Annotated in this window: 60 protein-coding genes and 1 pseudogene (1 of these 61 running past the window's edge); 39 read left to right on the top strand and 22 right to left on the bottom strand. The window is 48.8% G+C overall.

What is annotated here, in order from left to right; translation table 11 throughout:
• Together ACLR2L_RS01930 and ACLR2L_RS01935 are read left to right on the top strand one after the other, a co-directional pair.
• Positions 1-311, top strand: a pseudogene (locus ACLR2L_RS01930) (hypothetical protein); the annotation flags it as partial.
• A gap of 1 nt (position 312) precedes the next feature.
• Positions 313-945: a CAP domain-containing protein gene (locus tag ACLR2L_RS01935; protein WP_413365222.1), complete on the top strand. Its 633-nt coding sequence runs from the start codon at positions 313-315 to the stop codon at positions 943-945.
• A gap of 67 nt (positions 946-1,012) precedes the next feature.
• Here the strand turns inward: ACLR2L_RS01935 and ACLR2L_RS01940 are convergent, their stop codons facing one another.
• The 3 genes from ACLR2L_RS01940 to ACLR2L_RS01950 all read right to left on the bottom strand — a co-directional run bounded on the left by ACLR2L_RS01940 (position 1,013) and on the right by ACLR2L_RS01950 (position 4,221).
• Positions 1,013-1,342 (bottom strand): DUF3718 domain-containing protein, encoded by a 330-nt coding sequence (locus ACLR2L_RS01940; protein ID WP_181405105.1) that lies wholly within the window; start codon positions 1,340-1,342, stop codon positions 1,013-1,015.
• Positions 1,343-1,789: 447 nt separating this feature from the next.
• Positions 1,790-3,916: an exonuclease domain-containing protein gene (locus ACLR2L_RS01945; RefSeq protein ID WP_413365224.1), complete on the bottom strand. Its 2,127-nt coding sequence runs from the start codon at positions 3,914-3,916 to the stop codon at positions 1,790-1,792.
• A 44-nt stretch (positions 3,917-3,960) separates the two neighbouring features.
• The gene (locus ACLR2L_RS01950; RefSeq protein ID WP_181405106.1) at positions 3,961-4,221 is read right to left on the bottom strand and encodes a hypothetical protein; all 261 of its coding nucleotides are present in this window, start codon (positions 4,219-4,221) and stop codon (positions 3,961-3,963) included.
• Positions 4,222-4,329: 108 nt separating this feature from the next.
• Here ACLR2L_RS01950 and ACLR2L_RS01955 point away from each other — a divergent pair, with 108 nt between their 5' ends.
• The 3 genes from ACLR2L_RS01955 to ACLR2L_RS01965 all read left to right on the top strand — a co-directional run bounded on the left by ACLR2L_RS01955 (position 4,330) and on the right by ACLR2L_RS01965 (position 5,676).
• Entirely contained in the window at positions 4,330-4,521 is a 192-nt protein-coding gene (locus tag ACLR2L_RS01955; protein WP_140957796.1) for a CPXCG motif-containing cysteine-rich protein, read from the top strand.
• Positions 4,522-4,547: 26 nt separating this feature from the next.
• Positions 4,548-5,204 (top strand): flavin reductase family protein, encoded by a 657-nt coding sequence (locus tag ACLR2L_RS01960; protein WP_413365227.1) that lies wholly within the window; start codon positions 4,548-4,550, stop codon positions 5,202-5,204.
• 178 nt (positions 5,205-5,382) lie between these two features.
• Positions 5,383-5,676 (top strand): high-potential iron-sulfur protein, encoded by a 294-nt coding sequence (locus tag ACLR2L_RS01965; RefSeq protein ID WP_140957797.1) that lies wholly within the window; start codon positions 5,383-5,385, stop codon positions 5,674-5,676.
• A 63-nt stretch (positions 5,677-5,739) separates the two neighbouring features.
• Here ACLR2L_RS01965 and ACLR2L_RS01970 read toward each other — a convergent pair whose 3' ends face one another.
• Entirely contained in the window at positions 5,740-7,362 is a 1,623-nt protein-coding gene (locus ACLR2L_RS01970; protein WP_413365230.1) for an amidase, read from the bottom strand.
• Positions 7,363-7,478: 116 nt separating this feature from the next.
• Here ACLR2L_RS01970 and prmA point away from each other — a divergent pair, with 116 nt between their 5' ends.
• The 7 genes from prmA (at position 7,479) to ACLR2L_RS02005 (ending at position 14,897) form a co-directional block, all read left to right on the top strand.
• Entirely contained in the window at positions 7,479-8,360 is an 882-nt protein-coding gene (gene prmA / locus ACLR2L_RS01975) for a 50S ribosomal protein L11 methyltransferase (protein ID WP_413365232.1), read from the top strand.
• Positions 8,361-8,564: 204 nt separating this feature from the next.
• A complete protein-coding gene (gene dusB, locus ACLR2L_RS01980; protein WP_140957799.1) occupies positions 8,565-9,563 on the top strand; it encodes a tRNA dihydrouridine synthase DusB in 999 nt (332 codons plus the stop codon).
• Positions 9,564-9,593: 30 nt separating this feature from the next.
• A complete protein-coding gene (gene fis, locus ACLR2L_RS01985) occupies positions 9,594-9,887 on the top strand; it encodes a DNA-binding transcriptional regulator Fis (protein ID WP_073317897.1) in 294 nt (97 codons plus the stop codon).
• A 170-nt stretch (positions 9,888-10,057) separates the two neighbouring features.
• Positions 10,058-11,656: a bifunctional phosphoribosylaminoimidazolecarboxamide formyltransferase/IMP cyclohydrolase gene (gene purH / locus ACLR2L_RS01990; protein ID WP_413365235.1), complete on the top strand. Its 1,599-nt coding sequence runs from the start codon at positions 10,058-10,060 to the stop codon at positions 11,654-11,656.
• 84 nt (positions 11,657-11,740) lie between these two features.
• Complete coding sequence (locus ACLR2L_RS01995) at positions 11,741-12,553, top strand: class I SAM-dependent methyltransferase (RefSeq protein ID WP_413365237.1); 813 nt, start codon at positions 11,741-11,743, stop codon at positions 12,551-12,553.
• 17 nt (positions 12,554-12,570) lie between these two features.
• Positions 12,571-13,857, top strand: a complete 1,287-nt coding sequence (gene purD, locus ACLR2L_RS02000; RefSeq protein WP_140957802.1) for a phosphoribosylamine--glycine ligase — start codon at positions 12,571-12,573, stop codon at positions 13,855-13,857.
• 230 nt (positions 13,858-14,087) lie between these two features.
• Positions 14,088-14,897, top strand: coding sequence for a hypothetical protein (locus tag ACLR2L_RS02005; protein WP_413365239.1), 810 nt, complete (start codon positions 14,088-14,090; stop codon positions 14,895-14,897).
• A 70-nt stretch (positions 14,898-14,967) separates the two neighbouring features.
• Here ACLR2L_RS02005 and ACLR2L_RS02010 read toward each other — a convergent pair whose 3' ends face one another.
• Entirely contained in the window at positions 14,968-15,219 is a 252-nt protein-coding gene (locus ACLR2L_RS02010) for a superinfection immunity protein (protein ID WP_413365242.1), read from the bottom strand.
• A 160-nt stretch (positions 15,220-15,379) separates the two neighbouring features.
• On the opposite strand from ACLR2L_RS02010, the gene ACLR2L_RS02015 reads away from it, so the two are divergent.
• From ACLR2L_RS02015 to envZ, 5 genes are all read left to right on the top strand, one after another.
• A complete protein-coding gene (locus ACLR2L_RS02015; RefSeq protein ID WP_413365244.1) occupies positions 15,380-16,393 on the top strand; it encodes a potassium channel family protein in 1,014 nt (337 codons plus the stop codon).
• A gap of 107 nt (positions 16,394-16,500) precedes the next feature.
• A complete protein-coding gene (locus ACLR2L_RS02020) occupies positions 16,501-17,397 on the top strand; it encodes a phosphoribulokinase (protein ID WP_413365247.1) in 897 nt (298 codons plus the stop codon).
• Positions 17,398-17,579: 182 nt separating this feature from the next.
• Positions 17,580-18,833 carry a sodium:proton antiporter NhaD gene (gene nhaD, locus ACLR2L_RS02025; protein ID WP_413365249.1) on the top strand — a complete coding sequence of 418 codons (1,254 nt, stop codon included), beginning with the start codon at positions 17,580-17,582 and terminating at the stop codon, positions 18,831-18,833.
• A gap of 86 nt (positions 18,834-18,919) precedes the next feature.
• Entirely contained in the window at positions 18,920-19,660 is a 741-nt protein-coding gene (gene ompR, locus ACLR2L_RS02030; protein WP_413365252.1) for a two-component system response regulator OmpR, read from the top strand.
• Positions 19,661-19,670: 10 nt separating this feature from the next.
• Positions 19,671-21,011, top strand: coding sequence for a two-component system sensor histidine kinase EnvZ (envZ, locus tag ACLR2L_RS02035; RefSeq protein WP_413365256.1), 1,341 nt, complete (start codon positions 19,671-19,673; stop codon positions 21,009-21,011).
• 488 nt (positions 21,012-21,499) lie between these two features.
• Here envZ and ACLR2L_RS02040 read toward each other — a convergent pair whose 3' ends face one another.
• The 3 genes from ACLR2L_RS02040 to hslR all read right to left on the bottom strand — a co-directional run bounded on the left by ACLR2L_RS02040 (position 21,500) and on the right by hslR (position 24,751).
• Positions 21,500-23,059 (bottom strand): phosphoenolpyruvate carboxykinase, encoded by a 1,560-nt coding sequence (locus ACLR2L_RS02040; RefSeq protein WP_181405108.1) that lies wholly within the window; start codon positions 23,057-23,059, stop codon positions 21,500-21,502.
• A gap of 365 nt (positions 23,060-23,424) precedes the next feature.
• Positions 23,425-24,324: an Hsp33 family molecular chaperone HslO gene (gene hslO / locus ACLR2L_RS02045; protein ID WP_413365259.1), complete on the bottom strand. Its 900-nt coding sequence runs from the start codon at positions 24,322-24,324 to the stop codon at positions 23,425-23,427.
• Positions 24,325-24,352: 28 nt separating this feature from the next.
• Positions 24,353-24,751, bottom strand: a complete 399-nt coding sequence (hslR, locus tag ACLR2L_RS02050; RefSeq protein ID WP_413365261.1) for a ribosome-associated heat shock protein Hsp15 — start codon at positions 24,749-24,751, stop codon at positions 24,353-24,355.
• A 129-nt stretch (positions 24,752-24,880) separates the two neighbouring features.
• Between hslR and gspC the strand changes: the two genes are divergently transcribed.
• The 12 genes from gspC to ACLR2L_RS02110 all read left to right on the top strand — a co-directional run bounded on the left by gspC (position 24,881) and on the right by ACLR2L_RS02110 (position 36,171).
• Positions 24,881-25,813: a type II secretion system protein GspC gene (gene gspC, locus ACLR2L_RS02055; RefSeq protein WP_413365263.1), complete on the top strand. Its 933-nt coding sequence runs from the start codon at positions 24,881-24,883 to the stop codon at positions 25,811-25,813.
• A gap of 89 nt (positions 25,814-25,902) precedes the next feature.
• Complete coding sequence (gspD, locus tag ACLR2L_RS02060) at positions 25,903-27,900, top strand: type II secretion system secretin GspD (protein ID WP_413365358.1); 1,998 nt, start codon at positions 25,903-25,905, stop codon at positions 27,898-27,900.
• Positions 27,900-29,435 (top strand): type II secretion system ATPase GspE, encoded by a 1,536-nt coding sequence (gene gspE / locus ACLR2L_RS02065; protein WP_413365265.1) that lies wholly within the window; start codon positions 27,900-27,902, stop codon positions 29,433-29,435. Before gspD ends, gspE begins: the two co-directional genes overlap by 1 nt.
• Positions 29,435-30,658, top strand: a complete 1,224-nt coding sequence (gene gspF, locus ACLR2L_RS02070) for a type II secretion system inner membrane protein GspF (RefSeq protein ID WP_413365267.1) — start codon at positions 29,435-29,437, stop codon at positions 30,656-30,658. Before gspE ends, gspF begins: the two co-directional genes overlap by 1 nt.
• Positions 30,658-31,095 (top strand): type II secretion system major pseudopilin GspG, encoded by a 438-nt coding sequence (gene gspG / locus ACLR2L_RS02075; RefSeq protein WP_140957819.1) that lies wholly within the window; start codon positions 30,658-30,660, stop codon positions 31,093-31,095. The genes gspF and gspG overlap by 1 nt, the downstream gene beginning before the upstream one ends.
• A gap of 13 nt (positions 31,096-31,108) precedes the next feature.
• Positions 31,109-31,753 (top strand): type II secretion system minor pseudopilin GspH, encoded by a 645-nt coding sequence (gene gspH / locus ACLR2L_RS02080; protein ID WP_413365269.1) that lies wholly within the window; start codon positions 31,109-31,111, stop codon positions 31,751-31,753.
• Positions 31,750-32,139: a type II secretion system minor pseudopilin GspI gene (gene gspI / locus ACLR2L_RS02085; RefSeq protein ID WP_255439086.1), complete on the top strand. Its 390-nt coding sequence runs from the start codon at positions 31,750-31,752 to the stop codon at positions 32,137-32,139. The genes gspH and gspI overlap by 4 nt, the downstream gene beginning before the upstream one ends.
• Positions 32,136-32,753 (top strand): type II secretion system minor pseudopilin GspJ, encoded by a 618-nt coding sequence (gene gspJ, locus ACLR2L_RS02090; protein WP_413365272.1) that lies wholly within the window; start codon positions 32,136-32,138, stop codon positions 32,751-32,753. The genes gspI and gspJ overlap by 4 nt, the downstream gene beginning before the upstream one ends.
• Positions 32,746-33,732 (top strand): type II secretion system minor pseudopilin GspK, encoded by a 987-nt coding sequence (gene gspK, locus ACLR2L_RS02095; RefSeq protein ID WP_413365274.1) that lies wholly within the window; start codon positions 32,746-32,748, stop codon positions 33,730-33,732. Before gspJ ends, gspK begins: the two co-directional genes overlap by 8 nt.
• Positions 33,732-34,934: a type II secretion system protein GspL gene (gene gspL, locus ACLR2L_RS02100; protein WP_140957823.1), complete on the top strand. Its 1,203-nt coding sequence runs from the start codon at positions 33,732-33,734 to the stop codon at positions 34,932-34,934. Before gspK ends, gspL begins: the two co-directional genes overlap by 1 nt.
• On the top strand, positions 34,934-35,410 hold the full coding sequence (gene gspM / locus ACLR2L_RS02105) for a type II secretion system protein GspM (protein WP_413365276.1): 477 nt from the start codon (positions 34,934-34,936) through the stop codon (positions 35,408-35,410). Before gspL ends, gspM begins: the two co-directional genes overlap by 1 nt.
• Before the next feature lie 65 nt (positions 35,411-35,475).
• The gene (locus ACLR2L_RS02110) at positions 35,476-36,171 is read left to right on the top strand and encodes a type II secretion system protein N (RefSeq protein WP_413365278.1); all 696 of its coding nucleotides are present in this window, start codon (positions 35,476-35,478) and stop codon (positions 36,169-36,171) included.
• Between the two features lie 57 nt (positions 36,172-36,228).
• On the opposite strand, the gene ACLR2L_RS02115 is transcribed toward ACLR2L_RS02110, so the two are convergent.
• The 4 genes from ACLR2L_RS02115 to yrfG all read right to left on the bottom strand — a co-directional run bounded on the left by ACLR2L_RS02115 (position 36,229) and on the right by yrfG (position 38,612).
• Entirely contained in the window at positions 36,229-36,624 is a 396-nt protein-coding gene (locus ACLR2L_RS02115; RefSeq protein ID WP_413365280.1) for a hypothetical protein, read from the bottom strand.
• A gap of 10 nt (positions 36,625-36,634) precedes the next feature.
• Complete coding sequence (locus ACLR2L_RS02120; protein WP_413365282.1) at positions 36,635-37,195, bottom strand: hypothetical protein; 561 nt, start codon at positions 37,193-37,195, stop codon at positions 36,635-36,637.
• A gap of 189 nt (positions 37,196-37,384) precedes the next feature.
• Complete coding sequence (gene yjjX / locus ACLR2L_RS02125; protein ID WP_181405111.1) at positions 37,385-37,915, bottom strand: inosine/xanthosine triphosphatase; 531 nt, start codon at positions 37,913-37,915, stop codon at positions 37,385-37,387.
• 13 nt (positions 37,916-37,928) lie between these two features.
• Complete coding sequence (yrfG, locus tag ACLR2L_RS02130) at positions 37,929-38,612, bottom strand: GMP/IMP nucleotidase (protein WP_413365285.1); 684 nt, start codon at positions 38,610-38,612, stop codon at positions 37,929-37,931.
• A 68-nt stretch (positions 38,613-38,680) separates the two neighbouring features.
• Between yrfG and nudE the strand changes: the two genes are divergently transcribed.
• The 3 genes from nudE to ACLR2L_RS02145 are packed head-to-tail and all read left to right on the top strand — an operon-like array spanning position 38,681 to position 40,645.
• A complete protein-coding gene (gene nudE, locus ACLR2L_RS02135) occupies positions 38,681-39,253 on the top strand; it encodes an ADP compounds hydrolase NudE (protein WP_140957830.1) in 573 nt (190 codons plus the stop codon).
• A complete protein-coding gene (gene cysQ / locus ACLR2L_RS02140) occupies positions 39,246-40,064 on the top strand; it encodes a 3'(2'),5'-bisphosphate nucleotidase CysQ (RefSeq protein WP_413365287.1) in 819 nt (272 codons plus the stop codon). Before nudE ends, cysQ begins: the two co-directional genes overlap by 8 nt.
• Positions 40,065-40,075: 11 nt before the next feature.
• On the top strand, positions 40,076-40,645 hold the full coding sequence (locus tag ACLR2L_RS02145; protein ID WP_413365289.1) for a YceI family protein: 570 nt from the start codon (positions 40,076-40,078) through the stop codon (positions 40,643-40,645).
• A 101-nt stretch (positions 40,646-40,746) separates the two neighbouring features.
• Here ACLR2L_RS02145 and mdoH read toward each other — a convergent pair whose 3' ends face one another.
• The gene (gene mdoH / locus ACLR2L_RS02150) at positions 40,747-42,708 is read right to left on the bottom strand and encodes a glucans biosynthesis glucosyltransferase MdoH (protein WP_413365291.1); all 1,962 of its coding nucleotides are present in this window, start codon (positions 42,706-42,708) and stop codon (positions 40,747-40,749) included.
• On the bottom strand, positions 42,689-44,317 hold the full coding sequence (locus tag ACLR2L_RS02155) for a glucan biosynthesis protein (RefSeq protein ID WP_413365293.1): 1,629 nt from the start codon (positions 44,315-44,317) through the stop codon (positions 42,689-42,691). The genes mdoH and ACLR2L_RS02155 overlap by 20 nt, the downstream gene beginning before the upstream one ends.
• Positions 44,318-44,708: 391 nt before the next feature.
• Between ACLR2L_RS02155 and ACLR2L_RS02160 the strand changes: the two genes are divergently transcribed.
• Positions 44,709-45,260: an outer membrane beta-barrel protein gene (locus ACLR2L_RS02160; protein WP_255439089.1), complete on the top strand. Its 552-nt coding sequence runs from the start codon at positions 44,709-44,711 to the stop codon at positions 45,258-45,260.
• Between the two features lie 48 nt (positions 45,261-45,308).
• Here ACLR2L_RS02160 and ACLR2L_RS02165 read toward each other — a convergent pair whose 3' ends face one another.
• The 4 genes from ACLR2L_RS02165 to ACLR2L_RS02180 are packed head-to-tail and all read right to left on the bottom strand — an operon-like array spanning position 45,309 to position 48,910.
• A complete protein-coding gene (locus ACLR2L_RS02165; RefSeq protein ID WP_413365296.1) occupies positions 45,309-45,533 on the bottom strand; it encodes a YheU family protein in 225 nt (74 codons plus the stop codon).
• Complete coding sequence (locus tag ACLR2L_RS02170) at positions 45,530-46,549, bottom strand: hydrolase (protein WP_413365298.1); 1,020 nt, start codon at positions 46,547-46,549, stop codon at positions 45,530-45,532. Before ACLR2L_RS02170 ends, ACLR2L_RS02165 begins: the two co-directional genes overlap by 4 nt.
• Positions 46,546-47,028 (bottom strand): TIGR02444 family protein, encoded by a 483-nt coding sequence (locus ACLR2L_RS02175; protein ID WP_413365300.1) that lies wholly within the window; start codon positions 47,026-47,028, stop codon positions 46,546-46,548. Before ACLR2L_RS02175 ends, ACLR2L_RS02170 begins: the two co-directional genes overlap by 4 nt.
• Positions 47,012-48,910: an ATP-binding cassette domain-containing protein gene (locus ACLR2L_RS02180; RefSeq protein WP_413365302.1), complete on the bottom strand. Its 1,899-nt coding sequence runs from the start codon at positions 48,908-48,910 to the stop codon at positions 47,012-47,014. The genes ACLR2L_RS02175 and ACLR2L_RS02180 overlap by 17 nt, the downstream gene beginning before the upstream one ends.
• Before the next feature lie 116 nt (positions 48,911-49,026).
• Between ACLR2L_RS02180 and ACLR2L_RS02185 the strand changes: the two genes are divergently transcribed.
• The 5 genes from ACLR2L_RS02185 to ACLR2L_RS02205 all read left to right on the top strand — a co-directional run bounded on the left by ACLR2L_RS02185 (position 49,027) and on the right by ACLR2L_RS02205 (position 52,912).
• Positions 49,027-49,233 (top strand): YheV family putative zinc ribbon protein, encoded by a 207-nt coding sequence (locus tag ACLR2L_RS02185; RefSeq protein ID WP_413365305.1) that lies wholly within the window; start codon positions 49,027-49,029, stop codon positions 49,231-49,233.
• Positions 49,234-49,301: 68 nt separating this feature from the next.
• Positions 49,302-49,787, top strand: coding sequence for a YgjV family protein (locus ACLR2L_RS02190; RefSeq protein WP_413365360.1), 486 nt, complete (start codon positions 49,302-49,304; stop codon positions 49,785-49,787).
• A gap of 71 nt (positions 49,788-49,858) precedes the next feature.
• Positions 49,859-50,485: an OB-fold-containig protein gene (locus ACLR2L_RS02195; RefSeq protein WP_413365307.1), complete on the top strand. Its 627-nt coding sequence runs from the start codon at positions 49,859-49,861 to the stop codon at positions 50,483-50,485.
• 21 nt (positions 50,486-50,506) lie between these two features.
• The gene (locus ACLR2L_RS02200; protein ID WP_413365309.1) at positions 50,507-52,267 is read left to right on the top strand and encodes a flotillin family protein; all 1,761 of its coding nucleotides are present in this window, start codon (positions 50,507-50,509) and stop codon (positions 52,265-52,267) included.
• An 18-nt stretch (positions 52,268-52,285) separates the two neighbouring features.
• Positions 52,286-52,912, top strand: a complete 627-nt coding sequence (locus ACLR2L_RS02205; protein ID WP_413365311.1) for a DUF1294 domain-containing protein — start codon at positions 52,286-52,288, stop codon at positions 52,910-52,912.
• A gap of 19 nt (positions 52,913-52,931) precedes the next feature.
• On the opposite strand, the gene ACLR2L_RS02210 is transcribed toward ACLR2L_RS02205, so the two are convergent.
• From ACLR2L_RS02210 to ACLR2L_RS02220, 3 genes are all read right to left on the bottom strand, one after another.
• Entirely contained in the window at positions 52,932-53,237 is a 306-nt protein-coding gene (locus ACLR2L_RS02210; RefSeq protein ID WP_413365313.1) for a helix-turn-helix domain-containing protein, read from the bottom strand.
• Positions 53,238-53,803: 566 nt separating this feature from the next.
• Positions 53,804-54,166, bottom strand: coding sequence for a hypothetical protein (locus ACLR2L_RS02215; protein ID WP_413365315.1), 363 nt, complete (start codon positions 54,164-54,166; stop codon positions 53,804-53,806).
• Positions 54,167-54,217: 51 nt separating this feature from the next.
• Positions 54,218-54,697: a hypothetical protein gene (locus ACLR2L_RS02220; protein ID WP_413365317.1), complete on the bottom strand. Its 480-nt coding sequence runs from the start codon at positions 54,695-54,697 to the stop codon at positions 54,218-54,220.
• A 218-nt stretch (positions 54,698-54,915) separates the two neighbouring features.
• On the opposite strand from ACLR2L_RS02220, the gene ACLR2L_RS02225 reads away from it, so the two are divergent.
• A complete protein-coding gene (locus ACLR2L_RS02225; RefSeq protein WP_413365319.1) occupies positions 54,916-55,803 on the top strand; it encodes a hypothetical protein in 888 nt (295 codons plus the stop codon).
• An 83-nt stretch (positions 55,804-55,886) separates the two neighbouring features.
• On the opposite strand, the gene ACLR2L_RS02230 is transcribed toward ACLR2L_RS02225, so the two are convergent.
• Positions 55,887-56,159: the final stretch of a hypothetical protein gene (locus tag ACLR2L_RS02230; RefSeq protein ID WP_140957846.1), read on the bottom strand. 300 nt of this gene lie beyond the right edge of the window; only the last 273 of its 573 coding nucleotides appear in the window; its start codon lies beyond the right edge, outside the window; it ends in the stop codon at positions 55,887-55,889.

Genomic DNA, 56,159 nt, shown 5'->3' on the forward strand with positions numbered 1-56,159 from the left:
AAAGTGGAGAGCAGACTTGGTCTATAGAGTACGTAAGGCGCGTTGATGAAGCCCAAAACAAACTGGTTATTGGCACCGAAACAGCGTTCTCTGTTCAGGGTTATAGCCTTGATCTTCATGCATACTATGCGTACGTTAGTGAGGGGTTTGGCTTCAGGGCTGAGCTTACTGAAGATTACCTTGGCACTGGGCACGGTGGTTCTGTAGTGATTAGTGGCAATCTCAATATTGGAGGATTAGACTGGTTCTCCCGTGTTGATGTGGTAGGTAACACTAAGCGATTGTTATTAGGGATAAAAAGGAAGTTCTGACATGACGCTGTGTGAAGCAGGAAATTTACTAACGTTAACTTTAGTGATTGGTTTGAGTAGTCCGTTACAGGCAGCTGACAACAATGACAACGCCTGTGGATTTAATGAAACTGCGCGCAGGCTGGCTGCATTAATTATGCAGGATACGCAACAACAACGTTCACACATTACTTGTCACCCGTTATTAGCACAAGCGGCTGAAGACAAAGCCCGTACCATGGCTGATTACGGTATGGTAAGACATAATTTAGGCGGCAGCCCTAACGGCAGACTCAGGGAAATAGGTTTTCCTATCCCTCATTACTATAGCGGTGTAATGGGTAATCAAGTTGAGGCGATTGCGGGAGGCTATTCAACGGCAGAGTCTGTGTGGGATGCGTTTAAACACTCCACAAGCCATCGACAACATTTGTTGGGAGAGCTGGATTTTTATCGCGAGCAGCAGTATATCGGCGTGGGTTTTTACAAAGACAAGAGTACGCCACACGTTGAATACTGGACGGTTTATTTAACGGAGGCGGCAAGTGATTCCGCTGTCCCGGCGTTTGAATACATACCCAATAAAGGGGTGTTTTTTGTCGAAGAGCCCGAAATTGCCGTACAGGTGTTTGATACGTCAACGACAGAAAATTAAGTAGAGATCTGTAACAACGGTCCCGTATACAGCTTTTATACGGGACGCTGTTTTCAGACACGCAGACTTACTTCGCAGTAATTTGCGAAATCAGCTGGCCAGTATACTCACCTGCAGTAATGTAACGGTTAATGCTGGCAACGTTCTCACCATATTGTTCAACAAACTCAACAATTGGCATGTCGTTGCACTGTACATTACTTGCCACATAGTTACGTGTCAGACCGGCATCTTTAATGGCTTTATGCAGCTTCATTTTGTTACCTTCAGCAGCCACAACACAGATATCACTGGTTACCGCACTGTCAGCAGCAACCAATTGTGTTTCCGCTTGTGCTAAGCCCATACCAGCAACACTAACACCAACAATCATCAATACTTTTGCAATAGCTTTCATCGTTTTTTCCTTTAGTTCCATTTAACGGGGAGAGTCCACTAAGCTAGAGCAACCACAGTGCCAACTTTTATTTTATTTAATTAACAACAAGTTACATCAAATAAAGGAATTATTGGCATTGAGCAAAAACAAACCAAAACTAAATACTGGTTAATTTGACCAATATTTAGCATAAATAATCTTAAGCTAACTCTAAGAACTGAAATGTGACAGGGTTTCAAAAAATGGGCATGTTCGAAGGCAAAAAAAAGGCCCACATTAGGTGGGCCAAACAGCAAGAACGCGTACACACTTTCAACAGTGCATACTTAGTATGGTCGCAAGGTGCAAATAGATCAAAAAATAATTTTATTTTTTTTAATTATTAAAAAAATATTATTTATATTAATAAAATTAATAATTTAGAAATTTGGGCGGTAATTATTCGATATGAAGGGGTTACGAAACTCACTCGACTTCGCCCTGAATAATTTTCAGCAGCTCAGCAGCGGCCAGCGCGTCGTCCAATGCCCTATGGTGATTGTCGAGCCGAATCCCGAAATGTTCCGTTAATGCTTTTAACGAATAAGAAGGCAATCCGGATCTATGCTGACGCATTCTCGCGCAAGTACACAATTTGGGGCGTCTGAATGAACGCTCCAGCCTGGCGAATTCCTGCTTGATAAAACCATAGTCAAAATTCACATTATGCGCCACAAACACACAACCATGAGTAAAGGCATCAATATCATCTGCTACAGCGTCAAAGGTGGGCGCATCCGCTACCATATCGTCGCTGATCCCGGTTAGCTGAGTGATCCGGTAGGGAATGTGCCGACCCGGATTAATCAAACTTTGCCAACGCGCCACTTCCAAACCATTAACAATCTTAACCATGCCCACTTCGGTAATTCTATGCTGTGGCGCTTGCCCACCGGTGGTTTCGATATCCACAACCACATAGGGTTGCATAGGATCCTGATACCAGTTCACCTGGGTGATATTGACGTTAAACCCGGCTTGCTTTAAGCGTTGAATGGTAACCAGCTGATTACGCCGTAACTGATCACCCGGCGCTTTAATTTCTTCAAATCGCAGTACGCCGTCTTCGATCACCATGATATCGGGAAACCCATCCCGCAAGTTGGCATAATCCTGTGTCATCAGGCGCAAGAACATGGCGAGTTTAGACACCTCGGTAAACTGCAAAAAGCGTTGAATAGTATCCAGTAAACCCTGCCGCCACATGAACACACTATTTACTTTGCCGTAATGAGTGGTGGCTTGTTTAAGCAGATACTGATTCAGTTTTTTCACATCCTTACAATACGTCTCCAGGTGTAAGTCAATTTGATCGCCAAAGCGGGCATAAAAGTCATTGTGCCTTAACACCTGTGGCCGACGATCAAATTCGCTTATCACCCCAAACTCACCATGTAACCAATCCCAAAAAACCAGACCAAACAGCGTTCGCCACAACGTATTTTCAGTGCGAAAAGCCTGTGCCTGTTTCTTTTGGTATGAGTCAATTACACCATTTTCCACGTCCTGAATGTACGACTCATCCAAGGAGATAGACTGGGTAGCATCCCGCAGCATATCAGTCAGTACCGACGTGCGTTTACTGCCAAACTTGCGTTGATAAAAATCTTCAGCAAAGGCCAGTAACGTATCAGAAGACGGATCATCGATAATGCGCTCAAGGGCAGCTTGCGCGGCTGCTTTGTCGCCCGTTTTGTAGGTTTCCCGGATCCATTTTTCCCGGGCATTATCGCTGCCCGCCTGATACAGATACGCCAGCGCTTTAGATGCATCTTTACTGAGCCAGAACTGCCCTAATGCATACAGCAACCTGTCGCGATAATCATGGCCAATCGCACAGAATACGGGCTTGTCTGTATGCGGGCTGAAAGCTTGTTTTTGCGCTTCATCAAATAACGAAAATTGCCTTAACGCATTAGCGTAATAAAATGCATTCAACGCCGCTTCCCGATGTTCAAAACGCGCCGAGTCGGCTATCGCGTCCTGGCGGGTTCGCATTACCCCCAGGTCACGCATCGAGAACTGATTAAGGCGCCCTCTGGAGTGACCGAAATACAAAAACAATAAATACCGCAAAACCTGATCAAACTCACAATACAAATACTGAGTTGCCAGGTCTCCGGTTTCAACAATATGGCCATTTAAATACGCATCTGAAAATGTGTCCACCAACACATTTTTGGGTGCTGAGGCCGGCACCTTATACCCATTTAACAACAGCAAATGCAGTAGATCGCTCTTTGTCATGACCTGTGTGATGTCGTGCACGCTGGCTGTTAACACATCGCCAAACCAGCCGGTGCTTTTCAGGCTGAACAGGGCGTCAAAAGGGGCGTGTATTTCGTCGTAACCAAAGGTTTTTACCACTACTACAGCGTATTTTCGGTTGGCTGCCCGGGCAACAATACACTGTGCGTTGTCATCAAGTGCGCGAAAGCGCTCTATAAACGCCTGCGCATCATCGCTTAACAACACCTTATTGGCGCCATCAAAGAAGCTCAGGAATTCATAAAAATGATCCAGGTAATATCGCTCTGGCAGTGTTTTACGCATGATTGAGTCCGCTAACCACATGACATGTATAAATATACAGCAGTTTATTCATTGCGACAAACCTTCACTTTTTGACGGCCTACCCAGGCAAAATATTCTGATAACGCTGGATCACTGAGTAATAACGACAATGTATGGCGCTGCTTTGCCAATTCGCTCTCGCTGTAAAACCGGTGAATACCATTGTGGCATTGCCTGCAAATCATTACACCACTTGCCAGTGCTTCTTTACTGTAATGTTTTTTAAAGTGAGCGCGGCGGTGCATCTTTCGCGGGATAAGATGATGAAAGGTTAGATAGGTCATTCTGCCGCAGCAGGCACAAAGACCTGTTTTCTGATTCTTCAATTTCAAGCAATCCAACTTCTCTGTTCTGACGTACAAACCACACATCAACGCGATAACAGGCCACCAATGAGTTTAACCAACGCCACCACCTTTGAATGCCCCTATTGCATGACAATCAACGATTTGGAAGTTGACGAAGTATATGACATCGACCAAACCCAGATAGTGGACTGCCAGATCTGCTGCCAACCCATAGTGGTTACCGTTACCCAAAACGACGGCGAGATTTATGTGCACGCTGACGTAGAAAATGAATAACCCATTTCACCCAGGAACCTGTTTTTGTGACTCATTTATTCGACACTGATGCAATAGACAACATGCCACAGCGCTTTCGTGCCAATTTTATTAACAGCTTGTCCGGCTATAAAAGTGCAAATCTGATCGGCACGTGTGATGCAAATCGCCACACTAACCTGGCCATCGTCTCCTCGGTGTTCCATGTCGGTGCCAATCCGCCCCTCATGGGTATGCTAATGCGACCACATTCCGTCACCCGCGATACGCTATCCAACATTAAGGAGCAGGGCGTTTATACAATTAATGCCGTGCCGGTTTCGATGTTTGAAAAGGCACATCAAACCTCAGCCAGATATACGCCCCAGCAGAGTGAATTCGATCACTGTGGTTTTACACCGTGTTGGCATGGTGATTTTACAGCGCCGTTTGTGGCAGAAAGTCCGATGCGGGTAGCGCTGCGAGTTGAAGATATTCAGCGACTGGATGCCAACAATACCGAACTGGTTATCGGCCGAATTGAGCAGGTATGGGTAGACAACAACGCCGTTGAGGACGATGGCACGGTAGATATTAGTCAGCTATCATTAACCTGTGTAAGTGGTCTCGATACTTATAACAAGGTGATACCTATCGCCAAAATGGCTTATGCCAAGCCCGACAAAATGCCCACCCCGATTAAATTATTTAATTCAGATCAATAGTTGGCAGTTTTGTTATTGGTAGATCCAAAAAAGGCGCGTATAAGTATAAACAGTTAAAATACATTGATGAACTTGTCGGTGTTTAACACTCTCTAAAGACCTGCCCATGGCAGGTTTTGTTGTTTTAGGCACCGGATAAAAAAGAATCATTCTCGTTTACATGCTGGAGTAAGTTTTTATGAAATCTGTCAACCGTCGCGACTTTCTTAAACTGTCAGGCACGACTCTGATTGGAATGACATTAGGTGGCGTTGCATTGCGTGCAAACGCTCAGGAACATTTGAGTGAAGATGACGCCACTGCCAAGGCGCTAAAGTACGTGAGTAAATCCGCTGTTGATGGTGCACAATGCGGCAACTGCATGTACGTACAAGGTGATGCAGCCGCTGAATGGCGTCCATGTGCAATATTCCCCGGCAAACAAGTTAACGCTAATGGCTGGTGCAGTGCCTGGGTGAAAAAGCCTGGTTAATCACTGGTCAACACAACAAAAAGCGGCACTTTACGTTGCCGCTTTTTTGTTATTTAACAGCCCCTATTTGTAAGGCTCGGCTGCCTTATTCAGTGACGGCGCATCAAAACGGGTTGTGTAAAAAACCGGGATGATACGAGAAGGCAGGATTGCCTGTACGGATTTCCCAACTGCCAGCACCCTGGCATCATCCCACTGCCCACCAATAATGCTCAATCCCACTGGCAAATCCCGAACAGCGCCCATTGGCAATGTGAGATGAGGGTAGCCAGCAATGGCCGCCATATAACCGATGCCAACATAACCGTTCGGTGCGTTGTCACCGTACACTGCATCAATTAAAAACGCTGGATTATTTGAAGGCGCAATCAATACGTCTACATTATTCCGGGTAAGTAACGCATCAATTCCATTCTCGCGTGTCGCCGCTCTTACCGTTTTCAATGCCCCGGCATAGTTGTCGTCATTCATGCCTTGGGTATTGTCAGACAGCAAAAAAATAGATTGATCGAACAACGCCATTTCGCGCACAGACGTGTTATTAAAGCCAATTAGCTCTGACAAATTAGACACTGGCAACGACGCTGGGCTCTGCAACAAATACTGATTCAATGCGGTTTTAAACTCTGCCAGCAGTACAAAGTAAGACTGTTTCCAAAAATCATCAGGTTGGGTGTGTTCGCTTATCTCAACTACGGTTGCACCAGCAGCATTAAGTGCAGTAACCGTTTTATCGAACAACTGAATGATATCGGCGTCTTCCCCCTGCCGCCACCGAACCACGCCAACGCGAAGATCGGCGAGACTAATAGCAGATTGAGCGAGTGTGTTGCTATCGGGACGGTTGGTATACGTGGTTACCGGATCTGCAGGGTCTACACCTGCCATCACCGACACCATTAATGCTGCGTCTTCCACACTACGTACCATGGGCCCGGCAGTATCCTGTGTAGGCGAAATAGGCACAATGTGAGAGCGCGACACCAGGCCAACGGTAGGCTTAAAGCCCACAATGCCATTCATTGAAGAAGGACAAATAATAGAACCATTGGTTTCGGTGCCCACTGCCAGCGAAGCGAGTCCTGCGGCAATGGCTACCCCTGATCCAGACGAAGAGCCACAGGCAGTGCGATTCAGCATATGAGGATTACGGGTTAAGCCGCCCACGGCACTCCAGCCACTTGATGACTTTTCAGAGCGAAAATTTGCCCACTCTGACAAATTCGTTTTACCTAAAATTACTGCACCGGCGTTGCGCAACTGGCTTACCAACGGCGAATCGCGATAAGTATGGTTATTGAGCAGCGCCAATGAGCCCGCTGTGGTAGGCAGTTCTTTCGACTCGATATTGTCTTTAAGCAATACCACCACACCATGTAACGGCCCTTTCAGCTCTCCCTTTGCGCGCATATCATCAAGCGCCTTAGCGTCTGCCAGCGCATGCGGGTTGAGCGACAATACACTGTTTAACATGGGGCCATTTTTATCCAGACGTTCAATGCGTGCCAGATACCCGCTAACGAGTGTTTCAGAGGTCAGCAAGCCGTTTTCCATTGCCACCAGTTGCTCAGTTGCCGTTGCGTCCAGCCATTTGGACTCCACTTGTATAGAACCCGGCGTAGCGCAGGACAAAAGCGCGAACGTAAACATAAACGTTAACGCAAAAATAATACCTTTGTGTTTCATGATGCTTCCTCGGTCTGCGTAAAATCATCATATACCATAAGAGCACAAGTGTATTGCGTGTTGGGGAGTATGCGCTTTACTGGTAAACTGGCGGAAATTTTGCACACGAGATCCTCATGCCCTGGCTACAACTTAAAATCGACACTTCAGCAAAACTGGCAGAACAAGTAGGGAATATGATGAGCGCGAACGGCGCTCAGGCAGTCACATTTGTAGACGCCAAAGACACGCCAATGTACGAGCCCAAGCCCGGAGAAGTGATGTTGTGGCCAGACACTCAGGTAGTTGGACTTTTTGAAGCTACCGACGACATGCCAACCATTATTAAAAACCTGGAAAAAGCACGTGTGCTGGGCAAAGGCTTTAAGTACAGCCTGGAACCACTGGAAGATAAAGACTGGGAACGCGAATGGATGGATAACTTCCACCCCATGCAGTTTGGCAACCGCCTTTGGATATGCCCAAGCTGGCGTGACGTTCCCGATCCCAACGCAGTTAACGTAATGCTGGATCCGGGCCTGGCATTTGGCACCGGTACTCATCCCACTACGGCCATGTGTTTGCGCTGGCTGGACGGTGTGGACGTAGCAGGCAAAACCGTTGTCGACTTTGGCTGCGGCTCAGGCATTCTGGCCATCGCCGCACTTAAGCTGGGTGCCAAAAACGTGATTGGTATTGATATCGACCCGCAAGCATTGCAGGCATCCATGGACAATGCTCAGCGCAATCAGGTAGAAGACCGTTTAGCGGTTTATCTGCCTGAAGACCAACCCACACTGCAAGCCGATGTGGTCATGGCAAACATACTTTCCGGCCCGCTCATTGAACTTCAGGACGTGATTACAAGCTACTGTAAACCCGGCGGTCTGTTGGTGCTTTCGGGCATTCTTGCTGAGCAAATTCCGCGCATTGAAGCCGCCTACGGGCGTGATTTTAATTTGCACGCAAGTGTAACAGATCAAGAATGGGCGCGGGTTTCAGGGCAACGCAAAGCATAATCTTTAAGATTCTGTAAATTAATTGCTAGCAGTTCGGTGTAATCCTGCTGTAACCCCTTTGCCACAAAATTGAAATCTTTTTGTCAAGACTAAGAACACAAATTTTGTGTGATTTTTAGCCTTTTCAAGCTCAAAGAAAACGCGTACACTTAGCGCCCCTTTCGGACAACTGGTTATTTTCTGCGCAAAGTTTGAGTGTTATTCATGCGAATTGGTCAGTACACGCTAGACAACAACTTAATGCTTGCGCCAATGGCTGGTGTCACAGACAGGCCGTTCAGGCAGCTGTGCCGCAGGCTGGGGGCGGGGCTCGCTGTATCAGAAATGCTCAGCAGTAATCCAAAAGTTTGGCACACCGCAAAGTCTATGCTTCGCATGGATCACAGTGGTGAAACAGGGGTACGCTCGGTGCAAATTGCAGGAGCGGACCCTGAGTTAATGGCCGACGCCGCCAGGCTCAATGTGGATAACGGTGCGCAAATCATCGACATCAACATGGGATGCCCGGCAAAAAAGGTGAACAAAAAACACGCTGGTTCGGCATTGTTACAGTACCCGGATTTAGTAGAGTCGATTGTTAAAGCCGTGGTTAACGCCGTGGATGTACCGGTTACGTTAAAAATACGGACCGGTTGGGACACAGATAATCGCAATGGGGTAGATATAGCCCGCATTGCACAGGAAAACGGCATACAATCGCTGGCCGTACATGGACGCACCAGAGCTTGTATGTATAAGGGTGAAGCCGAATACAGCACGATCCGCGCAATTAAGCAGGTTGTGTCAATTCCGGTTGTTGCCAATGGCGACATTACTTCACCGCAAAAAGCCAGGGACGTACTGGACTATACCGGGGCCGATGCATTGATGATTGGCCGTGGTGCACAAGGTAATCCATGGATTTTCAGAGAAATCGACCACTTTCTGAAAACCGGCGACCTCCTGGCACCGCCGTCGTTGCAGGAGCAACATGCGGTATTAAAGGAACACGTGGCAGCTGTTCATGATTTTTATGGTGATGAACAAGGTGTCCGTATCGCCCGCAAACACGTGGGGTGGTATTTATCGGAACACGATAAGGAACGTCAATTCCGTCAAACGTTTAATGCACTGGAGCTGGCCTGTGAACAGCTTAGTGCGGTAGACGACTATTTTAACGCGCTGCAAACTGGTGAGAGCCGACAGATCTCCCCGGCAGCTTAAGACTGATTAACAAAAGAGCAAGAAAGTATTATGTTCGATCAAAATGTAACTTCTCCTTTTACTACTACAGTAACAACGCCATCGCAAACTCAGGCACAAAAACCACTGCGTGATTCAGTAAAGCAAGCGGTTAACAAATACCTGAAGCAACTGGACAACACCAATATCGACAACCTGTACGAATTGGTATTGGCGGAAGTCGAAGCTCCATTACTGGAAGAAGTTATGACTTTCACCCGCGGCAACCAAACTCGCGCTGCCATCATGATGGGTATTAACCGTGGTACACTGCGCAAAAAATTAAAGCAGTACGGTATGAACTAAGACTGCACTGGGCTTAGCCCACTTAAGAGCACCTTCCGGTGCTCTTTTTGTTTTCACGCAGTAGGCCAAAGTCCTGGCGGTTTGCAACACTTACTGCGTTACATACAAGGATAGATGTCAGGCAACAGAACAACCCTTTTGATTAACCTCCGTCGAAGCAAGATACCACTATGGATACACCAAAACCGATTAAACGCGCACTGTTAAGTGTGTCAGACAAGACCGGCATTGTTGAGTTCGCCAAAGCCCTTCACGATGCAGGCGTAGAACTGTTGTCTACTGGCGGCACTGCCAAACTGCTGGCCGAGCAGGGCCTGCCTGTTATTGAAGTATCAAATTACACCGGTCACCCGGAAATTATGGACGGACGCGTGAAAACCCTTCACCCGAAAATCCACGGTGGTATTCTGGCGCGTCGCGGCACCGACGAAGCAGTAATGGCCGAAAACAACATCGGTCCTATCGACCTGGTTGCGGTTAACCTGTATCCGTTTGCTGCCACCGTTGCTAAAGAAGACTGCACACTGGAAGACGCCATTGAAAACATCGATATCGGCGGTCCAACTATGGTGCGCGCAGCCGCGAAAAACCACAAAGACGTCACCATTGTGGTTAACGCTGGAGACTACGCCCGCGTATTAGCCGAAATGGCAGGTAACGCAGGCTCACTCACTTACAACACCCGTTTCGACTTGGCGATTAAAGCCTTTGAACACACCGCTGAGTACGACGGCATGATCGCCAACTACTTTGGTGCACGTCTGGAATCAAGCGATTGCGCAGATGACTGCGGTCACGATCACAGCGAATTCCCTCGTACTTACAACGTACAAATGACCAAAAAGCAAGACCTGCGTTATGGCGAAAACAGCCACCAGTCTGCGGCGTTTTACGTTGAAAACAACATTCAGGAAGCCTCCGTTGCTACTGCTATTCAATTAAACGGTAAGGAACTGTCGTTCAACAATATCGCCGACACTGACGCTGCACTTGAGTGCGTGAAAGAGTTCGTTGAACCGGCCTGTGTTATTGTGAAGCACGCCAACCCTTGTGGTGTGGCGCTGGGTGAAAACATCCTGGAAGCTTACGATCGCGCATTCAAAACCGACCCAACCTCTGCGTTTGGCGGCATTATCGCCTTTAACCGCGAACTGGATGCCACTACTGCACAAGCCATTATCGACCGTCAGTTTGTTGAAGTGATCATTGCGCCAAGCGTAACTGAACAAGCGGTTGACATTGTCGCAACCAAAAAGAACGTGCGTCTGCTTGTGTGCGGCGACTGGCAGGGTCAGCTTACCGACGGCTACGACTTTAAACGCGTTAACGGCGGCTTACTGATTCAGGAACGCGACTTCGGCATGGTCGACATGGAAGACCTGCAGGTTGTGACTAAAGTACAGCCTACCGAAGCACAACTGCGCGACCTGATGTTCTGCTGGAAAGTAGCAAAATACGTTAAATCTAACGCCATCGTTTACTGCAAAGACAGCATGACCATTGGCGTGGGCGCGGGCCAGATGAGCCGTGTTTACTCTGCTAAAATTGCCGGTATTAAAGCGGCCGATGAAGGCCTGGAAGTAGCCGGTTCTGTTATGGCGTCTGACGCTTTCTTCCCGTTCCGCGACGGTATTGATGCCGCAGCAGCAGCGGGCATTAAGGCCGTTATTCAGCCAGGCGGCTCAATGCGTGACGAAGAAGTCATTGCCGCAGCCGACGAGCACGGCATTGCAATGGTATTTACCGGAATGCGTCATTTCCGCCACTAGGCGATGATTTGCGTTAGCCTGACATCACGAATGTTAATATTCTGTGTTAGGCTAACGGCACAATCACGACAGAAAGGAAATCCCATGCGTAAATCAGCGTTGTTGTTACTTGCAAGTTTGTTGTCAGTTCCTGTATTTAATGCACAGGCAGATGCCATTGCCGATGCGGCTGCCAGCGAGCACCGCTCAGCCCAGGCTAAATTGCGTGACGAATACCGTCACCCTCAGCAAACTCTGCGTTTCTTTGACATTCAGCCCTCCATGACGGTTGTTGAAATCAGCCCGGGTGGCGGCTGGTACACCGATATCCTTGCCCCGCTGTTAAAAGACGAAGGCAAGTTGGTGGCCGCTCACTTCTTTGTAGAGGAAGGCAGTCCGGATTACTACCAGCGCTCACTGGCGGCGTTTAAAGAAAAAATGGCGAATCATCCGCCTTACAGCAACATTGAACTGACCGCATTTCACCCGGTTAAAGCATTAACGGTAGCGAAAGTGGCCTCAGCCGATCGCGTGCTGACATTCAGAAACGTACACAACTGGTATATGGCCGACAAAGACAGCGGCGTACTCAATGCCATGACTGCATTTTACAACGCACTGAAACCTGGTGGCATGTTAGGCGTGGTGGATCACCGCTTACCAGAGACTGCCAGCGATGACACCATGGAGTCTTCGGGCTACATGAAGCAGTCGTACGTGATCAAAATGGCCGAAAAAGCCGGTTTTAAACTGGTAGCCAGCAGCGAAGTAAATGCTAACCCACTTGATACAGCGGACCACCCCAAAGGCGTATGGACGTTACCCCCGTCGTTGCGCTTGGGTGAAGAAAACCAGGCCCATTATATGGCCATTGGTGAAAGTGACCGCATGACCCTGAAATTTGTTAAACCTGATTAACTAACGGAATCTACTCAATGAAGGTACTTGTGATTGGCGGCGGTGGCCGCGAACATGCGTTAGCCTGGAAAGCGTCTCAATCTGCTGGTGTAACCGATGTCTATGTGGCACCGGGCAACGCTGGCACAGCCATTGAAGACAACCTCACTAACGTGGATATCTCTGCCACTGACGTAAGTGCTTTGGTCGCGTTTGCCAAAGAAAACCAAATCGATTTAACCATTGTAGGCCCAGAAGCGCCATTGGTTATTGGTGTGGTTGATGCGTTCCAGGCCGAAGGCCTGACTATCTTTGGTCCAAGCAAAGGCGCCGCTCAGCTGGAAGGCTCAAAAGCGTTTACCAAAGACTTCCTTGCCCGTCACAATATTCCTACGGCTGAGTACCAGAACTTCACCGAAATCGAGCCGGCTTTAGCTTATGTTCGTGAAAAAGGCGCACCGATTGTGGTGAAAGCCGACGGCCTGGCTGCTGGCAAAGGCGTTATTGTAGCAATGACACTGCAAGAAGCCGAAGACGCTATTCGCGACATGCTGGCTGGCAACGCCTTTGGTGAGGCGGGCAGCCGTGTCGTTATCGAAGAATTTCTGGACGGTGAAGAAGCCTCGTTTATTGTGATGGTAGACGGTAAAGACGTAGCGGCATTTGCTACCAGTCAGGATCACAAGCGTGCCGGAGATGGTGATTCAGGCCCCAATACCGGTGGTATGGGTGCGTATTCACCTGCACCGGTAGTGACACCTGAAATCCACCAGCGCGTAATGGACGAAGTGATTAACCCTACCGTTGCTGGCATGGCCGCAGAAGGCTATCCCTACGTGGGCTTTTTGTACGCCGGCCTGATGATCATGGAAGACGGCACGCCCAAAGTGATTGAGTACAACTGCCGCTTTGGCGATCCAGAAACTCAGCCCATTATGCTGCGTTTGCAATCTGATTTGGTTGCGCTGTGCCTGAAAGCCTGTAAAGGCGAATTGGCCGGTACGCACATCGACTTCGACCCACGTGCTTCTGTTGGCGTGGTGTTGGCAGCAGGCGGTTACCCGGGTGATTATGCCAAAGGCAAAGTGATCCGTGGTCTGGAAGACGCCGCTAAGCTGGACGGAAAAGTATTCCACGCGGGTACTGCGCTGAACGGCGACGACGTGGTTACCAGCGGCGGACGTGTATTGTGTGCCACTGCGTTAGGGAACACAGTTACCGAAGCTCAGCAACAAGCCTATGTGTTAACCAAGGCTATTGACTGGGAAGACGTATACTACCGCAACGACATTGCTTACCGCGCGATTGCTCGCGAAAACAGCTAATAACCTGTATACGCCAGCCCCGTTTTTTGCAGGGCTGGCGACTTTTTTATCTCGCCAGAATGCGTTGTGTATGACGGCATTCACAACTAACGTTACTACTATTACCTCTCCTGATGGAACTTTACCGCAGAGGTTAGTACTAATTACTGTATTTCTCATTGGCACGGATTGCTGAACGCAGAACTGAATTTTCAGCTTTTCTGGTCATTCATATTAATCAAGGAATGGTTATGCAATTGAAACCGCTATTACTTAGCAGTGCTTTACTCCTCTCTTTTCCCGCATTTGCCGCACAAAACGAAGTGACGTTTGGCATAGGCGATTTACAGGATTACACCTCGCCGTTTATTGGACTGGAATACAAGCGCTATTTCAGCGATGTGTCTGCTGAAAATCAGCCGCACCTGATTTCGCCCTACCTGAACAAAATCAACAGCGCCTACGGCCGCTATTTCACTACGGATGTGTATGATTTCTATCAGGTTGGCGGCGAGTGGTTTATTGATGACCGCTGGGTGGTGAATACCCATTTTCGGTATGTAGACTACAGCAGAACAGCCACCACAACTTATGCCACCGCCGACATTGATGTGGGCTATTTTTTATCCTCAAATTGGCAGGTTGGGGCTGGTAGCTATTATCAGTATCAGGAATCCAGGCCGTTTTATTACAACGGCGAAACCTACACCAATGACCGAACGTTCTCGCGCAATCGAAACAGCATTAAAGCATTTACCCGATACACCAATGTGACCAACGGCAGCGGTTGGGATATGGGTGCCGAAGTGATTTTCACCAGTTCGCTTCGCGCAACGCTGGATGCACGCTATTTCTTTAATCCCGATGTTAGCCTCAACCTCACCTACCTGATAGAAGAAAATGACGAAGACTATCTATACGACGAAGGTGACATTGCAGAAATTACACTGGATTACTGGTTCACTCGCCACTTTTCTTTGCAGGTTGGTGCTGGTGCCCGCATAGGGGGCGATGAAGATGGCCTGGCTACCGTAACACTCACAACCAGTTATCGTTTTTAATCGATGACGCCGGCAGGCTCTCCAATGCTCGCGAGCCTGCCAGAATACGCCACCGACCGGTCACATGTGTTTACGCTGGCTCAACGGGCTTCCTGCGAAAGCGATTCACCATATTCCCGGTTAACGCCCAAACCATTACGCCAGACCAGGCAATAAGAGAAAAGCCCGCAGGCACACAAGCCATGAGTATTAATTTAAATTGCTTGCGGTTGAACAGCAGTGCCACCAGTGCAGGCAAAAACCAGGTGAAAACAACCAATGCTCCCACCACGGTTAGCGTTAAGGGATCGGCCGTTGTAAATAGTTGTGCAAAAGCGTCCATGTATCTGTCCTTTAAAAAATGTGTTCAGATATACAGTCCCGGCTTATCCGAAAAGATTACAAAGACAGCTAAAAAATTAATACACATCAAGGTTTACATCCTGATGACTTGCCATGTTGTTGCTTCCAGCGCTAAGGTAATAGCACATTGAGGAAGCACTATGTCACAGCAATCATTTCAGGCACGCCTGTACCACATTTTAGAACCCGCTCAAAAAGGTGATAAATCCAGTCGCGTGTTCGACCTGCTGCTGATTGCCCTTATCTTGCTAAATGCGTTTGCGGCCATGATGTCTACGGTTGAGCCATTTCATCAACGATGGGCTGTACCGCTTTATTGGTTTGAAGTGTTTTCAGTGGTGGTATTCACGGTAGAATACCTTTGCAGAGTAATAAGTTGCGTGCATGCGCCGCAAACACGTGTTTTCCGGCAAGCCCCCTACATGAAGCCCTGGCAACAACGTATTCGCTACCTGTTCACGCCCATGGCACTAATCGATTTGCTGGCCATCCTGCCGTTTTACCTCAGTATGTTGTTTGTGATTGATCTTCGCATTCTGCGTTTGCTGCGCTTAACCCGTTTAATCAAGCTGGGACGCTACTCCCACTCAGTAAACTTGTTACTCACCGTCATCCGCAAAGAAGCCAGAGTGTTGTTTGCTGCCGTGTCGGTATTAATTATTGTGATGGTGCTGTCTGCTACGGGTATGTATTACATTGAACAACATGCTCAGCCCAGCGCTTTTGGCAGTATACCGGCAGCATTGTGGTGGGCCATTAACACGCTCACCACTGTCGGCTATGGTGATGTAACGCCTGTTACACCGCTGGGTAAACTATTTTCAGGCGTGATCACTATTCTAGGCGTGGGCATCTTCGCTCTTCCGGCGGGTATTCTTGCCGCCAGATTGTCGGAACTTAGCCGGGTTCGTCGCGATACTTTTCGCAAGCACGTACTGGAAGTGATGGAAGATGGCAGCCTTACGCCGCACGAACTCGGGCGGTTAAACCAATTACGCGAAGCATTGGATTTAGACGATGAACAAGCCAATTTGCTGATCGATCTAGCAGTAGAAAACACCAGGCAGTTAGCGGGCTCACAAGGTATGAACTTCTGCCCTCACTGTGGTAACTCGCTTGTTTCACACCCGGTATCAAAAGTGGATGACGCTTGATTATTCTGTCCGCTCAGCATATAACTAGAGTCTGGTTTTCTCGCGCTGAGACAGCACCCCGACGTTTTCCTCTCGGTTACCGTGCGTCCACTAAATAAAGAATTGTCATGTCGGTTAAACATCCCATTATAGCGATTACAGGTTCTTCTGGTGCGGGTACTACCACCACCACGAATGCCATTCGACACATTTTTCGCAATCTAAGCATTGATGCAGCCTATGTGGGTGGCGATAGCTTCCATCGCTTTACCCGCCCGGAAATGGAAGTCGAAATTCGCAAAGCCCAGGAGCAAGGTCGTCACATTAGCTATTTTGGCCCCAAAGCCAACGACTTTGCCTTGTTAGAAACGTTATTCCAGCAATACGGCGAAGACGGCACGGGTAAATTCCGTCAGTACTTGCATACTTTTGACGATGCGGTGCCTTTCAATCAAATGCCCGGTACCTTTACGCCCTGGCAGGAATTGCCATCCAGCACTGATTTGTTGTTCTATGAAGGGTTACACGGCGGCGTCAAAACCGAAGATATTGATGTGGCCAAGCATGTGGACTTACTGGTTGGCATGGTGCCCATTGTAAATCTGGAGTGGATTCAGAAGATTGTGCGCGACACCACCGATCGCGGGCATTCCCGTGAAGCGGTGATGAGTAGTATCGTGCGCGGTCTGGACGACTACTTCCACTATATCACGCCACAGTTTTCGCGTACTCACGTGAATTTCCAGCGCGTGCCTACTGTAGATACCTCAAACCCATTCAGTGCGCGGGAAATCCCCACTCAGGATGAGAGCTTTGTAGTGGTGCGTTTTCGACGCGAAATGAAAAACGTAAACTTCCCGTATTTACTGCAAATGATCGACGGTGCGTTTATGTCGCGTATTAATACGCTGGTAGTGCCGGGTGGAAAAATGGGTCTGGCAATGGAGCTGATTTTAACCCCGCTGATTGAAGATTTAATGAAGCGTAAAACCAAACGGGGCTATCAAATGGACTGGGTTCAGTAACCCACCGACACAGCATTTAACATACTGATAACAAATAAGTTCTTAAGTACTAAGACCAAAGTCGCGCATTCGCGCAAAGAATACCAGTTATACCCAAAAACACGTTCAAATGAGCGTGTTTTCGCTTTACTCATGCGCGCGAATTCTTACAATACAGCCACTGTTCTAGTGGTGAATTCGTTATGCTCGACACTGTCCTTCTCCTCCTTGCTGCCCTGGCCCTTTTGGGTGTGATGTTCGAAGAAGTTTTACACATCAACAAAGCCAAGATTACGCTGTTTTTCGGTACACTGGCGTGGATGTTGTTGTTTATGACCTCCGGCAGCGCTGAACAAACCGAGCGTATTAACGAAGGGTTGCTGCATAACATCACAGAAATCTCTACCCTGTGGCTGTTTTTGGTTGCTGCCATGACCTTTGTGGCCTACCTCAACCGTAAAGGCCTGATAGCCAACCTGTTAAACCTGGTGATGCCCAGCAAAATATCGCTCAAAAAGCTGATGTTTATTACCGCGCTGTTCAGCTTTTGCTTTTCATCGCTTGCCGACAACATTACGGCAACACTGGTATCGATAGCCATGGTGCTATCGCTGGGATTGCCATTCAATCAAACGATGCGCTTCGCTGTGTTAGTGGTATTTGCCGTAAACTCCGGCGGAGTGTCGTTGATCACCGGTGACGTAACTACGCTGATGATTTTTATGCAGCACAAGGTAACCATTACTCAGTTGTTCTGGCTTTTATTACCGTCGTTCACTGCGGTTATGTTGCTGGCAACCATGTTAAGTACAGGCATGTCAGGCGTGGTGAAAATTCGTAAAACCCACCACGACACTAACCCAATCGACTACGTGATTGGTGGAATCTTTTTAGCCACTATCCTGTTTACCCTGATCCTTAACGTACTCTTTGCTATTCCACCCATGCTGAGTTTCCTGGCGGGCATGGCTATTATGTTTTTGGTTGCCAATTCCATGGGCGATAAGGACGATCAGGATCCTATTCTCGACTACATCCGCTACATCGAATTCGACACTCTGCTGTTCTTCCTGGGCGTATTGCTACTGGTGGGCATGCTTGAGCATATCGGTGCATTGCACTCGCTGGTTTATCTTTACGAGATGTTTCCGCCATCCGTTGCCAATTTCATAATGGGCGCCGTATCCGCGCTGATCGACAACGTTCCGCTAACCGCTGCTTTGCTGAAAGCAGATATCACCATGACCGTAAGCGAATGGATGCTACTTACCTATGCCGTAGGTGTTGGTGGTTCACTGCTGGTCATTGGTTCGGCAGCGGGGATTGTGGCGATGAGTAAAGTACAGGGCCTGAGCTTTGCGCGCTACGGCAAATACTTTTTGCTACTGTTGATTGCCTATACCGTGGGATATGCCCTGGTATACGGCGTTTCAACTTATGTCATGCCCATAGCCTGACACGCTTTGTAACAATCCGCCGAAGGCTGAAACATCTGAGCACTTTTGTCTTTGCCCACTTAGGGTTATAGTTGCAAAGAGTACTTATGCAACTGGGGCCGGCAATGGGTCAGGAAACGTCAAAAATATTGGTTGTCGACGACGACATGCGTTTACGCAGTCTGTTGGAACGCTATTTAGTAGAACAGGGATTTCAGGTTCGCACGGCGGCCAATTCCGAGCAAATGGATCGCCTGTTAGAGCGTGAAAACTTCCACCTGATGGTACTGGATCTCATGCTGCCAGGCGAAGATGGCTTGTCGATTTGCCGACGCTTACGTCAGGCCGAAAGCAAAATGCCCATCATCATGCTGACCGCCAAAGGCGACGAAGTAGACCGCATAATCGGCCTTGAAATGGGTGCCGATGACTACCTGCCAAAACCGTTTAATCCACGCGAGTTACTGGCAAGAGCGCGCGCAGTGTTACGCCGTCAAACTGTAGAAGCGCCCGGCGCACCGTCGATGGAAGAACAAATTGTGGTATTTGGAGATTACCGGTTAAACCTGGCTACCCGGGAAATGACCGCCAGCGGCAAACCATTATCGTTAACCAGCGGTGAATTTGCTGTTTTGAAATCGCTGGTAACGCACCCTCGGGAGCCTTTGTCGCGCGATAAGCTTATGAACCTGGCACGTGGCCGCGATTACAGCGCGCTTGAACGCAGCATAGATGTACAGGTGTCACGCCTGCGCCGCATGCTGGAAAAAGATCCCGCCAGCCCTCGCTACATTCAAACTGTGTGGGGTCTGGGCTACGTGTTTGTGCCCGACGGCGAAGCGGTATAAGCAGTAATCTGTGAGACTACTCCCTAAAAGTGCCTTTGGGCAAACGGTTATGTTGATAGGCGTGCTACTGCTTATCAACCAGGTAGTCTCATACCTGTCGGTAACGCTTTATTTTATTCGCCCCAGTTATGAGCAAATTAACAGCCTGATCGCCACTCAGGCTGCTACACTCAAAGTCCAGCGTGACTGGATAGACGATCCGAATTTTTCAGACGCGTTAACCACCAGCACCGGCATTGCGTTTTTCAGCCAGGAAGCCGCCCAGAAAAACGAGTTAAACCAGGCCACTTTTTATAAATTCATGTCGGATCAGGTAAGTCAACAACTCGGCGAAAAGGCCGAGGTTCGCATTAGCGCGCCATTACTTACCGAGCAAGACACCCCTTATTACGTATGGCTTAACATTGAAACCTTGCCTGACATGTGGATCCGCATGCCGGTGTATGGGCTAAGCGATGCCAATATCTTCCCGCTTACCCTGTATTTACTGCTGATTGGTATTTTGAGCGTAGGCGGCGGCTGGCTATTTGTGCTGCGCTTGAACCGCCCGCTTAGCGCCCTGCAGCGCGCTGCGATTAAAGTAGGCCGCGGGCAGTTTCCTCCGCCACTAGCGGAAGAAGGCAGTAGTGAAATGATTCAGGTTACCCGCGCATTCAACCGTATGAATCAGGGTATCAAGCAGTTAGAACACGATCGCATGGTCATGACGGCCGGTATTTCCCACGATTTGCGCACCCCACTCACGCGTATTCGCCTGGCAACAGAAATGCTGCCAGACGATCAGGAATGGATAAAAGAAGGCATTGTCAGCGACATTGAAGACATGAACGCCATTATTGATCAATTTATTGAATATGCCCGTCAGGAGCAGCAGGAAAAGCAAGAGAACCTGAACCTGAATGCGCTTATTAACGAACTGGTGCACAATCGCCAGTCCAATGCATCGAGCCAGGCCGACGGACAGGAAGCCAGGCACATACATACCGAACTCAATCCCTTGCCGCCAATACCACTGCGTAAAGTGGCCGTAAAGCGCGTAATCGAAAACCTTATCGAGAACGCCTTTCGCTACGGCAGCAATAAAATTGAAATAACCAGCTACTTCGATGAAAAACAGCATCGCGTGGTCTGCGCCGTTCGCGACTTCGGACAGGGTATTCCGGAAGACAACCTGGAAGCCATGTTCAGACCCTTTTCTCAGGGCGATACCGCCCGAGGCTCAGGTGGCTCTGGGCTTGGCTTGGCAATCACCAAGCGCATTATTGAAATGCACGGTGGCCAGGTTAGCTTAAGAAACCATCCACACGTAGGGTTAATAGCCGAATTCTGGCTGCCCAGTGAAGGTTTGTAGGCAGGATTCAGTTTCCCTACTCACCATTGCTAACGCCTGCAATCTTTCCAATGTAATTTGCCTCCCGGGCTTCAAATGCGTTTGGTGGCTAACGTTGTGCAAACGAACAATGTTTGTTAAGGCAAACAATTTCACATGAATCAGAACTATTTTGTTTGCCAAAGTAAACAAAATCATTCAAAACATAAAGCCAGTGTTTTCTGGGGCGCTGCGCTCACTCTGCTTTTCATAAGTAATCCCTTTCATACTGAACAAACATCACAAGTCAGGCGTGCCGGATCAGTTTGACGCAAATAAACGCCAGTTCATTTTATGTTAGGCAAATTATTGGCCGGAGCTTGCATTGGGATAAGCATTAGCGTTATTGAATAGGATTGATAAAGCTGCAAGGGTTGCGGTTATCTGCCACCATAAAAAAGCCCGCTTACTCGCGTAAACGGGCTAATTTATCACTTTGAGGACGTGATAAAAATCGGAAAGCCTATGGCTTAGTTACCCGGGCCTGCGTGCTTAATCGCATCAGACACATCGTAACGTTCAAAGTTATCCTGGAAGTCTTCTACCAGCTTGGCAACGTATTTGTCGTAAGCCGCTTTGTCTTGCCAGGTTTCTTTTGGCACTAACAGCTTGCTGTCTACACCAGGTACCGCTACCGGTACATCCAGGTTTAATCCGTCGATGTGCGTGGTTTCCACATTGGCCAGATCGCCATTTACAATCGCATCGATTACCGCACGGGTAGTAGGGATATCGAAACGCTTACCGGTGCCGTATGGACCACCTGTCCAGCCAGTGTTAACCAGGTACACTTTAGCGTTGAATTCCTTCACACGTTTAATCAGCAGCTCGGCGTATACGCCTGCCGGACGTGGGAAGAACGGAGCGCCAAAACAGGTGGAGAATGTAGACTCGATGTCAGACGTTGAACCAATTTCAGTTGAACCCACTTTGGCGGTGTACCCGCTCAGGAAGTGGTATGCTGCGGCTTCTTCGGTTAACACCGAAACAGGCGGTAATACGCCTGATACGTCACAGGTTAGAAACACCACTGAACGCGGCTCGCCAGCCATGTTTTCTACTACGCGTTTTTCTACGTGGTCTAATGGGTAAGCGGCACGAGAGTTTTGCGTTAGCGACACATCGGCATAGTCAGGAGTGCGGGTGTCGTCCAATACAACGTTTTCCAGAATGGTGCCGAATTTAATGGCATCCCAAATCACCGGCTCGTTCTTTTGCGACAGGTCGATACATTTTGCGTAGCAGCCGCCTTCTAAATTAAATACGGAGCCTGGCGCCCAGCCGTGCTCGTCGTCGCCAATCAGGAAACGCTTAGGATCGGCCGACAATGTCGTTTTACCGGTGCCTGACAAACCGAAGAACAGGGTAACATCACCTTCTGCACCTACGTTTGCTGAACAGTGCATTGGCAGTACTTCTTGTGCAGGTAACAGGAAGTTTTGCACAGAGAACATGGCCTTTTTCATTTCGCCCGCGTAACGCATACCGGCAATCAGTACTTTGCGTTCAGCAAAGTTAATGATCACGGTGCCGTCGCTGTTGGTGCCGTCCCGCTCTGGCTCGCACACGAAACCAGGCACGTTCAGCACTTGCCAAACCGGCTTGTTCTCGCTGTTCCAGTGATCAGGGGTAATAAACATGTTTTTGGCAAAGATATGCTGCCATGCTGTTTGCGTTCTCACTACAATCGGTAACGCATGTGCCGGATCGGCACCAACCTGTAACTGCGAACTGTAATATTCTTCCAGCCCCATCAGGTGGGCTTCTACCCGTTTCCACAGCGCATCAAACTTAGCTGCGTCAAACGGACGGTTAACCTTGCCCCAATCGATATCCTGTTCTGTTGTCGGCTCTTTAACAATGAACCTATCCAGCGGCGAACGGCCTGTTCGCTTGCCTGTTTCCACAACCAACGCACCATTTGCGGCTAGCTGCCCCTCGCCCTTATTCAGCGCATGCTCTACAAGCACCGCTGCTGATAAATTTGCCCATTCCTTTGCTGCTGATTGAATCGCTGCTGCCGCGGTCATATCACCTCACCCTCAAAACTGTAAACTTTCACCCAGACTTTCAGAATTCACCAAAAGCCCAACCATTGTATAGCAATAAAGGCATTGAACAACATCAAACTGAACAATAATGGGTATTAATTTTGTGCAATTTCCATTAATTTTCTGAAAGTCACTACAAAATCCACCCTCAATTTTGTCGTGCCATCCGCAGTTCAGGCAGGAAATTCAACGCCTGAATCTGGTGTACAGCGGCCATAACATCGTGTAAAGCAACCTCTACAGGCTACATTTTTACTATGCATAGCGGGAAAATAGGAACATTGACGCAGGTCAACAGAAGGGAAGTGCATGGCACAGGAATGTGCCATGCTGGCAGGTTGTTGTTATTGCGGAGTAGAAGGACTTTGGCTGTAACCAGAATGTAATGCTTCAACATCAATTTCATCGAAGCGATATTCGGTATGGCAATACTGACAGTTCATCGCAATAGCGCCTTCGGCTTTAATGATGTCCAGCAGTTCCTGCTTATCGAGATTGCGCAAAGCTTCGCTACTGCGTTGGCGCGAACAGGTGCAGGCAAATGCAACCGCTTTAGGAGCGTATAACTGAACGTGCTGCTCGTGATACAAGCGGTACAACACATCTTCAGCAGGCAACGAGAACAACTCTTCCGCTGTCATGGTTTCGGTTAATGTACACAGGTGTTCAAACTCGCTTTCGCTGGTCACCTGGGTAGATTCTGCCGATTGCGGCACTACCTGTAACAACATGCCGGCGGCCTTCGGTTGGTTATCTACCGAAAAGTCAGTGTGAATGAACACGCGGGTAGCCAACTGCTCCGAACGTTCAAAGTAATCCTCCAGACACCCTGCCAATGAGCCTTTATCCAGTGCTACCACGCCCTGATAACGCTCGCCCTCAGTAGGAGTAATGGTGATCACTAACACGGCGTTTTCCACCAACTCACTGAATGTGGCCTCCGACAAATCCGCGTTTTCATCCCAGCGCGCCACGCCGCGCAAGGTTTGCTCGTGGGTAGCGTTAATTACGGCATAACGCACCTTGCCCTGGCTTTGAATTTGCAAACCCACTTCGCCTTCAAATTTCAGTGTTGCCGTTAGCAAACTGGTTGCTGCCGCCATTTCGGCCAACAGTTGTTGAATAGATTTGGGGTAATCAGTGCTGTGAACAATTGGCTTTAAGGTATCCTGTAACCTTACCAATTCGCCCCGCACACTGGCTTTATCAAATAAATATCGGTGTAGTTGATCAAACTGATTCATCTCAATTCCTGTCTGGGTGGTTTGCACCCTATTGATGCTTAAACTTAATTAATTCGCGACGCTGCTTTTTATCGGGTCGATGATCCGGTTTCGGGCTATGGAAGGTCTGCATCTTTCTGGCCAATTGATTTTGCTCGCGTTTTGCTACGCTTTCCGGGGTTTCCGAATACATCAGCTCCGCCTCTTTTGCGGGTTGCCGCTTTTCTTCTATCCCGGTAACCTGCACTTCCTTCACATCCCATCCGGCTGGCACTCTGATCAGTGCACCCATCTCTACGATCTTGCCTGGCTTACTCTTTTGTCCATTATAGTGAACTTTTCCGGCCTGAATCAGGTCTCTTGCAATAGCGCGCGTTTTTGCAAGGCGTGCCGCCCAGATCCATTTGTCCAGTCGTACTTTAAGGGCTGTGTTGTCGTTGTTTACCATGAGCGTTTTACATACAAAAATGTCATATTTATTTAACCTGCCTGTATTAAGGTTGTTGCCCCCGCTCAGACTAGGCTATGATGTGACTGTTTAATAGCGGCTTATGTTCCACCAATTTGTTGTTTTCAGATGATAATTAATCAAACCAGCTTGCAAAATATCCCAGCGTTGCTGACAGCACATCAAACACGTATTCGCGTGGTTGTGCTCGTGCTATTAAGTATATATCTGATTGCGTACGCAGCGGACATAACCTGGAAACTTATTCCCACCCCGTCCTCAAACGCCCCGGTTACCACACCTGCCCGTTATACCGGTTCGGTTGCCAGCTCTCAAAATGGGGTCGATATAGGGCAAATACAACAGTTGAATTTATTCGGCGAGGTAAATAAAACCGCGCCACCTCCTGTACAGGAAACCATTACCGATGCACCGGAAACCCGATTAAATTTAGTATTGTCGGGCCTGGTGGCAAGTTCCAGTGAAGATGCGGGTACTGCCATTATTGAAAACCGTGGAAAACAGGCCACTTATGCCATCGGTGACAAAATTGATGGAACGAATGCGGTGCTTAGTCAGGTCCTTACAGACAGAGTCATCATTAAAAATGGTGGGCTGCACGAAACCTTAATGCTGGCCGGCCTGGATTTCAAAAAACAAATGGGTGGTGGCAGCACAGTGAGCAACCGCCAGCCAGCCAGAGTACAGCCACCGGCACAGCCTTCGCGCAGAGCGCGCGAACTTAGCGACGATGCCGTGGCCGCCACCGAAGCATTACGGGACAAACCCGCCAGCTTCACCGACTACATCTCAGTAACACCTGCGCTGGAAAACGGCCAGATGATTGGTTACCGCGTGAAACCTGGCAAAGACGCCAGCTTATTTGAGTCGGTAGGATTAATAAACGACGATGTCGTTATTCAAATTAATGGTCTGGATTTAACAGACCCGGCTCAGGCCCGCGATGCAATGGGTGAGCTACGAGATGCGCAGTCTATAGAACTTACAGTGACCCGCGAAGGCGAGTACATTACACTGTTTTTAGAGATGCCTGAGCAGTAATGAACGCAACAGTGAACAGGATACAAACTATGAGGCAAGTTGGTCGAACCTGGTTGACCCGGATTGGAATTGCAGTGTGTGCCACTGCGATGTGTATGCAAGCCGCGGCCATCGAGCGTATGCCCAAATTTCAGGACACCGACATCAATGAGTTTATTACTATTGTGGGTAAGAACCTGCAACGAACCATTATTGTTGATCCGAATGTTCGCGGCAAAATCAGCGTTATTAGTTATGACATGCTCAACGAAGAGCAGTATTACCAGTTCTTTTTAAACGTATTACAGGTGTACGACTTTGCGGTTGTGGAAATGCCCAACGGCATACTAAAAGTCGTGCGTTCTAAAGATGCTAAAACCTCGAATATTCCGGTAGTGGAAGATGCTGCACTGGATGGCGATGAAATGATCACCCGCGTTATTCCGGTATACAACGTGCCGGTGCGCGAGCTTGCCCCTATTTTGCGTCAGTTAAACGATCAGGCTGGCGGCGGTAACGTAGTAAGTCACGATCCATCAAACGTAATGATGCTAACCGGGCGCGCGGCGGTAGTGAACCGCTTGGTAGAAATTATTGAACGCGTTGACCGCGCCGGTGACGAAGAGGTTGATATTGTAAAACTGCAATTTGCGTCAGCCTCAGAAATGGTACGCATTGTAGAAAGCATCAATAAATCTCAGGGCAAACAGAATACCGGTACGAAGTCTGAGCCACGCGTGGTAGCAGATGATCGCACAAACAGCGTAATTGTAAGTGGTGATGCTAAAGCCCGTCAGCGTTTAATCAACCTCATTCAGCGCATGGATCAGGAACTGGAATCTAACGGTAACACCCGGGTTATATTCCTGAACTACGCCAAGGCAGACGATCTGGTAAAAGTATTACAAGGCGTGAGCGATAGCATTCAGGCGGAAGAAAAGGGCACCGCGAATACTGGCCGCCGCAGCGGTGGTAACCGCGATGTCAGCATCGATGCCCATGAAGACTCCAACGCATTAGTGATCACCGCCGAGCCCGATATGATGCGCTCACTGGAAGCGGTTATTCGCCAGCTTGATGTGCGCCGTGCCCAGGTTCAGGTTGAAGCCATTATTGTAGAGATGTACGAAGGTGATGGCACGTCGTTGGGTGTGCAGTTTGTCTCGGAAGAAGGCGGTGGCACGCAGTTTAACAATGGCGTAATACCGGTTGGCTCATTGGCCGTAGCATTAAAGCAGGCTGAAGATCAAACTACTAACTCAACCTACATAACAGCCAACGGCGAAGTAGTCACCACCACTGATGTTACCGAAGGTGATTACACCTCACTGGCGTCTTTGCTGGGTAGCGCGAATGGCATGATTGCCGGCGTGATTAAAAACGGCTGGGGCGCGGTTGTGCAAGCGGTAAGTAACGACACTAACTCTAACGTACTGGCTACTCCGCATTTAACCACTATGGACAACGAAGAAGCCTTCTTTATTGTGGGTCAGGAAGTACCCATTATTACCGGTACTACCACAGGTGCGAATAACTCTAATCCGTTCCAAACCGTAGACCGTCAGGAAGTGGGTATTAAGCTACAGGTAACGCCACAGATTAACGAAGGCAATGCTGTGCAACTTACCATAGAGCAGGAAGTATCCAGCGTATCAGGCGCAACAGCAGTAGACATCTCCATTAACAAGCGTCAAATCAAAACAACTGTTATTGTGGATGACGGTGGCACGATTGTACTGGGCGGTCTGATTGATGAAGACGTGCAGGAAAGTGTGTCCAAAGTGCCGTTACTGGGCGATATTCCGATTCTGGGCCACCTGTTTAAGTCTACCACCTCCAGCAAGCGTAAACGTAACCTGATGGTGTTTCTGCGACCCAAGATTATTCGTGATGGTGTCACCATGAACGAAATCAGCAAGCAGAAGTACAATTTTATTCGCGCCGAACAACTTCAGCGTCAGTCTCAGGGCGTTACCCTGATGCCGCAAACAGAAACCCCTGTGCTGCGGGAATGGGATGAAAGCCTGGCACTGCCTCCTTCATACGAAGAGTATCTGAAGCGCCGCGAAGAAGAGAAAAAAGCACAGGCACAACAGGACGGCAACTAATGAGCGAGCTACTCGACACGCAAACTGCCGGGCAGCCAGAACAACCCGATGACGATCAGGCTATTCAGCCTGATCGCCAGCTCCCTTTTAGTTTTGCCAAACGCCATAAGGTTCTGCTGGAAATCAATCAGGAACCGGCGCTGCTTTATCACACCAGCGAAACCCCATTTGAGGTATTTGCTGAAGTACGCCGCTTTTTTGCTGCTCCATTGGCGCTGAAAGAACTCGCTCTGGAACAATTTGAACCGTTGCTCACCCAGGCTTATCAGCGCGATTCCTCTGCCGCCAAGCAGTTAATGGAAGATTTGGGTAACGAAAGCGATTTGTTTGCACTGGCAGAAGAACTACCCGACACCGAAGACTTGCTCGATAGCGAAGATGACGCGCCTATTATCAAGCTTATCAACGCCATGTTGGGAGAAGCCATTAAAGAAGGTGCTTCCGATATTCACATCGAAACCTTTGAGAACCAACTGGTTGTGCGCTTTCGGGTAGACGGCGTATTACGGGAAATTCTGCGCCCCAACCGCAAACTCTCTTCCATGCTGGTATCGCGTATTAAAGTAATGGCTAAACTGGATATCGCCGAAAAACGCGTACCGCAAGACGGCCGTATCACCCTGCGTATTGCCGGGCGAGCGGTTGACGTGCGGGTATCCACCATGCCATCCAGCCATGGTGAACGGGTAGTATTGCGTTTGCTCGACAAAAATAACGCGCGCCTGAATCTGGCAGATTTAGGCATGACCGAGCAGAACCGGGCTCACTTTTCATCGCTTATTCGCAAACCCCACGGCATCATTCTGGTAACCGGTCCAACGGGGTCTGGTAAAAGTACCACGCTGTATGCCGGATTAAGCGAAATTAACTCCAAAGACCGCAATATTCTTACGGTTGAAGATCCCATCGAATTCGACTTACAGGGCATTGGCCAAACACAGGTTAATCCGCGCGTAGATATGACGTTTGCGCGAGGTTTACGGGCTATTTTACGTCAGGACCCCGATGTGGTCATGGTGGGTGAGATCCGCGATATCGAAACAGGGCAAATTGCCGTGCAGGCCAGTTTAACCGGTCACCTCGTGCTTTCAACGCTGCACACCAATACAGCAGCCGGCGCTATTACCCGGTTAGAAGACATGGGCATTGAACCGTTTTTGCTGTCGTCGAGTTTACTGGCAGTATTGTCTCAGCGCCTGGTAAGAACGCTCTGCTCGGAGTGCAAAACAGCCCATGCGCCCAGTGAGCAGGAAGCCACTATTCTGGGAATAGAGAACTATCATTCCTGTGTTATTTACTCGCCCAGAGGCTGCGCCGCCTGTAATCAAACCGGCTACCGTGGCCGAACCGGTATTCACGAATTGCTGATCGTAGACGAAACCATTCGTACCATGATGCACGAAGGTAAAGGCGAGCAGGCAATCGAAAAATACATTCGCAAATATACACCCAGTATTCGCGAGGATGGCTGTCGCAAAGTACTGTCTGGACGCACATCGCTGGAAGAAGTCTTGCGTGTGACCCGGGAGGACTAATGGCAGCGTTTGCATACAAAGCCATTAACGCCAAAGGCAAAAACACAAGCGGCGTACTGGAAGGCGATAACGCCCGCCAGATTCGTCAGCAATTGCGGGAAAAAGGACTGGTACCGCTGGAAGTTGAGCAGGTTGCCGAGAAAAGCAGCGGCGGAAGCCGTGGCGGTTGGCAGTTGTTTAAACCCCGTATTTCTGCCAGTGATCTGGCCCTGCTAACTCGTCAATTAGCCACCCTGATTGAATCGGCATTACCCATTGAAGAAGCCCTGCTCGCCGTTGCCGAACAGAGCGAAAAGACCCGTCAGAAAAACATGATGATGGCGGTGCGCAGTAAAGTAGTGGAAGGCCACACGCTGGCCGATGCGTTAAGTGAATTTCCCAGCGTATTCGACGACTTATTTCGCGCCATGGTGGCCGCGGGTGAAAAATCCGGTCATTTAGACACGGTACTCAACCGACTGGCCGACTATACCGAACGCCGCCAGCAAACCCGCAGCCAGATCATTCAGGCGTTAATTTACCCCGCTATTATGATGTTTTTTGCCATGATGATAGTGGTGGTGCTGCTAACCGTGGTGGTCCCCAAAATTGTAGGGCAATTTGATCATATGGGTCAGGATTTGCCCACCATTACAACCGTGCTGATTGGCATTAGCGAGTGGATGCAAAACTACGGCCTGTATCTGTTGCTTGGCATTATGTTGTTAATTGTGCTGTTTCAGCGATTGGTGCAACAGCCCGCGTTAAAACTGCGTTACCACCAGTTTATGCTGAAGTTGCCATTGATTGGCAAAGTGGCCCGGGGCCTGAACACCGCACGATTTGCCCGCACACTCAGTATTTTAACGGCCAGTGCCGTGCCGTTATTAGAATCCATGCGGATTGCCACCGACGTATTGCAGAATAAATACATAAAGGCGCGTATCAGCGAAGCGGCAATCAACGTAAAAGAGGGCAGCAGCCTGCGTGCAGCTCTCGACAATACCAAAATTTTTCCGCCCATGATGATGCACATGATTGCATCGGGTGAACGCTCAGGAGAGCTGCAACAAATGTTGAGCCGCTCAGCCGACAACCAGGACAGGGAATTTGAAGCGCTGATAGGTGTCTCATTAAAAGTCTTCGAACCCGTGCTGATCGTTTCAATGGCAGCAGTGGTGTTATTTATAGTTATGGCAATTATTCAACCAATTCTTGCGCTTAATAATATGGTGAACGTGTAATGAAAAACTTAAACAGACAATCAGGTTTCAGCTTAATTGAAATCATGGTGGTACTGCTGATCATCGGCATTCTGGCCTCTATGGTAGCACCGCAAATTCTGGGTAATCAGGAAGAAGCACAGCTGAAAAAGGCCGCAGTAGATATTCAGCAACTGGAAAGTGCGCTGGAAATGTACAAGCTAAAAAACAACCGCTTCCCCACTACCGAGCAGGGCCTGGACGCGCTGGTAACCGCACCGACGATTGATCCTATCCCGCGTAACTACCCGGAAGCCGGCTTTATTAAACGTTTGCCTGATGATCCATGGGGCAATCCTTACGTGCTGATCAGTCCCGGAGAAATGGGCACCATTGATATTTTCTCTAACGGTCCGGATGGCGAACCAGGTACTGATGACGATATTGGTAACTGGAATATCAACGAATACCTGAACTAACCGACTCGCTGCCATGCGCGTGCACAGCTCCGCTTCTGCTCAATTCGGCTTGCCACGCGCTCAGGGCGGCTTTACGCTGCTTGAGGTAATGCTGGTACTGTTGCTGATGGGGCTCACGGCGGGCTATGTGGTGTTTAACGCGTTTGGCACCAATCCCACAGAGCAACTGGAACGGGAGGTTCGACGGTTACAGGTAGTGGTAGACATGGCCAGCGACTTTGCCGTGCTGAATCAGCAACAACTGGGCATTTATTTCGACACCGAAGCACGTAGCTACACCTTTATGCAGCTCGACGAAGAAGACAACTGGCTGCCCATTGAAGGCAATAAAGTGTATGCCCCAGTTACCCTGAGTGAGCCATTTTACTTTACCCTGGCCCTGGACGATTTGCCCTGGCAAACCGAAGACAGCCTGTTTGATCGTGAACTGTTCGATGCCACGCTGAGCGTGAACGATAAAGAAATGAACATTGGCGAGGAAGCACCACCACCGCCTCCGCCGCAAATTCTCATCCTGTCGAGTGGCGAAATCACGCCGTTTAGCCTGACATTTTATTTTGAACCTGAGTTTGGTAACGAACTGCCTGCCTATTTCTTGCTGAATAACCAGGACATGCCACCGCTTGAAATGGTTGGTCCGCTGGAGCAACTGCCGTGAGGGTAATAACACGTCAGTCTGGCCTTACTCTGCTTGAGGTAATGGTAGCGCTGTTTATTTTTGCCGTTACCGGCACCGCTATCATGAAAGCCGCTTCAGAACATTTAAACGGCGTAGGGCAAATTGAAGAAGTTGCTATTGCCACCTGGGTTGCCAACAATCACATAAATGAACTTCTGCTGGAACGCAGCTGGCCGCTAAAGAACAATCAAAAAGGTCAGCAGGATATGGCTGGCCGCACCTGGTACTGGACCCAGGTAGTTAAAGCCACCAACGACAGCGACTTTAAAGCCGTAGAGGTGAGCGTTAGTCTGAAAGAGCAACGCACCGACAACATCACCACCGTAGTGGTATACCTGGCCAAACCCGCTGAGGTGACCCCATGACACAGCGCGGTTTTACGTTAATCGAAATTCTCATCGCCATGGCCATTTTTACCATGATAGGCCTGGCCTCAACCGCCCTGCTAACCACGGTAATAGACAGCGATGAGGCGTCCAGTGAGAAATTTGCCGAATTACAGCAACTACAGCGCTTTATGCTGACGCTTGAGCGCGATGTGCTGCAAGCCGTTGACCGCCCGGTAAGGGTTGAAGGCGAAGAAAATAAAACCGTGTTTCGCGGCGGAGAGCTGGACGACAGCGATGCCGACGGCATGGCATTTGTGCGAGGCGGCTGGCACAATCCTAAACTCATGTTACCGCGCAGCACCTTACAGGGTGTGGCTTACCGCCTAAAAGACAACAACATTGAGAGACTCAACACGGTTTACGTTGATAACGTATTGGGCTACGAGCCCAAAGTAAGGGTAGTGCTCAGCGACGTGAAAGATTTTCAACTGGAATTCAACACCGGTGAAGAAGAGGGGCGCAATAACAGCTGGCACGACAGCTTTACCGGCGAGCGATTACCCGACGGCATACGAGTAACCATTGTTACGGAAAACGGCAACGAATACATTCGCGTATTTGCGATTGGCGGAGTCGTCAGCAATGGGTAACGTTAAGTATCAACAGGGCGCCGCGCTGCTCATTGTATTGATAATAGTGGCGCTTGTTGCCATTATTGCTACCGAGATGGGCGCCCGGCTTCAACTCCAGGTTCAGCGCGCCATTAATATCAAAGACAACAATCAGGCATACTGGTATGCCGTTAGTGCCGAAGAATATGCCCGCAAGTCAATTGCTACGTTAATGCAGGAAACCGGCGACAAGATCCATTTAAACCAGCCCTGGGCAGAAGCGTTTGAATACCCGATGGACAGCGGCGGCATCAGTGCCCGACTGGAAGATATGCAAAGCTGTTTTAATTTAAATGCCTTGCCCGACGCCAACCAACAAAATGCGTCTGCCACGGAGCCTTCGGAGGCCCTGATTGCTTTTGCGCGCCTGTTGCAGTTGGTAAACGAAGACATCGACAGTTACACCGTAGATACCATCCGCGATTCACTGGGCGATTGGATCGACAGCGACGATCAAATGCGCGTTTATGGTGCCGAAGAAAGCGAGTACGCGTCGCGGGAATTCCCCTATCTGGCCGCCAACAGCATGATGGCGAGCCAATCGGAACTGCGCCTGATTAATGGTGTGGAACCGCAGTGGCTGGATAATTTGTTGCCAATGGTGTGTGTCATTCCTGCCAGCAATCTGATGTCGGTGAATGTAAATACCCTGTCGGAAGATCACGCGCCGTTACTTGCTGCACTTACCGGATTAAGCACCGACCAGGCCAACAGTGTGATCGCTGCACGCCCACAGGATGGCTGGGATGACGTAAACGATTTTCTTGCAGAGCCAGACATTGCGGCCCTGCAATTAACCACTACCCAAACAGAATGGTTCGCCGTCACCACAGAGTATTTTATTTTACATACCAAGAGCCGTTACAATGAGGCAAGTTTTGCTATGGCGACAGTGTTTAATGCCACCTCAGCGGGGGATGTAACTGTGTTACGGCGCGAATTTGGAGTCTTAAAATAATGGAACAGTTAGTTGTCAGACTTGGCACCGCTATTTCCGATCCGGTCCACTGGGTTGTTTGGTCTACTCAGGATCAGGATGTGATCGCCAGCGGCGAACTGCCCGACGCCAGCGCACTGGCCAGCCTTACCGAACGCACCCGCCTGCGCAAAGCGCTGGTGCTGGTGCCCGGAGCAGACGTCAGGCTGTGTCAGGTAGAACTGCCGCCTAAGGCTAACCGCAAAATCCTGAACGCAATCCCTTACATGCTGGAAGACGAGCTGGCTAACGACATCAGCGAACTGTTTTTTGCCTTTGGGCCCAAATCAGGCAATCAGCAAAGTGTAGCGATAGTAAGCCACGATGCGTTAACGCAATGGCAACAATGGATTGAAGATGCCGGATTTATTTGCGACATCCTGATGCCCGACACCTTAGCGCTGCCGCAGCCGGAGCCTCAGCACTGGAGCGCCATAGCGCTGGGCGATCAGCTGATTGTGCGCCAAGGTAACTGGCAAGGTGTGCAGGGTGAAGCCAACTTTATTACCGGTGTATTGGCATTTCAGGCCAAACAAATCCCCGAGGGTATTACCGTGAATGCCTTGTCGGACCTGGATTTACACGCAGTGCCCAACATTACCGTTACCGCCGACGAGTCAGGGCTACCGCCCGCAGGCAAACTGGCAAAAGCAGCGTTGTCTGCCTCATTTAACCTGCTCCAAGGTCAGTATAAGGTTAAAAAGCAACACAATCAGGTGTGGCAGCTGTGGCGCACGCCAGTGATATTACTCGGCCTGGTGGTGGTCCTTACGCTGGGCGAGAAAGCGCTGCAATTACAACAACTCAAACAACAAAACGATGAATTGACCGCACAGATTGATACGGTGATTAAACAGGGATTCCCTGATTTGGGCGCATACCGCGATGCCCGCACACGTATCGAGCGCGAAATGGCAGATCTGGAGCAAGGCGGCAACGGCGGGTCAGTACTGGTTATGCTGGCACAGTTAAACAGTGCATTTGCCAGCTCTAAGGTAACACCACAAACCATCACCTTTAACGCCAATCGCAGTGAGATCCGCATGCAGGCTGAGGGTAAGGATTTTGATGCTCTCGACGCCTTTAAACGTCGTGCCGAAGCAGCTGGATTCAGTGTGGAGCAGGGCGCAATTAATAAGCGCGACGACAAGGTGATTGGCACAATGGCAATAAGGGGCGCGTAATGGACAAGTTAAAGCAAAAATTTGCCGCCCTCACCGAGCGCGAACAGCGTTTGGTTATGCTCTCCGCTATTGTTGTAGTGGTAGGTTTATTCTACTGGGGCGTATGGGCACCACTTAACCAGGGTATTGCCCAGCAAACCAAGCAACTTGGCAATAACAAGGCACTGTTAAGCTGGGTAGAGGAGCAGGCAGCTCGCGCCACTTTCCTGCGCAGCAGCCAAACAGGAAAACGCAGCCTAAATGGCTCGCTGCAACAGGCCGTTACGTCGTCCAGCAATCAGTTCTCGCTGTTTATCTCTCGTATGCAGCCGCAAGGAGAAGATCTGCAGGTGTGGATTGATGAAGCCGCCTTTAACAATCTGGTTGCCTGGCTCGATCATTTGGAATCCCGTGGCGTGAATATAGACCAACTGGATGTGACTGAAGCAGACGCTTCAGGCATGATTAAAGTAAGACGATTGGTACTGAGTAAATGATAAAACAGTATTGGCGATGGATCCTCGCCGCCCTTTTTCTCTATCTCATTTTATTGATCGCTTACATGCCAGCAGCGCAGATTGCCTACCGGGTACCCTTACCCAATACGGTGAAACTGGGCAATGTGTCGGGCACCCTGTGGAAAGGCGAAGTTGATCGCCTGGTGGTGAACAATATGCCGGTACAACGGCTTAGCTGGGAACTGTCTGCTTTGCCGTTGCTAATGGGTAAACTGTCGGTAAGTCTGGATGCAGGTAATATGCGTTCTTCCGATGCGATTGCGTTCAAAGGCCCGGTAAAACTGGATTTATTCGCCGAAGGCAACCTTACCGCCAGCGATTTTTTGCTGTTTTTACCCGTTGACCGCGTATTGTCAGAAGTGCAATTACCGTTGCCAGTAGACGCAGGTGGGCGCTTTCGCGTAAACGTAGAGTCACTGAGTCTTGAGGCGGGCAAATGCGCACAGATGATGGCCTATGGTGACTGGCTTAATGCCACGGTTGCTGGCACCCAAGGTCCTATTGAGCTTGGCAACTATACGGCATCGCTGCGCTGCGACAATCAGCAATATCTGATATCGGTAACTGAGCCTAATTTATTGGGGTTAACCCTGGATGTACAAGCAGCTAACGACCTTTCGGGATTAACGCTAACGTCGAAATTTAAGCCTGATCCGTCACTTCACCAGGAAGTGCATGAGGCAGCACAATTCTTTGGTCAGCCCGACAGCGACGGCTATATTCACTACGATATTCGATAAAAATAAATATGTTTTTTCACTCAGGCCGTATCGGCGGCCAGAGTGAAAATGCTTTACTTAGTTAAACCACTGCCAGCGGTTGCGGGTAGTCAGAAATATCACTAATCCTCCCACCAAGCCAAACAGCGCCCCCAGAATACCTACTCCCAGGTAAATGTTAATCACAAACGCAATGGCAACAGAAAGGTACATGCCGTAAACCGCCCACTTTTTCCAGCACCATATACCCACGGCTATGGCGAAATTGATGGTGCTCATCACCCCGAAGAAATAGACAATGCCGATTGTTGCTTTCGGGTGTACCGATACAATGACATCCGGTGAGGTAAAATAGGCGAATGCGGTAAGAGGGTTGGCTATAAACATTAAAATAAGCAATGCCGTTAGCCAAAATCCACGTGTTTTTTGCGGTGGCTTATCGTGTTCTTTATTGATCGCGGACGCTTCCTGCATGAGCACTCCCTCAGTAAAAGGTTAATTCAATTTTACCGGTAGGCGCATTTTCCAGCTGTATGGACGTGCCGCCACTAACGGTAACAAACCCACCTTTTTTGTACGGGGCCTGGGTGTATACAATAATGTAGGCAGTGTGCTGCGGGGTGCGTTTGCCGCCCAGCATGTGGGCATTACTGTCGCCGTTGAAACTACCATCATAAAATGTCATATCCATGGTGCCCTGTTCAATGGCATTAAACTGACTATCTAAAAACAGCAGATACGGCTGCATATACTGGCCAATAAACATGCCGTTAAAGTAGCTTTTAATTTGTATATTGGATTGCTGAAGTTCAGCGGGAATTGCCAGAGCGCCAAAATACGTTTTACCGTGGCCAAAGTCGAACACCGGGGCGCCTTTTTCGTTCAGTTCAAATGTTGCCACCTTGGTACTGTTTAATGGCTGATAACTAATATTACTGATATCTGAACAGCACAGGTTCTTTTGATTCAACGCGTTATTTTGATCGGCAATGGTTGTAACACACGCGCTAAGCAACAAGCTCAGGCTTAATACTAAGAACTTCACAATCTGTCTCCCTAACAATTGCGGGGCAATATCCAAAACGGTCACCAGCCCCAACTGTTTGTTTTAATAAATATTTATCCGTTATGGTAATCAACAGCTTAACGTTAAGCCCGGTGGATATGCCAGCAGATTTTCGGGCCGGCAAATAATTTATGCAGTTGATGCCGGGACTTACCCGGCTGGTGTCGATCAGGCAGAAAACAAACTGGCGTGATTAAATGGCGACATGGCCAGGATCACCGCCAGCTCGTAGACGCTTTGACGGGTAGCCAGGTTATTGGTGAGTAAACCAATGGCACCGCCTTTTTGTTTTACATTTACGGTATTGAATGTACGGTCCATCACAGGTCCTAGCTCTTCACCGTTCACCAACGCCTGATACACACTGTTGGGAAGAGGTAAATTGGCACTGCGGCCTACCGACCACTGTTTTCCATTACAAATGGCTACATACGCAAATGTTGCGGGGCCATCTTCAAAACAATCCACGCCGCCCTCTATGGCGATATACCAATCGGCTTGTTGCGTTTGCATACAGGCTTTTACGCGGTTTACCGCGCCTAAACGGGTTTCAGCTTCGGTCATCGGCTGATCGGCCACCAAACTGGGCGCATCCACGCCTAGCACGTCCTGCTCGCCAATATTACCCAGCACCTTATCCATAGCAATGCGTGCAGCATTAACTTTTACCGGGTTCTGCGACCCTACTACAAGCTTCATTATCTGACTCCTGCTATTTAAATGGCGGGTTGTTGCGAATATCGTTCAACAGGGTGCGATAGTCGGTTACCGCCGGAAATGCCCTGATATCCCTCACCGGCTGCTTGCTGTCGGGGTTACTTACCGCCAACAAATGCTTAACACCAAAGGTTTTTGCCGCTTCAAGAATAGTTAAACTGTCGTCTACAAACAGTGTGGCAGCAGGATCAAAACCCAAACGCTGCTGAAGCGCCCGCCACAGCTCTTGCGACTCTTTAGTCACGCCAAACTCATGGGTTGAGATAAGCGTATCAATATGCGAATCGAGCTGAGTATGTTCCACTTTCAATGACAAACTGCCTGGGTGAGCATTGGTTACCAGCACAACGTCGCGGCCGCTTTCGTGCAATGCATCTAAAAACGGAATGGTATCGTCGCGCATTGCAATCAGGTGTTCTATTTCCCGCTTTGCAGCAACAATATCCATGTTCAGATAGTCCGCCCAGTAATCCAGACAGTACCACTCTATTTTGCCGCTTACCCGCTCGTAATGCGCTGTCATTTCGGCCCGACACGCCTCTAAGGGCTTGCCTGAACGCTCAGCTATTTTCCGGGGTAAATGCTCCAGCCAGAATTGATTGTCAAAATGCAAGTCCAGCAAGGTGCCGTCCATATCCAGCAACACCGTTTTGATTTCTTTCCAGGGCAGAAATGGCAAGCGCTTTTCCTTCAAATACGTTAATCTTAAGATTGACACTATGATAACGAAAGACTGACCTGAACAACATGAGCAATATGGAAAAGGACAAAACATTGCCTATTATCCATCAGCGGGAAATTGTGGCAGAAAGCCGTTTTTTTCGCGTGGAACGCGTAGATCTGGAATTTTCCAATGGCGCTACCCGCCAGTTTGAACGCATGGCTGGCTACAGCCGCGGCGCGGTAATGATTGTTGCCGTTCAGGATGGACACTTTTTGTTAGTCAGAGAATATGCTGCGGGCACCCATTCCTACGAACTCGGGTTCCCCAAAGGATTGATTGATCAGGGTGAAAGTGCGCTTGAGGCAGCCAACCGGGAATTACAGGAAGAAGCGGGCTTTGGCGCGAAGTGTTTAGAGGAAATACACAGCGTTAATATGGCGCCAACCTTCTTCAATGCGCGCATGACTATCGTGATCGCCCGCGATTTGTATCCCCAGAGCCTGCCCGGTGACGAACCAGAACCACTGGAAGTTGTGCGCTGGCCAATCAATCAAACCGATGAATTACTCGCCCGCGACGACTTTATAGAAGCCCGCTGCGTCGCCGCGCTTTTCCTTGCTCAAAAGTGGTTAAAGGAGCACCCCGACTATGCCTGAACACACCGATGAAGCCTTATTAAATATTGCCAAAGAAGCCGCTGTTGCTGCCGGCGAGGCAATTATGACCCTCTACGACGAGGGAGACTTCGAAAGTTATCAAAAAGCCGATGATTCACCGGTAACCAGCGCCGATTACAAAGCCAACGAAATTATCTGCCAGCACCTCAAGCTCAATACACCCGATATTCCCATTTTGTCGGAAGAGAATAAGCACGCGAGTCTGGAAGAACGCGCGAAGTGGAAGCGCTACTGGTTAATTGACCCCATCGACGGTACTCAGGAATTTATCGCACGCAGTGGTGATTTTGCCGTGAACATAGCCCTGATAGAAGATAATGATCCTAAGATAGGCGTGATTTTCTGGCCGCCAGGGCAAAGTCTCTATTATGCAATTAAGGGCCATGGCGCATTCAAAGAATCCCCGGAATCATCTGGCCCCATCAGCGTGCGAAAACTAGAGGATCCGCACAACAGTGTGGTGATTCTGGCTATTAGCCGTCGCCAACCTCGCGAGCGTGTGACTGGCAGAATGAGCGCCAAGCGTGTGTATCAAACGCTGCCATTAGGCAGTTGTTCGTTAAAGGCCTGTTTTATTGCCGAAGGTAAGGCCGATGCATTTATGCGCATTGGCGTTACCGGCGAATGGGATACCGGTGCGTCGCAATGTATTGTTTCTGAAGCTGGCGGAGCGATTTTTGCGGCCAACTTTGAGCCATTAAGCTATAACCAGCGTGATTCTTTGGAAAACCCGGATTTCGTGGTGTTGGGCGACCAGAACGTGCCCTGGCAGGACATTATCCAATATTAAGGAGCAAATTTATGTTTAAGCAATCTGTAGTGTTACTTTCTGCTTTGTTATCTGCGTCGGCATTTGCTCAGTGGACTCTGGATGAAACCCAGTCATCCCTGTACTTTATGTCTACCAAGAACGCTCAGGTAACCGAAGTTCACCGGTTCGATGCGTTGTCTGGATCACTGTCTGATGCAGGCGTACTCAGCATCAGTGTCCCCCTGTCGTCGGTAAATACCAATATTGCCATCCGCAATACCCGCATGCAGGAAATGCTGTTTGAAGTGAGTAAATACCCAACGGCAACCTTCACCACTACACTGCCTTCAGACTTACTCGACATGGACGCTGGCACCAGTCAGGCCGCTGTTGTTGAAGGTGAGCTTAGCCTGCACGGAATGACCGCACCGGTGAGTTTTAATGTGATGGTAAGCAAGCTGTCTGATGACACCCTGCAAGCGTCAACCATAGCACCAACCCTGATTGGAGCCGAGACATTTGGTCTGAAAGGGGGCGTGGAAGCATTACAAAATATTGCCGGCTTACAGAGCATTACGTTTAATGCGCCGGTGACATTCAGCGTTACATTCGAGAAGTAATCCCTTCCCCAAATGGAAGCCTAATGAGAAAAGGCGGGGCAGTCTGAGGAGAAGACACTGCACCCGCCTTTGGTTCAACCTAATTCGTTATCCCGTTATCACTACACCGCCTGTGGCAATGCACGCGGCTCCGGATGTGAACTGAAATCCTGAATGGTCATAGGCACCCAGTGGCTCTCTGGTAAAGCAGGTACTGTTAATGCAGCAACACTTTCCACAACGGGTTCCTGATAGTTAGCCATTCCTAATCTCACACGCTTCAGCGCTTTACATTCGCTGAGCTCGTCGTGGATCACAAAAATTCCCCAGCGAAAGCTTTGTTTACCCAGTGTAAGGCTCGACGTTAAGCGAATAATGGGCGATGCCAGTAAGAGTCCCACCAGCACAGGTAACAACCAGGCAAACAGGGCAGGCGTGTAATAGGCAGTGACTGCACCCCACACCAGTGCGGTTAGAGTGGCAATATGCGCACGCTTAATAGCAACACTCCAGGGCACCATGCTGCCTTCGCGTGCCTGCGCTTCCCATTTCACAGAAATACCCATAAACACGCTCAATACAAAGTAGCTGTGATAGAACATCATCAGGGGCGCAATAATAATAGCCATGATCAGTTCCATTACACCGCCTTTGATCAGGCGCCATGCTCCACCGAACTCGTCACGGCGCTGAATCAGTGCCAGTACCAATCCCAGGATTTTTGGCATAAACAGGGCCGCCATAGTGCCCCACATAGTGGCAAACATCAGACCCTGACGGGCGATCTGCCAGTCTGGGAACAGCTGATAAGGCGAGCTAAAGAACTGCACGGGTGTTAGTGCTTTATTCAGTGCATCAGCAGTACCAAAAGCCAGCACCAGCAATAACAACAGCGACGAAATGTACGCAAACGCGCCAAACAAAAAATGCAAACGACTCGTGGTTTTTAAACCCTTAACACCCAGCAAGCCAAGATGCTGAATATTGCCCTGTACCCAACGGCGATCGCGGGTAGCATATTCAATCATGTTTGAAGGCACTTCTTCATAACTGCCCGTAGTATCGGTTAACAGGTAAACCTGCCAGCCAGCGCGGCGCAGCAACGCAGCTTCAACGAAGTCATGACTTAAAATGTCGCCACCAAATGGCTCTTTGCCCGGCAGCGTAGGCAGGCCACAATGCTGCATAAAGGGCACAATACGAATAATAGCGTTATGGCCCCAATAGTTCGCACTGTCGGTTTGCCAGAACGACAAACCGGTAGCCAGCATCGGGCTGTACAGATGCGCAGCAAACTGCACGAAGCGCGCGAAAAAGGTGTGCTGACGTACTGGCATAGGAATCGTTTGAACCAGCGCGGTATCCGGGTTTTGTTCAATGCGTTGTGCCAGGTCCAGCATGCGCTCGGCAGACATAATACTGTCGGCATCCAGAACAATCATAGATTCGTACTGACTGCCCCAGCGCTGACAAAAGTCGGCGATATTCCCAACCTTACGGCCAATGTTCTTCTCGCGGCGGCGATAAAATACCTGACTGCCGGCGCTGCCTAAGCGTTGCTGCAGCGCTTCCCAGGCAGCCAATTCTGCTTCCGCAATGTCGGCCTTGGTGGTGTCAGACAACATGTAGAAATCAAATTGTGCACCCTGACTGCTGCTCAGCAATTCGCGCACACAGGCTTCGAACCCGACCATAATGCGGCGGGTATCTTCATTGTAAACCGGCATTACAACCGCATGACGCTGAGATAGCGGCATACTGGCATCAGGACTGGGCAGGGCTTTTTTCAAGCTTAACGGATCAATGTTAAACAGCTTTAAAACAAAGCCAATCACTGCCGTCCAAAACGACATGGACAGCCATAAGAACAGCACGGTACTCAGCACCAGCTGCGCGATTTCCAGGCTGGTTAACTGATTCGGTTTAAAAATCTCATACAGGCTCCAGGTGGCCAACGACGCAGTTGGCAATACCAGTAGTGCCATGATGGATAATCGCACACCCTCGCCCCAGGTACGCAGAGAAGCAGTATTAGGCGCATGGTGAGTAGCGTGCGAGTGCGCATTATTTTGCGTGGTAAACATAGTTCCATACCTCACTAACACGTTGATTATTTTGATGAATAGAGATCCGCATATCGGTTGCTTTATTACCTTGTGGTGTAACCAGGAAGGTGGCTCGCAGCGCTTTACCGCCGTCCACCGGAAAAACTCTTACCTGACGAATGGTGCCCTGGCTCACACTGGCTTTTGCTTCCAGAGCAGCCGGGTCAAATGTCATACCTTGTGGCACAGCAAAGTCCACAATAAAACGGCGGGTGGCAACGGCATTATCCTGCTCACCCGGCAGCACGGCTGCCCCCTGGCGCGTTCTTACCACACGGGCAATGTGCGCTTCAGATTTGCTGTCTATCGTACCTTCTCCTAACCCGGTCACAGTTGACAAGGTATAAGAGAAATAACGATGTTCACCGGCTTTAAAAGGTGCGTCTGGTACCCAGTAAGCCACAATGTTGTCGTGGGTTTCTGAGTTAGTTGGGATTTCTACCAACTCCAGGCGACCAGCTTCAAAACCTGATTGTGGCGTTACCCATAATCCAGGGCGAATATGATAGTTCGCTTCGCCATCCAGGTAGTTGTCGAATGCGATATCACGCTGCATTAAACCAAAGCCTTTAGGCGCTGAATCGCGCATCGAGGTGATTTGCAATTGCGAAGGGTTGGTTAGTGGACGCCAAATTTGCTCTCCCGATTGGGTATGCAATAACATGCCATCGCTATCGTGCACTTCCGGGCGGTAATCGTCAGGACGCTTGCCTGAGTTTTCGCCGTACAGGAACATACTGGTAAAGGGCGCTACACCCAGCTTCTTCACGTTTTCACGCGCAAATAACCAGCTTTCAACCTGCATGGCCGACTCGCTTCCGGGTGTGATCACAAATTTATAGGCACCGCTTACTGAAGGGCTTTCTAAGCGTGCATATACCGTAATTGGATCGCCGTCTTTTGGCTCAATTAACCAAAACTCGGTAAAGTGCGGGAATTCCTCACCTTCCGGCATACCAGTATCAATCGCCAATCCCCGCGCTGAAATCCCATACACGTGAGACTGACCCACTAAACGGAAATACGATGCGCCCAAAAACACAGTGAACTCGTCTTTGTACGAGGTGTTTTTAATGGGGTAGTGCAAACGGAAACCCGCATAGCCATTGTTTTCTTTAGTCACTGCAGCGAGTGGTGCGGCTGTAGTGTCGTAGTTAAATGCATTGCGATTAAACGCGAAGCGAACCGGTTTATTGTCGCTACCTACGGTATAAATAGTGACGGGCTGCTGATACAAGAATCCGGGGTGAAAAAACTGCACCTCGAAGTCTTTCTGGTTGCGCCACAAGCTTTGATCAGCGTTAAATCGGATCGCGCGGTATGTTTGATAGTCCATGTTTTTCAAAGCATCATCCAGGTCATGATCGCTGACCTCAAAGTCTTGTTGCGCTGACAGTTCAGCTGACTCAATGACGCTTTGTAAAATCTGGGCGTGGGGAGGTACTCCCTGAAAAACTGGCTCTGGATTTGCCGCAACGCTAAACGTCGCCAAAGTAAGACAAAGGCTAACGATTGCGGTTAAATACGATGATGTCGTTCGTGCCAAATAGCGCGTCGGTCGGGAATCTTTTGTAGAAAAAAGCGCCATATTGATCTCCATTGATGTGAAAGCCTGGTACCTTAAACTCTCACAGCAATTCCCGATCCAACGTTGCACGATCAATTCAAAATCAAATAAAATTCAATAATATTAAACAGTTACAGCATGATGCTGGCGTAAGAAAAAATTATCATTCACACAAACAGCGTGTAATCCCTACAGATAACCATGAAAGTGTAGGAAATTTGCAACACTATGAAAGTTCTACTCAACATCCCTGCTACATAGCAACAATGCCAGCGCGAAAGTCGCCCTAAAACAAATTCACATAAGACACTGTTTAATAGGCATTTTATTTTTTAATTTGGGGCATTTTGTATAACTTGGCCCGTAGCTTGCGATAGTCAGCACGATACATTCATTAATAAGGAATTCGTTTATGAAAATGATCACAAAACTGCTTTTAGCGGGAACCACGTTGCTGTCTGTTTCTCTTCCTGCGCTGGCGGATACGCCTGACTGGCGCTATGCAGAAGGCGGGTATACCCGTTATGGTTTTGACAACAGTAATTTTGAACCCGATGGTTTACACATTGGCGGGAAATATTTACTCGATGGTAATTTTTACGCCAATGGCGAGTTTAGCTGGCTTGATCAGTCTGGTTTTGACTTTACTACGCTGACATTAGGTGGTGGTTACCGCATGGCATTAAACAACACTACCGATGCTTATGTTGGCGCCAACTTTGAACGTTTGGATGCCGACAACTACGACGACAACGGTTATAGCCTGGTAACGGGTGTGCGTTCCATGATTTCACCTGATTTGGAATTAACTGGCGAACTGGGCTATTTCGACGTTGACGAAGGTGACATCACACTTAAAGTTGGTGCTTACTATTACTTCAACCCACAATTTGCAGTAGGCGCAAGTTACAAATTTATTGATGACGCAGACGTATTGCAGGTAACAGCCCGCTACGCGTTCTAAGTGTTTTAACCCTAACGCAGCGCGGTTTGAACCCATTCGCGCGCTGCGTTAGTCTTCTTCGGTATAGCGATCTGCAGGCTGAATATCAACGGTTTCATGCAGTTCGGAATAAACCAGTACGGCCGTTCCGTTTCGCAATTGCGTTAATACCTGCTCCACCTTGGTAACCAAATCGATCTCCATTTCGCCGTAATCGGTACCTTCACGCAGCACAAATTCTTTGGCTATATTCTCCAATGTGTCGGCTGACAATTCACTCACAGGAATAATCATAGTGCAGCCTGCATTGGTAAGTAGTCGGCAAAGAAGCGCTTCACGCGCTCGTGCATCCAAATCACCGGTCTGGTTGGCGAACCCTGCATAAAGCCCACATGTCCGCCATGTTCGCTGAGTTCAAGAGTAACCGCAGAAGCCAGTTCCTGTTCGCCTGGTACAACGTTTTGGTTCATAAATGGGTCGTCAAGGGCATGCAGAATGAGCGTAGGGCAGTGAATACCCTTCAGGAAATAATACGCGCTGCACTTTTCGTAGTAATCATCGGCATCCTGATAACCGTGCAATGGTGCGGTAACCTTATTGTCGAAATCGCGAAATGTATGAATTTCCCGTATGTCGTGCTGACTGATTTTCAGGATCCCTCGAAAGTCGATCTTTTGCATTTTTTGCAACAGATTGCGCTTCATGCTGTTCAGCAAATACTTCTGGTATACCTTGGAGAACCCTTGATTCACACTGGCGGCACACTCGTCCAGTTTGAGCGGCGCAGAAATAGCAATCGCGGCTTTAAGCCCGAATGCCTGAGGGTTTTCCCCCACAAGCTTAAGTAACATATTCGCACCTAGCGAAAAGCCTATCGCCACCTTGGGTAATGTTGGATAGCGTGCGTTTAGCATCGACAAAACAAACGCCGGATCACTGGTTTCGCCGGAGTGATACGCTCGCGCAGCCTGATTGATTTCTCCGCTACAGCCTCTGAAGTGCATAAGTACTACCTGCCAGCCCCCCTGAGATAACACCGCCATCATGTCATTGGCGTAATGCGAACGCATCGAGCCCTCTAAACCGTGAAACATCACCACCATGCCACTGGGTGTTTCAGGTGCCGGGCCCCAGGCCAGATCAACAAAGTCGTTGTCGGGTAACTTTACCCGCTCCATGGTATAGCGAAGCGGCATGCGCTGTTGAATAAAGCGCGGCCAAATGGTTTGCAAATGGCGGTTTCGTGCCCACTTGGGGGCCTGAAAACTGCTTTGAACTATCCGTCCGTGAGAAGAATTTGCGCGAATCATAATACTGCTTGTAAGTGTGTTGTAATGTCTGGATTTACGTTAATGTTTAAATAGCAAGACAACCGCTCAAGTGGATCAATCGGATCCGCTGCCATTGTGTCGTTTGTGTCCTTTGTGTCGTTTTCAACTGTTACCGGGTTTTGCGATGTATTCAATACCGCCACCAGTGCCTGTTGCTGCAAGGCCTCCAAATTAAGCTCCTGCTGCTTTAGCGCATTGTATTGGGGTGTCCCTTTGGCTTGCCTGCGCTGCACCCGGTGTTGCTCAATCGCCGGATTGGTAGTGGCAACCGACACCGCCAATGCATTACGGGTTTCTGCAGTGAGCGTAATATTGTGAGCAATACACCAGCTATACAACAACAGCAGGTTTACATTAATGCCGAAGTTGTCCTGCAAGATAAGACAAGCCTCGGCCACACCGGGTTTACCGTAATGATTAACACTGTATTGCCAGAAGGCCTCAGGCGTTAACGTCATACTCGGCTTTAGCCTCTTCTAACGCTTCCTGCGCCTCCAACCAGAGCGCTTCCGCGTCGTCCAGTTGCCCTTTTATACGGGTTTGCTCATCCAACAGTTTCATTAGTTGCGGCTTTTTATCTGCGTCGTATAACGTCATATCAGACAAAGACACCTCAACATCAGCCAGGGTTTTATTGAGCTTTTCCATTTGCTGTTCGGCTTGCTGGATCTGTTTGCGCAGTGGCGCAGTAGCCTGGCGAAACTCCGCTTCGCGGCGCTTTTCGGCTTTGCGATCAACCTTGGGCTTCTCGACCACCGGCTTGTCGTCGGGTTGTTGCGCTAAAATCCAATTGCGATAATCGTCCAGATCGCCGTCGAAGGCGGCCACTTCCCCCCGGTCTACCAGATAAAAATCTTCACAAACCGCAGACAATAAAAAGCGGTCGTGCGATACCAGCACCATTGCACCTTCAAAGCCCTGCAATGCCAGATTAAGCGCATGGCGCATTTCCAAATCCAAATGGTTGGTGGGTTCGTCGAGCAGCAGCAGGTTAGGCTTTTGATACACAATGAGCGCTAAAACCAAGCGTGCTTTCTCACCGCCTGACATAGGCGCAACCGGCGCGGTTGCTTCGTCGCCATGGAAGCCAAAGCCGCCAAGGTAATCGCGTAATTGCTGTTCGGTAGCCAGTTTATCCAGGCGTTGCAAATGCAGTAATGCTGACGCGGCCGGATCGAGTGTTTCTAACTGATGCTGGGCAAAATAGCCCACATTCAGGCCTTTGGCGGTGGTGAATATACCGGTTTTGGGCTCGTGAACCTGGGCAAGCAGTTTGATTAACGTAGATTTACCCTGACCGTTGCGCCCCAGCAAACCAATGCGACTGCCGGGGACCAAATTTAATTTTACTTGTTGCAGCACAATATGGTTATCGTACCCCAGTGTGATCTGCTCCATTTGCACCAAAGGGTTAGGCAGCGCGGAAGGCACTTTAAATTCAAAACTAAACTGGCTGGCATGGTGGGCGGGCAACAGGGTTTCCATGCGTTCGAGTTGTTTAATGCGGCTCTGGGCCTGTTTCGCTTTACTCGCTTTGGCTTTAAAGCGGTTAATAAAGGATTCCAAATGGGCAATTTTGTCTTGTTGCTTGCGAAATTCAATGTCCTGCAAGCGAATGCGTTCTGCACGCTGGGTTTCATAGCTGGAGTAGTTACCCGTGTAGGTCACCAGTTTCTGGTGTTCAACACTGATAATCTGAGTTACGCAGTTATCGATAAACGCTTTATCGTGGGAAATAAGCAGCAATGTGCCCTGGTAACGCTGTAACCAGCGCTCTAACCAAATCACCGCATCTAAATCCAGGTGGTTGGTAGGTTCGTCAAGCAATAGCAGATCAGATGGACACAGCAGTGCCTGTGCCAGGTTCAAACGCATTCGCCAGCCACCAGAAAAATCGGTAACCGGCGCACTCAGTTGCGCAGTAGAAAACCCTAAGCCATCTAAAATAGTTGCCGCCCGGGCTTCAACATCGTACGCACCAGCCTGCGCCAGCAAGTCGTGATATTTGGCTATGGCCTCGCCTTCACCATCCTGTTCGGCCTGCGCTAATTGTTGTTGTAACTTGCGCAAAACCTTATCACCATCAATTACGTATTCTATTGCGCTGCGCGATACCGCCGGGGTTTCCTGAGCAACACTCACGATCCGCCAGTCACCCGGTACACTGCTATCGCCGGCATCCAGCGTGAGTTCGCCACGCAGTAATGCAAATAAGCTCGACTTACCGCAGCCATTACTGCCAATAAGGGCGACTTTGTGTCCGGGGAACACCTGCGCAGACGCTGCGTCCAGCAGTACTTTGCTACCGCGCATTAAGGTGATCTGTGATAACTGGATCATATAACGTTGATTGCCTGTGATATCGCTATTAAGCGCGGTATAATAGCAGAACCCGCCGCGCCGATCTTCTATGTCGTGCAGGCGTATTTCACTAATTAGATTATGTGGTGTGTATTATGAGTAAACGTCAACGAAAACGGTTTGTTGCCGGTGCAACCTGCCCAAAATGCAAGGCCACAGACACCATTATGCTGTACTTTGAAAACAACATTGAGAAAATGGCTTGTGTGGAATGTGATTACACCGAGTCTCAGCCGCAGGCAAACGTGCAGTCTGCCAGCCGCAGCAGTGCAAACGTAATTGGCGTGTTCAAGCCCGATTAATTGGATTTAATCAACTGTAAGTAGTTACCAACAACATGCCTGAATTCAATGTGGCCCAGGGATTTGGCCTGCTCAGCTTTGTACTGGGTATTTTGTGCTTTTACCAAAAAGACGATCAGCGTTTGCGCATGATGATGGTAGTGATGAACCTCAACCACGCCTTGCACTTCGCATTGCTGGGCGCTTTTACGTCGTGCCTGAGCGCGTTATTGTCGCTGGTGCGCACGGGTCTATCCATTAAAACCCGCTCCCGGGTGGTGGCTTACCTTTTTATTGCCATAACGCTGGCACTCGGCCTGTATTTTGCCAACGAATGGTACGACTTATTTCCCATCCTTGGCACGTGTATCGGCACGTACGCGCTGTATTGTTTGTCTGGCATAAAAATGCGCCTCGCATTTTTGTGCGGCGCACTGTGCTGGCTAACCAACAACATCATTGTGGGTTCAATTGGCGGCACCCTGCTGGAAGTAACATTACTGGTAGTAAATTGCACCACCATTTGGCGACTCTACGTTGCTAAAAAGGCCGAGCCCGCTAATTCTTTACCCTGAATCAAAATTTTGCCCCGCCACAAAAAAGTGATTACACTGGCAACTCGTGTAAGCCATCAGGGACGGTGGAAATGCTGTCATTTTTTCTTAGTGATGCCAATTTTTGGTTTAGTTGTGCACTGGGTATTGTTGTCGCGCTATTTGTAATGGTAGTCGTTGGTACCCTGATGGGTGTTAGCCTGTTGGGCCTGGCCGACGATCAAGCTGATTTCGACGCCGACGCCGCAACCGGCAGTTTAACGGCACTTGCCAGTTGGTTATCATTAGATCGCCTGCCACTCATGGTTTGGCTGGTTATTCTACTCACCAGCTTCGGCATCATTGGCATCCTCACTAATCTGGTTTCTCAGTCTGCCATCGGCGGACACTTTCCCGTATTTGTAGTGGTTATCGTTGCATTGATAGCAGCGCTTATCATCACCGGCCGTTTTGGTGGCATGATTGCCCGTATGCTGCCCAAGCAGGAGTCGTCAGCCACCCATTCGGAACAATTGGTTGGTACAGTAGGCCATATTACCCTTGGCACCGCCAGAACCAATAATCCGGCCGAAGCCAAATTCCTCGATGCGTTTGACCAACCTCATTATCTGCTGGTTGAACCCATTGAACCAGAAGACATATTTCAACAAGGCGACAAGGTGGTGCTGATTAAAAAACAACACCACAGCTGGCTGGCCACCCGCTATTTAGAACTTTAAACCCTAAAGGAAGAAGTAAGCATGGATTCGACAGATCTGAGTAACCTCCCCGCTATGCTGTTTTTAATTGGCTCAGCCGTTATTGGGCTAATTGTAATTGGCTTTATTTTTGCCCGTTTGTATAAACGCGCCACTAAAGAAACCGCGTTTGTTCGTACCGGTTTAGGCGGCGAAAAAGTCATTAAAGATGGCGGTGCGCTTGTACTGCCTGTGGTACACGAAATCATTCCGGTCAATATGAACACCTTGCGTATTGAAGTGGAAAAAACGCAAAAAGACGCGTTGATCACCAAAGATCGCATGCGCGTAGACGTGAAAGCCGACTTCTATTTGCGTGTAGCACCCAGTGCCAGTGGTATCTCCATGGCAGCCCAAACGCTGGGTACGCGCACCACGCGTGCCGAAGAAGTGAAAAAGCTGATGGAATCGAAGTTCGTGGACGTACTGCGTGCTGTAGCAGCAGAAATGACCATGACCGAAATGCATGAACAACGTGCTGATTTTGTACAAAAAGTACAGCAAAGTGTAGCGAATGATTTAGAAAAGAACGGTTTAGAACTGGAATCGGTAAGCTTAACCGGTTTCGACCAAACCGATTTACAGTTCTTTAATGAAAACAATGCATTCGACGCCGAAGGTCGCGCCCGTTTAGCTAAAATTATTGAAGAAAAGCGCAAAGAAACCAACGATATTCAACAAGAAAACCGCATCAAAATTGAACAGCGCAACCTGGAAGCAGAAAAGCTGTCGCTGAACATTAAGCGAGATGAAGAAGAAGCCAGAATTCTCCAGGAGCAGGCGTTAGCCTTCAAACGTCAGGAGCAAAAGGCCGAAATCTCCAAGCAGCGCGAGCAAAAAGAACAGGAAGAGCGTCAGGCTGAGATTGCCAAAGACAAAGCTATTGCAGCATCACAAATTGAAAAAGATCGCGACATTGAAGCCCGCGAAATTGAAAAACGCCGGGCTATTGAAGAAGCGCGTATTCAGCAGCTTCAACAACTGGAAGTAGCTGAGCAGAATAAGCAAATCGCCATTGCCAATAAGTCGGAAGAAGAATCGGCCGCCCGCGCGAAAGCCGCAGAAGCGGAAAAGCTGAAAGTAGAAAAAGAAGAAGCGGTTATTACGGCACGCCAGGTAGCTGAAGCGAACCGTAGAATGGAAATTGAAGTCATTGATGCGCGTAAAGAAGCTGCGCGTGAAGCGGTAAACATTACCGTTGAAGCGGAAGCCAAACGCGAAGCGGCAATCAATACGTCAGAAGCCATACTTACCGAAGCAAGAGCCTCAGCAGACGCGAAGAAACTGCAAGCCGAAGCAGACGAAAAAGTGTTTGCCGTAGAAGCGGCAGGTAAGAAAGCACTGTACGATGCTGAAAACACCCTGAAAATCGAGCAAATTGATTTGCAGCGTTCGTTGGCGCTGCTCAAAGTATTGCCGGAGATTATTGCCAGTGCTGTTAAGCCGCTGGAAAACATTGAGGGCATTAAAATATTGCAAGGCTATAACACTGGCTCAGGCGGTGTAGGCGGCGATCACAGCGCAGGCGGAGGTTTATCTGATCAGGTTACCCGCGCAGCGCTGAATTACCGCGCGAACGCGCCATTAGTGGATTCTTTGTTGCGCGAAGTGGGCCTGGTAGATAAGGAAAACGGCACACTGGAAGATCTGTTGCACGGCAACGCCGTAATAGATGGAAACTTAACGGCGGCCAAAGTTACCGACACACCGGCCCCCAAAAAGAGTGCCGTTGACGAAGCCGTAAAGCCTCCCAAAGCCAACTAAATCAAAAGCAGGTAAACATTGAAATATCAGGGAAAGATAAGTAACTGGAACGATGCCAAAGGATTTGGCTTTGTGCAGCCCAATGGCGGTGGTCAGCGGGCATTCGTGCACATCAGCGCTTTCACGCGCCGTTCCAAACGACCGGCAGACAACGACATTATTGTTTACGAACTAACACAACAGGCCGACGGCAAAGCCAAGGCAGTAAACGTAATGTTCGTTGCCGACTATAAATCCCGAAACACCGCTAATCACAGCCCATCTCGATCATCTGAAAGCAGCAAAGCTGCCATTGTATTTACCGGATTATTTTGTGTGGTGTTTATTGCCGTTACCCTGCTCAACATGTTGCCGAGGCCATTGTTATTCCTCTACACCGGCGCCAGCTTGCTGGCTTTTCTGATGTATGCCTGGGACAAATCCGCTGCGCAAAACAACCGCTGGCGAACACCTGAAGCTCATCTGCAATTAGTGGCATTGATTGGAGGCTGGCCAGGCGCTTACGTAGCACAGCGAACCCTGCGCCACAAATCCAGCAAGACGTCATTCAAAGTTGCATTTTGGTGTTCGGTAGCACTGAATATTACCGCGCTTGGTTACTTATTTACGGCGTCTGGGCAGTCGCTGGTTAACACTGTTTTTTAATGATGGATTCGCCTGTGAGTCAGGCCAGGATTTCCAGCCCTTTCGCAGCCACCAGATTGAGCAATTTCAAAGATGTACCACGAGGCTTTTTACTGCCTTGTTCCCATTGTCTGACCGTTGATGTTGTGGTGTTAAGATAAGCAGCGAACACAGCTTGGCTCACATGTGCTTTTTTACGAATAGCCTGAATGTGATGTGCTTCAAAGGTTTCGACTTTTGGCAGGCACAGCACATCAAACTCACACAATGTTTGCTTATCCATAACACCAGCTTCATTCAGGTCTTTTGCTGTGTCATGTATGGCATCTAATATACTGTCTTTCATCTCATTTCACCTCTACCAGACTGCCGGCTTCAATAGCTTTTTTCAGCATCCAAACTATAACACTGAGAGTTATAGCATGTGTGCTCAATTTTTGAATCAATTACAGAAGGAAATGCACTTTTAGAAGGTGTTTCAGACAAAATCACACTTTGGCGGCAAAATAGGAACACGTTTCAATCTCTCAACAATGTTAATTCATCGATAGTGTGCCTAAGTCAGCGCTTGCAAAAAACTGTAGTCTTAAACAGGAAGTAAGTCTCCAGTTGTGTGTGCCTGCAGATATGCCATTTATAGGTTTTAATGAGTCATGGATTATAGGTTTTAATGCATTTTGGCAGAAAGGACTTGATGAAGATCTTTCAGCCTTAGCGTCGTTTACATCAGTGCATACACTATCCAAAGAACGCAAAATAGTGTTTTGCGACTCATGCCTCCTCTACACGTCTTCTGTATCTATTTCGATATGATTTCGAGCATTCTAAAATCTAGCTATGTACTGAATGCTCAACCGGAATTCTGATAGAATCCCTTATGCCAACTGCTTTGAGAAACCAATGGAATCAAAATTAAATCAGAGCAACTATAAATCCCAATGTGATTAATGTTGAGAAAGCACTTATTGGCTGTTTTTTAAATGCTTCGAGATTTTGGGCTAATTTCCCCTTGGACACACAGATTACGTAGAGCACAGCAATAACGACAAAATAAACAACCATGCCAAAATCAGCCATGAAATCAATGGCTTGATCAAGACGATCTATGCCACTCAGCATATACGCCATCCCAGCTAAAAAAATTGTCCACAATAACGAGGTACAGTAGGCTGTCAAACACAGAGCATAAACGATTGAATCAAAGTCTGAATTCTTTCTCTTCTTTATGGCTGTATAAGCAGAAAGCAATAAAAGCTTAAATGGGTTAAAAATCAATGTTCTGATGCTCTATAAACTTCAATGTATTTACTTATCCTACTGATAAAGCTAATGAAACAACCAGCGTCCCATTGTTTCACCAGTGCTATTTATTAGTGATATGGATAGATCATCCATAAACTGTAGTTCTATCATGAGGTTGCCAGAGGGAAATAGAATAACTTTTTCACACCACTTTATGTCGCTATGCTCTACGTAGCGCTTTTGAAAGCCGGCACCTTCCATGTAATTTGCGATATAGATTTTTCCTGGCAGAACATCAAACCCAATAATAAACGCCCCTTTTTTCCGCTTTGTTCTATACGAAATCGACAGCAAGTCTCTGGTAACTCTTTGCGTTTCTACCTCACCATCAACCGCATCACCATCGTCATAAACATAAGTAACTTCTTCGAGCTTTTCTATTTTGCTTTCAAGCTCATTCTGTAAAACGTAGAAGTCTTCCTCTTTACATGCCGCAGATGCAGTACCGCCTGATAAAAGGACACTTAGCAGCATAAAAATTTGAATACATGGTAGTTTTAACATGATGTACATCTCCCTATTCATGACTTACCAGACGACCAGAGCAACACTAACAGGAAATTAATTATCGTGCTCATGAACCTATAAATGTATTAGCAACATTGCACAGACAACGCTACCAATAAACTGTTTGAGCAAAGAAAACTAATCATCAAAGAGCGGATTGTGGTTTACTAACAATAAATAAACCGTGCTCACAACATAAATGGAATTTGCGTTACATGAAGGATTGGCTAAACCGCGTTAGTAAAAGCTGGGAAGCGGCGAAAGCGGAACTGGATACCAAGCTTAGGATGGTAAAAGAGCATATCGGTGCCATGCCGGTAATTGTGTCCCTTGAACGCAGCGAAGCTCAAAACGTGCAGTTCGATGAAAAGCACTACTTTGTGATCCCCAACCACACCAGCGATATCGGTTTTTCGTTACACACCATGCGCGCATTGCCAGCTGACGCACCGGAAATTAATTACCTGCCAAAACGCCGGGTATTTCATTTCCCAAACGAACATTATGAAGGCGCACTGCGGCTGCATATGGTGGAAACCGCCCGCAGCATGGCTATTGAAACCAATAGCAATACGCAGAGTACCCTGGAAAAACTGGCCGACGATATTGACGCTATGGACAGCAAACTCACTTACGGCATGTTGGCGGTGGGCGCGTTAGCGGCTATTTTTAATCCTCTCATCGGTGCTGGCATTGCACTGAAAGCGGTACTGCCGAGTATTTCAGGCATGTTGTCTCGCCATGGTCTCAAACCACTGGGCGAAAAAGCCACACGGGCGCAGATTGAGCAAAAAGCTAAGCAGGCGGAAGAGCATGTACTTGCCCAGTTTGCGGCTGCCACCACGCTCAAAGTAACTAACCCTATCCTCAACGAACTGGAATTTGCTCTTCGCACCAATGAGCAGCAGCACGATCCACTGTACGACCCCAATCTGGCAAACGCCAGTTTACCCGCGCTTGAGCATTGTGATTGGCGACATCTGACGGAAGTGGCCATTAGCCACGTGTACAAAGAAATACTGGCAGACCCATCTATGCACACCAAGGCCAAACTGGGGCCAGAGGATGTTCGCTGGTTAGAGGTTTTACTGGCGGGAAAATAACACAACACTAATTTGCAAAAAGAAAGTAGCGGGGCATTGTTAACCAAAGCCCCTGCCGAATAGAGTGTATTTGTATTAGCTGATTATTCGCTAAAGTACTCCCAGTACTCAGCAAAGGTTGCCTGGGAAATATCAGATTTACTCAATTCATTGAGGAATTGCGGCAGCGTATCTAACAAAAACTGCTCCTCTGTTGGCGTTGTCTGATGTTCTTTGTAGGCAGACGTCCAAAAATTATTCACGTCTGTTGAGTCCATCATGTACTCAAAGCTCTCAATAGACTTACCCTGAACAAATACATCGTATCGCACCTTAAACTCTTTGTTCGACACGACCGGGATGATCCCGAGAGTACT

Source organism: Alteromonas sp. AMM-1, assembly GCF_047290655.1.
GTDB lineage: Bacteria > Pseudomonadota > Gammaproteobacteria > Enterobacterales > Alteromonadaceae > Alteromonas > Alteromonas mangrovi.

Bases quoted from the DNA above. Each gene is read 5' to 3' on its own strand.
- ACLR2L_RS02195 (WP_413365307.1), top strand. From the start codon at position 49,859: ATGCTGTCATTTTTTCTTAGTGATGCCAATTTTTGGTTTAGTTGTGCA.
- ACLR2L_RS02015 (WP_413365244.1), top strand. From the start codon at position 15,380: ATGTCACAGCAATCATTTCAGGCACGCCTGTACCACATTTTAGAACCC.
- mdoH (WP_413365291.1), bottom strand. From the start codon at position 42,708: ATGTTTACCACGCAAAATAATGCGCACTCGCACGCTACTCACCATGCG.
- gspM (WP_413365276.1), top strand. From the start codon at position 34,934: ATGGACAAGTTAAAGCAAAAATTTGCCGCCCTCACCGAGCGCGAACAG.
- ACLR2L_RS01940 (WP_181405105.1), bottom strand. From the start codon at position 1,342: ATGAAAGCTATTGCAAAAGTATTGATGATTGTTGGTGTTAGTGTTGCT.
- ACLR2L_RS02185 (WP_413365305.1), top strand. From the start codon at position 49,027: ATGAGTAAACGTCAACGAAAACGGTTTGTTGCCGGTGCAACCTGCCCA.
- ACLR2L_RS01945 (WP_413365224.1), bottom strand. From the start codon at position 3,916: ATGCGTAAAACACTGCCAGAGCGATATTACCTGGATCATTTTTATGAA.
- ACLR2L_RS02165 (WP_413365296.1), bottom strand. From the start codon at position 45,533: ATGATTATTCCTGTGAGTGAATTGTCAGCCGACACATTGGAGAATATA.
- dusB (WP_140957799.1), top strand. From the start codon at position 8,565: ATGCGAATTGGTCAGTACACGCTAGACAACAACTTAATGCTTGCGCCA.
- ACLR2L_RS01970 (WP_413365230.1), bottom strand. From the start codon at position 7,362: ATGAAACACAAAGGTATTATTTTTGCGTTAACGTTTATGTTTACGTTC.
- ACLR2L_RS02155 (WP_413365293.1), bottom strand. From the start codon at position 44,317: ATGGCGCTTTTTTCTACAAAAGATTCCCGACCGACGCGCTATTTGGCA.
- gspE (WP_413365265.1), top strand. From the start codon at position 27,900: ATGAGCGAGCTACTCGACACGCAAACTGCCGGGCAGCCAGAACAACCC.
- ACLR2L_RS01995 (WP_413365237.1), top strand. From the start codon at position 11,741: ATGCGTAAATCAGCGTTGTTGTTACTTGCAAGTTTGTTGTCAGTTCCT.
- gspD (WP_413365358.1), top strand. From the start codon at position 25,903: ATGTGTATGCAAGCCGCGGCCATCGAGCGTATGCCCAAATTTCAGGAC.
- fis (WP_073317897.1), top strand. From the start codon at position 9,594: ATGTTCGATCAAAATGTAACTTCTCCTTTTACTACTACAGTAACAACG.
- gspL (WP_140957823.1), top strand. From the start codon at position 33,732: ATGGAACAGTTAGTTGTCAGACTTGGCACCGCTATTTCCGATCCGGTC.
- prmA (WP_413365232.1), top strand. From the start codon at position 7,479: ATGCCCTGGCTACAACTTAAAATCGACACTTCAGCAAAACTGGCAGAA.
- cysQ (WP_413365287.1), top strand. From the start codon at position 39,246: ATGCCTGAACACACCGATGAAGCCTTATTAAATATTGCCAAAGAAGCC.
- ACLR2L_RS02220 (WP_413365317.1), bottom strand. From the start codon at position 54,697: ATGTTAAAACTACCATGTATTCAAATTTTTATGCTGCTAAGTGTCCTT.
- purD (WP_140957802.1), top strand. From the start codon at position 12,571: ATGAAGGTACTTGTGATTGGCGGCGGTGGCCGCGAACATGCGTTAGCC.
- ACLR2L_RS02225 (WP_413365319.1), top strand. From the start codon at position 54,916: ATGAAGGATTGGCTAAACCGCGTTAGTAAAAGCTGGGAAGCGGCGAAA.
- ACLR2L_RS02145 (WP_413365289.1), top strand. From the start codon at position 40,076: ATGTTTAAGCAATCTGTAGTGTTACTTTCTGCTTTGTTATCTGCGTCG.
- hslO (WP_413365259.1), bottom strand. From the start codon at position 24,324: ATGAATCAGTTTGATCAACTACACCGATATTTATTTGATAAAGCCAGT.
- gspF (WP_413365267.1), top strand. From the start codon at position 29,435: ATGGCAGCGTTTGCATACAAAGCCATTAACGCCAAAGGCAAAAACACA.
- ACLR2L_RS02040 (WP_181405108.1), bottom strand. From the start codon at position 23,059: ATGACCGCGGCAGCAGCGATTCAATCAGCAGCAAAGGAATGGGCAAAT.
- nhaD (WP_413365249.1), top strand. From the start codon at position 17,580: ATGCTCGACACTGTCCTTCTCCTCCTTGCTGCCCTGGCCCTTTTGGGT.
- ACLR2L_RS01965 (WP_140957797.1), top strand. From the start codon at position 5,383: ATGAAATCTGTCAACCGTCGCGACTTTCTTAAACTGTCAGGCACGACT.
- hslR (WP_413365261.1), bottom strand. From the start codon at position 24,751: ATGGTAAACAACGACAACACAGCCCTTAAAGTACGACTGGACAAATGG.
- ompR (WP_413365252.1), top strand. From the start codon at position 18,920: ATGCAACTGGGGCCGGCAATGGGTCAGGAAACGTCAAAAATATTGGTT.
- ACLR2L_RS02170 (WP_413365298.1), bottom strand. From the start codon at position 46,549: ATGATTCGCGCAAATTCTTCTCACGGACGGATAGTTCAAAGCAGTTTT.
- nudE (WP_140957830.1), top strand. From the start codon at position 38,681: ATGAGCAATATGGAAAAGGACAAAACATTGCCTATTATCCATCAGCGG.
- gspH (WP_413365269.1), top strand. From the start codon at position 31,109: ATGCGCGTGCACAGCTCCGCTTCTGCTCAATTCGGCTTGCCACGCGCT.
- ACLR2L_RS02005 (WP_413365239.1), top strand. From the start codon at position 14,088: ATGCAATTGAAACCGCTATTACTTAGCAGTGCTTTACTCCTCTCTTTT.
- gspK (WP_413365274.1), top strand. From the start codon at position 32,746: ATGGGTAACGTTAAGTATCAACAGGGCGCCGCGCTGCTCATTGTATTG.
- purH (WP_413365235.1), top strand. From the start codon at position 10,058: ATGGATACACCAAAACCGATTAAACGCGCACTGTTAAGTGTGTCAGAC.
- ACLR2L_RS02010 (WP_413365242.1), bottom strand. From the start codon at position 15,219: ATGGACGCTTTTGCACAACTATTTACAACGGCCGATCCCTTAACGCTA.
- ACLR2L_RS02210 (WP_413365313.1), bottom strand. From the start codon at position 53,237: ATGAAAGACAGTATATTAGATGCCATACATGACACAGCAAAAGACCTG.
- ACLR2L_RS02160 (WP_255439089.1), top strand. From the start codon at position 44,709: ATGAAAATGATCACAAAACTGCTTTTAGCGGGAACCACGTTGCTGTCT.
- ACLR2L_RS01955 (WP_140957796.1), top strand. From the start codon at position 4,330: ATGAGTTTAACCAACGCCACCACCTTTGAATGCCCCTATTGCATGACA.
- gspC (WP_413365263.1), top strand. From the start codon at position 24,881: ATGATAATTAATCAAACCAGCTTGCAAAATATCCCAGCGTTGCTGACA.
- yjjX (WP_181405111.1), bottom strand. From the start codon at position 37,915: ATGAAGCTTGTAGTAGGGTCGCAGAACCCGGTAAAAGTTAATGCTGCA.
- ACLR2L_RS02200 (WP_413365309.1), top strand. From the start codon at position 50,507: ATGGATTCGACAGATCTGAGTAACCTCCCCGCTATGCTGTTTTTAATT.
- ACLR2L_RS01950 (WP_181405106.1), bottom strand. From the start codon at position 4,221: ATGACCTATCTAACCTTTCATCATCTTATCCCGCGAAAGATGCACCGC.
- ACLR2L_RS02020 (WP_413365247.1), top strand. From the start codon at position 16,501: ATGTCGGTTAAACATCCCATTATAGCGATTACAGGTTCTTCTGGTGCG.
- ACLR2L_RS02175 (WP_413365300.1), bottom strand. From the start codon at position 47,028: ATGACGTTAACGCCTGAGGCCTTCTGGCAATACAGTGTTAATCATTAC.
- ACLR2L_RS02115 (WP_413365280.1), bottom strand. From the start codon at position 36,624: ATGCAGGAAGCGTCCGCGATCAATAAAGAACACGATAAGCCACCGCAA.
- ACLR2L_RS02180 (WP_413365302.1), bottom strand. From the start codon at position 48,910: ATGATCCAGTTATCACAGATCACCTTAATGCGCGGTAGCAAAGTACTG.
- ACLR2L_RS01935 (WP_413365222.1), top strand. From the start codon at position 313: ATGACGCTGTGTGAAGCAGGAAATTTACTAACGTTAACTTTAGTGATT.
- gspG (WP_140957819.1), top strand. From the start codon at position 30,658: ATGAAAAACTTAAACAGACAATCAGGTTTCAGCTTAATTGAAATCATG.
- gspJ (WP_413365272.1), top strand. From the start codon at position 32,136: ATGACACAGCGCGGTTTTACGTTAATCGAAATTCTCATCGCCATGGCC.
- ACLR2L_RS02110 (WP_413365278.1), top strand. From the start codon at position 35,476: ATGCCAGCAGCGCAGATTGCCTACCGGGTACCCTTACCCAATACGGTG.